Annotated in this window: 57 protein-coding genes, 2 pseudogenes and 1 riboswitch (1 of these 60 running past the window's edge); of the genes and pseudogenes, 56 read left to right on the forward strand and 3 right to left on the reverse strand. The window is 69.2% G+C overall.

What is annotated here, in order from left to right; genetic code table 11:
• Nucleotides 1–182: 182 nt before the first annotated feature.
• From secE to truA, 49 genes and pseudogenes are all read left to right on the forward strand, one after another.
• Nucleotides 183–572, forward strand: coding sequence for a preprotein translocase subunit SecE (secE, locus tag Van01_RS04360; protein ID WP_204000222.1), 390 nt, complete (start codon nucleotides 183–185; stop codon nucleotides 570–572).
• A gap of 37 nt (nucleotides 573–609) precedes the next feature.
• Entirely contained in the window at nucleotides 610–1332 is a 723-nt protein-coding gene (gene nusG / locus Van01_RS04365) for a transcription termination/antitermination protein NusG (protein ID WP_099849570.1), read from the forward strand.
• A gap of 197 nt (nucleotides 1333–1529) precedes the next feature.
• Complete coding sequence (gene rplK, locus Van01_RS04370; RefSeq protein ID WP_093403591.1) at nucleotides 1530–1961, forward strand: 50S ribosomal protein L11; 432 nt, start codon at nucleotides 1530–1532, stop codon at nucleotides 1959–1961.
• Between the two features lie 83 nt (nucleotides 1962–2044).
• Complete coding sequence (gene rplA / locus Van01_RS04375; protein ID WP_093403592.1) at nucleotides 2045–2761, forward strand: 50S ribosomal protein L1; 717 nt, start codon at nucleotides 2045–2047, stop codon at nucleotides 2759–2761.
• A 74-nt stretch (nucleotides 2762–2835) separates the two neighbouring features.
• The gene (locus tag Van01_RS04380; RefSeq protein ID WP_204000237.1) at nucleotides 2836–3624 is read left to right on the forward strand and encodes an ABC transporter ATP-binding protein; all 789 of its coding nucleotides are present in this window, start codon (nucleotides 2836–2838) and stop codon (nucleotides 3622–3624) included.
• Nucleotides 3621–4310, forward strand: coding sequence for a hypothetical protein (locus Van01_RS04385; RefSeq protein ID WP_204000241.1), 690 nt, complete (start codon nucleotides 3621–3623; stop codon nucleotides 4308–4310). Before Van01_RS04380 ends, Van01_RS04385 begins: the two co-directional genes overlap by 4 nt.
• A gap of 360 nt (nucleotides 4311–4670) precedes the next feature.
• Nucleotides 4671–5216, forward strand: a complete 546-nt coding sequence (rplJ, locus tag Van01_RS04390; protein WP_013735964.1) for a 50S ribosomal protein L10 — start codon at nucleotides 4671–4673, stop codon at nucleotides 5214–5216.
• 55 nt (nucleotides 5217–5271) lie between these two features.
• A complete protein-coding gene (gene rplL, locus Van01_RS04395; RefSeq protein ID WP_099849579.1) occupies nucleotides 5272–5661 on the forward strand; it encodes a 50S ribosomal protein L7/L12 in 390 nt (129 codons plus the stop codon).
• A gap of 573 nt (nucleotides 5662–6234) precedes the next feature.
• Complete coding sequence (gene rpoB / locus Van01_RS04400) at nucleotides 6235–9666, forward strand: DNA-directed RNA polymerase subunit beta (protein ID WP_204000258.1); 3432 nt, start codon at nucleotides 6235–6237, stop codon at nucleotides 9664–9666.
• 128 nt (nucleotides 9667–9794) lie between these two features.
• Nucleotides 9795–13682, forward strand: a complete 3888-nt coding sequence (locus tag Van01_RS04405) for a DNA-directed RNA polymerase subunit beta' (RefSeq protein ID WP_204000609.1) — start codon at nucleotides 9795–9797, stop codon at nucleotides 13680–13682.
• Between the two features lie 156 nt (nucleotides 13683–13838).
• Complete coding sequence (locus tag Van01_RS04410) at nucleotides 13839–14204, forward strand: hypothetical protein (protein WP_204000261.1); 366 nt, start codon at nucleotides 13839–13841, stop codon at nucleotides 14202–14204.
• A 553-nt stretch (nucleotides 14205–14757) separates the two neighbouring features.
• Complete coding sequence (locus tag Van01_RS04415; RefSeq protein WP_204000264.1) at nucleotides 14758–15129, forward strand: hypothetical protein; 372 nt, start codon at nucleotides 14758–14760, stop codon at nucleotides 15127–15129.
• Between the two features lie 481 nt (nucleotides 15130–15610).
• Nucleotides 15611–15985: a 30S ribosomal protein S12 gene (rpsL, locus tag Van01_RS04420; protein ID WP_013735958.1), complete on the forward strand. Its 375-nt coding sequence runs from the start codon at nucleotides 15611–15613 to the stop codon at nucleotides 15983–15985.
• Nucleotide 15986: 1 nt separating this feature from the next.
• Nucleotides 15987–16457: a 30S ribosomal protein S7 gene (rpsG, locus tag Van01_RS04425; protein ID WP_093403604.1), complete on the forward strand. Its 471-nt coding sequence runs from the start codon at nucleotides 15987–15989 to the stop codon at nucleotides 16455–16457.
• Between the two features lie 74 nt (nucleotides 16458–16531).
• Nucleotides 16532–18628: an elongation factor G gene (gene fusA, locus Van01_RS04430; protein ID WP_204000267.1), complete on the forward strand. Its 2097-nt coding sequence runs from the start codon at nucleotides 16532–16534 to the stop codon at nucleotides 18626–18628.
• A gap of 222 nt (nucleotides 18629–18850) precedes the next feature.
• Entirely contained in the window at nucleotides 18851–20044 is a 1194-nt protein-coding gene (gene tuf, locus Van01_RS04435; RefSeq protein WP_099849588.1) for an elongation factor Tu, read from the forward strand.
• Nucleotides 20045–20393: 349 nt separating this feature from the next.
• On the forward strand, nucleotides 20394–20702 hold the full coding sequence (gene rpsJ / locus Van01_RS04440; protein WP_007073037.1) for a 30S ribosomal protein S10: 309 nt from the start codon (nucleotides 20394–20396) through the stop codon (nucleotides 20700–20702).
• A gap of 11 nt (nucleotides 20703–20713) precedes the next feature.
• On the forward strand, nucleotides 20714–21379 hold the full coding sequence (gene rplC, locus Van01_RS04445) for a 50S ribosomal protein L3 (RefSeq protein ID WP_204000270.1): 666 nt from the start codon (nucleotides 20714–20716) through the stop codon (nucleotides 21377–21379).
• A complete protein-coding gene (rplD, locus tag Van01_RS04450) occupies nucleotides 21376–22026 on the forward strand; it encodes a 50S ribosomal protein L4 (RefSeq protein WP_093403609.1) in 651 nt (216 codons plus the stop codon). The genes rplC and rplD overlap by 4 nt, the downstream gene beginning before the upstream one ends.
• Complete coding sequence (rplW, locus tag Van01_RS04455) at nucleotides 22023–22325, forward strand: 50S ribosomal protein L23 (RefSeq protein ID WP_093403611.1); 303 nt, start codon at nucleotides 22023–22025, stop codon at nucleotides 22323–22325. The genes rplD and rplW overlap by 4 nt, the downstream gene beginning before the upstream one ends.
• 12 nt (nucleotides 22326–22337) lie before the next feature.
• Nucleotides 22338–23177 carry a 50S ribosomal protein L2 gene (gene rplB, locus Van01_RS04460; RefSeq protein WP_204000273.1) on the forward strand — a complete coding sequence of 280 codons (840 nt, stop codon included), beginning with the start codon at nucleotides 22338–22340 and terminating at the stop codon, nucleotides 23175–23177.
• A gap of 12 nt (nucleotides 23178–23189) precedes the next feature.
• Nucleotides 23190–23471 carry a 30S ribosomal protein S19 gene (gene rpsS, locus Van01_RS04465; protein ID WP_013735950.1) on the forward strand — a complete coding sequence of 94 codons (282 nt, stop codon included), beginning with the start codon at nucleotides 23190–23192 and terminating at the stop codon, nucleotides 23469–23471.
• Nucleotides 23472–23511: 40 nt separating this feature from the next.
• Nucleotides 23512–23967, forward strand: a complete 456-nt coding sequence (gene rplV / locus Van01_RS04470) for a 50S ribosomal protein L22 (RefSeq protein ID WP_093403614.1) — start codon at nucleotides 23512–23514, stop codon at nucleotides 23965–23967.
• Nucleotides 23967–24833, forward strand: a complete 867-nt coding sequence (gene rpsC, locus Van01_RS04475; RefSeq protein WP_203997238.1) for a 30S ribosomal protein S3 — start codon at nucleotides 23967–23969, stop codon at nucleotides 24831–24833. The genes rplV and rpsC overlap by 1 nt, the downstream gene beginning before the upstream one ends.
• A gap of 3 nt (nucleotides 24834–24836) precedes the next feature.
• Nucleotides 24837–25262, forward strand: coding sequence for a 50S ribosomal protein L16 (gene rplP, locus Van01_RS04480; protein WP_007465292.1), 426 nt, complete (start codon nucleotides 24837–24839; stop codon nucleotides 25260–25262).
• Nucleotides 25262–25498 carry a 50S ribosomal protein L29 gene (rpmC, locus tag Van01_RS04485; protein ID WP_007073028.1) on the forward strand — a complete coding sequence of 79 codons (237 nt, stop codon included), beginning with the start codon at nucleotides 25262–25264 and terminating at the stop codon, nucleotides 25496–25498. Before rplP ends, rpmC begins: the two co-directional genes overlap by 1 nt.
• Nucleotides 25495–25773 (forward strand): 30S ribosomal protein S17, encoded by a 279-nt coding sequence (gene rpsQ / locus Van01_RS04490; protein WP_131302536.1) that lies wholly within the window; start codon nucleotides 25495–25497, stop codon nucleotides 25771–25773. Before rpmC ends, rpsQ begins: the two co-directional genes overlap by 4 nt.
• Before the next feature lie 95 nt (nucleotides 25774–25868).
• Nucleotides 25869–26237: a 50S ribosomal protein L14 gene (gene rplN, locus Van01_RS04495; protein ID WP_007073026.1), complete on the forward strand. Its 369-nt coding sequence runs from the start codon at nucleotides 25869–25871 to the stop codon at nucleotides 26235–26237.
• Nucleotides 26234–26554: a 50S ribosomal protein L24 gene (gene rplX, locus Van01_RS04500; protein WP_170863408.1), complete on the forward strand. Its 321-nt coding sequence runs from the start codon at nucleotides 26234–26236 to the stop codon at nucleotides 26552–26554. The genes rplN and rplX overlap by 4 nt, the downstream gene beginning before the upstream one ends.
• Nucleotides 26554–27123, forward strand: a complete 570-nt coding sequence (rplE, locus tag Van01_RS04505; RefSeq protein ID WP_093403618.1) for a 50S ribosomal protein L5 — start codon at nucleotides 26554–26556, stop codon at nucleotides 27121–27123. The genes rplX and rplE overlap by 1 nt, the downstream gene beginning before the upstream one ends.
• Before the next feature lies 1 nt (nucleotide 27124).
• A complete protein-coding gene (locus Van01_RS04510) occupies nucleotides 27125–27310 on the forward strand; it encodes a type Z 30S ribosomal protein S14 (RefSeq protein WP_007073023.1) in 186 nt (61 codons plus the stop codon).
• A gap of 97 nt (nucleotides 27311–27407) precedes the next feature.
• Nucleotides 27408–27815 carry a 30S ribosomal protein S8 gene (gene rpsH / locus Van01_RS04515; protein ID WP_093403619.1) on the forward strand — a complete coding sequence of 136 codons (408 nt, stop codon included), beginning with the start codon at nucleotides 27408–27410 and terminating at the stop codon, nucleotides 27813–27815.
• Nucleotides 27816–27831: 16 nt separating this feature from the next.
• The gene (gene rplF / locus Van01_RS04520; protein WP_093403620.1) at nucleotides 27832–28374 is read left to right on the forward strand and encodes a 50S ribosomal protein L6; all 543 of its coding nucleotides are present in this window, start codon (nucleotides 27832–27834) and stop codon (nucleotides 28372–28374) included.
• Nucleotides 28371–28760, forward strand: a complete 390-nt coding sequence (gene rplR / locus Van01_RS04525; protein ID WP_204000277.1) for a 50S ribosomal protein L18 — start codon at nucleotides 28371–28373, stop codon at nucleotides 28758–28760. The genes rplF and rplR overlap by 4 nt, the downstream gene beginning before the upstream one ends.
• A 34-nt stretch (nucleotides 28761–28794) precedes the next feature.
• Nucleotides 28795–29409, forward strand: coding sequence for a 30S ribosomal protein S5 (rpsE, locus tag Van01_RS04530; protein WP_099849603.1), 615 nt, complete (start codon nucleotides 28795–28797; stop codon nucleotides 29407–29409).
• Entirely contained in the window at nucleotides 29409–29591 is a 183-nt protein-coding gene (gene rpmD / locus Van01_RS04535) for a 50S ribosomal protein L30 (RefSeq protein ID WP_145815467.1), read from the forward strand. Before rpsE ends, rpmD begins: the two co-directional genes overlap by 1 nt.
• Nucleotides 29591–30034, forward strand: a complete 444-nt coding sequence (rplO, locus tag Van01_RS04540) for a 50S ribosomal protein L15 (RefSeq protein WP_099849605.1) — start codon at nucleotides 29591–29593, stop codon at nucleotides 30032–30034. Before rpmD ends, rplO begins: the two co-directional genes overlap by 1 nt.
• Nucleotides 30035–30267: 233 nt before the next feature.
• Nucleotides 30268–31590, forward strand: coding sequence for a preprotein translocase subunit SecY (gene secY, locus Van01_RS04545; RefSeq protein WP_204000280.1), 1323 nt, complete (start codon nucleotides 30268–30270; stop codon nucleotides 31588–31590).
• Nucleotides 31591–32244 (forward strand): adenylate kinase, encoded by a 654-nt coding sequence (locus tag Van01_RS04550; protein WP_204000283.1) that lies wholly within the window; start codon nucleotides 31591–31593, stop codon nucleotides 32242–32244.
• 88 nt (nucleotides 32245–32332) lie between these two features.
• A complete protein-coding gene (gene map / locus Van01_RS04555) occupies nucleotides 32333–33184 on the forward strand; it encodes a type I methionyl aminopeptidase (RefSeq protein ID WP_204000300.1) in 852 nt (283 codons plus the stop codon).
• 86 nt (nucleotides 33185–33270) lie between these two features.
• Nucleotides 33271–33816: pseudogene (locus Van01_RS04560) on the forward strand (DUF1707 SHOCT-like domain-containing protein); the annotation flags it as partial.
• 427 nt (nucleotides 33817–34243) lie between these two features.
• The gene (gene infA / locus Van01_RS04565) at nucleotides 34244–34465 is read left to right on the forward strand and encodes a translation initiation factor IF-1 (RefSeq protein WP_007073013.1); all 222 of its coding nucleotides are present in this window, start codon (nucleotides 34244–34246) and stop codon (nucleotides 34463–34465) included.
• 90 nt (nucleotides 34466–34555) lie between these two features.
• Nucleotides 34556–34669 carry a 50S ribosomal protein L36 gene (rpmJ, locus tag Van01_RS04570; protein WP_012184307.1) on the forward strand — a complete coding sequence of 38 codons (114 nt, stop codon included), beginning with the start codon at nucleotides 34556–34558 and terminating at the stop codon, nucleotides 34667–34669.
• A 214-nt stretch (nucleotides 34670–34883) separates the two neighbouring features.
• Nucleotides 34884–35264, forward strand: coding sequence for a 30S ribosomal protein S13 (rpsM, locus tag Van01_RS04575; RefSeq protein WP_204000314.1), 381 nt, complete (start codon nucleotides 34884–34886; stop codon nucleotides 35262–35264).
• A gap of 131 nt (nucleotides 35265–35395) precedes the next feature.
• Nucleotides 35396–35803 carry a 30S ribosomal protein S11 gene (gene rpsK, locus Van01_RS04580; protein ID WP_013288613.1) on the forward strand — a complete coding sequence of 136 codons (408 nt, stop codon included), beginning with the start codon at nucleotides 35396–35398 and terminating at the stop codon, nucleotides 35801–35803.
• 13 nt (nucleotides 35804–35816) lie between these two features.
• Nucleotides 35817–36443, forward strand: a complete 627-nt coding sequence (rpsD, locus tag Van01_RS04585) for a 30S ribosomal protein S4 (protein ID WP_123240570.1) — start codon at nucleotides 35817–35819, stop codon at nucleotides 36441–36443.
• 99 nt (nucleotides 36444–36542) lie between these two features.
• Nucleotides 36543–37565 (forward strand): DNA-directed RNA polymerase subunit alpha, encoded by a 1023-nt coding sequence (locus Van01_RS04590; RefSeq protein ID WP_013735931.1) that lies wholly within the window; start codon nucleotides 36543–36545, stop codon nucleotides 37563–37565.
• 34 nt (nucleotides 37566–37599) lie between these two features.
• Complete coding sequence (gene rplQ, locus Van01_RS04595; RefSeq protein ID WP_099849615.1) at nucleotides 37600–38160, forward strand: 50S ribosomal protein L17; 561 nt, start codon at nucleotides 37600–37602, stop codon at nucleotides 38158–38160.
• A gap of 137 nt (nucleotides 38161–38297) precedes the next feature.
• Complete coding sequence (gene truA, locus Van01_RS04600; protein WP_204000317.1) at nucleotides 38298–39128, forward strand: tRNA pseudouridine(38-40) synthase TruA; 831 nt, start codon at nucleotides 38298–38300, stop codon at nucleotides 39126–39128.
• A gap of 42 nt (nucleotides 39129–39170) precedes the next feature.
• Here the strand turns inward: truA and Van01_RS04605 are convergent, their stop codons facing one another.
• The gene (locus Van01_RS04605) at nucleotides 39171–40274 is read right to left on the reverse strand and encodes a hypothetical protein (protein ID WP_204000320.1); all 1104 of its coding nucleotides are present in this window, start codon (nucleotides 40272–40274) and stop codon (nucleotides 39171–39173) included.
• Between the two features lie 127 nt (nucleotides 40275–40401).
• Between Van01_RS04605 and Van01_RS04610 the strand changes: the two genes are divergently transcribed.
• From Van01_RS04610 to Van01_RS04620, 3 genes are all read left to right on the forward strand, one after another.
• Nucleotides 40402–41007 carry a class I SAM-dependent methyltransferase gene (locus tag Van01_RS04610; RefSeq protein ID WP_204000323.1) on the forward strand — a complete coding sequence of 202 codons (606 nt, stop codon included), beginning with the start codon at nucleotides 40402–40404 and terminating at the stop codon, nucleotides 41005–41007.
• Between the two features lie 47 nt (nucleotides 41008–41054).
• Nucleotides 41055–42734 carry an ABC-F family ATP-binding cassette domain-containing protein gene (locus Van01_RS04615; RefSeq protein WP_204000325.1) on the forward strand — a complete coding sequence of 560 codons (1680 nt, stop codon included), beginning with the start codon at nucleotides 41055–41057 and terminating at the stop codon, nucleotides 42732–42734.
• A gap of 72 nt (nucleotides 42735–42806) precedes the next feature.
• Complete coding sequence (locus Van01_RS04620; RefSeq protein ID WP_204000631.1) at nucleotides 42807–43757, forward strand: aldo/keto reductase; 951 nt, start codon at nucleotides 42807–42809, stop codon at nucleotides 43755–43757.
• Nucleotides 43758–43827: 70 nt separating this feature from the next.
• On the opposite strand, the gene Van01_RS04625 is transcribed toward Van01_RS04620, so the two are convergent.
• Nucleotides 43828–49653 (reverse strand): ThuA domain-containing protein, encoded by a 5826-nt coding sequence (locus tag Van01_RS04625; protein WP_204000341.1) that lies wholly within the window; start codon nucleotides 49651–49653, stop codon nucleotides 43828–43830.
• Nucleotides 49654–49943: 290 nt separating this feature from the next.
• On the reverse strand, nucleotides 49944–54611 hold the full coding sequence (locus tag Van01_RS04630; RefSeq protein WP_204000354.1) for a ThuA domain-containing protein: 4668 nt from the start codon (nucleotides 54609–54611) through the stop codon (nucleotides 49944–49946).
• Nucleotides 54612–54963: 352 nt separating this feature from the next.
• Nucleotides 54964–55073, forward strand: a riboswitch (TPP riboswitch).
• Here Van01_RS04630 and Van01_RS04635 point away from each other — a divergent pair.
• The 4 genes and pseudogenes from Van01_RS04635 to Van01_RS04650 form a co-directional block, all read left to right on the forward strand.
• A complete protein-coding gene (locus tag Van01_RS04635; RefSeq protein WP_204000357.1) occupies nucleotides 55068–55694 on the forward strand; it encodes a thiamine phosphate synthase in 627 nt (208 codons plus the stop codon). It overlaps the preceding riboswitch by 6 nt.
• Nucleotides 55688–56870, forward strand: a pseudogene (gene thiO, locus Van01_RS04640) (glycine oxidase ThiO). Before Van01_RS04635 ends, thiO begins: the two are co-directional and overlap by 7 nt.
• Nucleotides 56861–57061 carry a sulfur carrier protein ThiS gene (gene thiS, locus Van01_RS04645; protein ID WP_099849631.1) on the forward strand — a complete coding sequence of 67 codons (201 nt, stop codon included), beginning with the start codon at nucleotides 56861–56863 and terminating at the stop codon, nucleotides 57059–57061. Before thiO ends, thiS begins: the two are co-directional and overlap by 10 nt.
• Before the next feature lie 5 nt (nucleotides 57062–57066).
• Nucleotides 57067–57068, forward strand: partial view of a thiazole synthase gene (locus Van01_RS04650; RefSeq protein ID WP_204000363.1) — a 2-nt sliver only. Its footprint extends 784 nt past the window's final position; only 2 of the gene's 786 nt are visible here; the start codon is cut by the window's right edge — 2 of its three bases fall inside, at nucleotides 57067–57068; its stop codon lies off the right edge, out of view.

Below are 57068 nucleotides of genomic sequence, written 5' to 3' on the forward strand. Positions count from 1 at the left end.
CGCCGCCTTCTGGTGGCGTCCGGCCCGTGGTGGTGGCATCGGCGGGGAGGTCCCGAGGCATCGGGCCTACCCGGTTGATCCGCCGGCCGCGGCCCGTCCCGGGACGGTTGGTCCGGCCGGCGTGACCAAGCGCCGCGCACGCCCACCGCGTGCGACACCGACATCCCGCGACGGAGGGCGAAGTGGCCGACAACAAGCGGCGCGGCGAGGACGCCGACGACGAGCGCCTGAACGACGAGGTCGTCAACGACAGCGCCGAGGACGACGCCACCGACGCGGACGAGCCGGTTTCGCGGGGTGGCACCGCCACCCGCTCGCGGGCCGTGGCGGATTCCGCCGACGGTCGCAAGACGCGTACCGACGCCGACCGGGTGGGCCTCTTCGGCCGCATCGCGCGTTTCATCCGCGAGGTCGTGGCCGAACTGCGTAAGGTCATCTGGCCGACCCGCAAGGAACTGCTGACCTACACGGCGGTGGTGATCGCGTTCGTCACGGTGATGCTGACGATCGTGGCTGTCCTGGACTACGGCTTCGCCAAAGGCGTGTTGTGGGTCTTCGGCAACCCCAGCTGACCGGCTGAACGTGCGATAGTGACGGAAGTGAGCAAGCGTGCCTGAGTACGACGAGACCGCCGAGACCCCGGACGAGCAGTCCACGGTGGCGACGGCGGCTGGTGACGAGTCGGTCGAGGCCGCCAACGAGCCGGAGTTCGCCATGACCGAGCCCGCTCCCGAGGAGGACTTCGACCCGGTCGCGGAGCTGCGGCAGAAGCTGCGCTACGCACCGGGCGACTGGTACGTGGTGCACTCGTACGCCGGTTACGAGAACAAGGTCAAGACCAACCTCGAGACCCGGATCACGTCCCTCGACATGGAGGAGTACATCTACCAGGTCGAGGTACCGACCCGGGAAGAGGTCGAGGTCAAGAACGGCAAGCGCTCCCAGGTGCAGGCCAAGGTCTTCCCCGGTTACATCCTCGTCCGGATGGAGTTGACCGCGGAGTCCTACTCCTGCGTGCGGAACACTCCCGGGGTCACCGGCTTCGTCGGTGCCACGGACCGTGCCGACCGCCCGGCGCCACTGAGCCTCGACGAGGTGCTCAAGTGGCTGGCACCGGCCGTCGAGACCGAGCAGAAGAAGGCCAAGCCGGAGGTCAAGGTCCTCGACTTCGAGGTCGGCGACTCGGTCACGGTCACCGACGGCGCCTTCGCCTCGCTGCCGGCCACGATCAGCGAGATCAACGCCGACCAGCAGAAGCTCAAGGTGCTGGTGTCGATCTTCGGTCGGGAGACGCCGGTGGAGCTGAACTTCAACCAGGTCGCCAAGATCTGATTCGTCGACTGCCGGCGGCGGGCAACCGCCGCCGGCAGTCGTTCGTCCGGTTCACCCGCCCGGCCCACCTCCGTGGCTGCCGGGATCCAGGTCTGCGCTACCCTAGAACGTCGCCGCCGTCGCATGCGCGCTGACCGTGCGCGCCCCGACGGCGGTGTCGTGTGAACCTTTCCCAGTTCCAAGCCCCAGGAAGAGACATGCCTCCGAAGAAGAAGCTAGTCAAGACGTTCACGCTTCAGCTGCCGGCGGGCCAGGCCACTCCGGCGCCGCCGGTCGGTCCCGCGCTCGGTCAGCACGGCGTGAACATCATGGAGTTCTGCAAGTCGTACAACGCGCAGACCGAGTCGCAGCGGGGCGACATTGTCCCCGCCGAGATCAGCGTGTACGAGGACCGCTCCTTCACCTTCGTGCTGAAGACCCCGCCCGCCGCCCGGCTGCTGATCAAGGCCGCCGGTGTGCAGAAGGGCTCGGGCGTCCCGCACACGCAGAAGGTCGGCTCGGTGACCCGCGCCCAGCTGCGGGAGATCGCCGAGAAGAAGATGGCCGACCTCAACGCCAACGACCTCGACCAGGCTGAGAAGATCATCGCCGGCACCGCCCGGTCGATGGGCCTGAACGTCACCGACTGACGTCGGCCACCACCGACCCGTACGGATCGTGGGAGGGCGCGCGAGCACCGCGGCCCGCCAGAGACCACAGGAGTAGACAGAACATGCAGCGCAGCAAGAGCTACCGCAAGGCCGCCGAGGCCATCGACAAGTCGAAGCTCTACACCCCCGTCGAGGCCGTCAAGCTGGCCAAGGAGAGCACCGCCACCAAGTTCGACGCCACGGTCGAGGTCGCGATGCGCCTCGGCGTCGACCCCCGCAAGGCGGACCAGATGGTCCGCGGCACGGTCAACCTGCCGCACGGCACCGGTAAGACCGCCCGCGTGATCGTCTTCGCTGCCGGCGCGAAGGCCGAGGAGGCCGTCGCCGCCGGTGCCGACGAGGTGGGCACCGACGAGCTGGTCGCCCGGATCCAGGGTGGTTGGCTGGACTTCGACGCGGCGATCGCCACGCCCGACCAGATGGCCAAGATCGGCCGGATCGCGCGGATCCTGGGCCCGCGCGGTCTGATGCCGAACCCGAAGACCGGCACGGTGACCATGGATGTCACCAAGGCCGTCTCGGACATCAAGGGCGGTAAGATCACCTTCCGGGTGGACAAGCACTCGAACCTGCACCTGATCATCGGTAAGGCCTCGTTCTCCGAGGCCCAGCTGGTCGACAACTACGCGGCCGTCCTCGACGAGGTGCTGCGCGCCAAGCCGTCGGCCGCGAAGGGCAAGTACCTCAAGAAGGTCACCCTCACCACCACGATGGGGCCGGGCGTGCCGGTCGACCCGAACGTGGTGAAGAACCTGCAGGAGGGCTCGGCCGACAGCTGAGCACGACGCACCGACGCGGCCCCGCCACGAGTGGCGGGGCCGCGTTCGTCTGTCCGCTGTGGCAGGCTCGCGGCATGTGGCTGGAGGACGTCGGGCTGCGGTACCACAGGCGCGGTCCGTGGGTGCTGCGCCAGGTGACGGTGGGCGTCGCGCCGGGCGAGGCGGTGGTGGTGCTCGGCCGCAACGGTGCCGGCAAGTCGACACTGCTCCAGCTCCTCGCCGGAGTCCTGCGGCCGTCCCGGGGCCGGGTGCTCGACCGGCCGTCGGTGGTGGGCTGGGTGCCGGAGCGCTTCCCGGCCGACCAGCCGTTCACCGTCGACGGTTACCTCGTCTCGATGGCCCGGGTCGCCGGGTTGTCCCCGAGCGAGGCGGACCGGACGGTCCGGCACTGGGTCGACCGGCTGGGTCTCGGTCCGTTCCGCACGGTCCGGCTCGCCCAGCTGTCGAAGGGCACCGCGCAGAAGGTCGGCCTGGCCCAGGCCCTGCTGCGTCCGCCCGGCCTGCTCGTCCTCGACGAGCCGTGGGAGGGGCTGGACGCGGTGGCACGCGAGCTGGTCCCGCAGGTGGTCGACGAGGTGCTGGCCGACGGAGGATCGGTGCTGGTCAGCGACCACCGAGGGGAAACGGTCCGGCTGCCCGGCGCACGGGAGTGGAGGGTGGCCGACGGGGCCGTGGTCGAGCGGGCCTCGTCGGACGCGGCGGCGGTCGCGGTGGTCGAGCTGGAGGTCCCGGTCGGGCAGTTGCCGGCCACCGTCGCCCGCCTGCGCGCCGAGGGCCACCACGTCCTGCGGGTACGCGGCCAGAGCGCACCGCCCGAGACCACGTGCCCGGCCGTGGAGCCGCCGTTCGAGGTGGCCCGGTGACCGCCCTGGTCCGGTTCCGGCTGGCCGGCTTCCTGCGTACCGGCCGGGCGCTGGCACCGGTTCTGGCCGGCCTGCTCACCCTCGGCATCCTCTACGGCGGGGGTCGGGCCCAGCCGGCGGAGGCCTACGGCGTGTCGGCAGTGGTGCTCTTCCCCGTACTGGCCTGGCAGACCAAGATCCTGCTGGACGTGGAGCCGGACGTGCAGCGCCGGTTGGCTCTGGTCGCGGTCGGCCCGGCGCGAGAGCAGGCGGCCGGCCTGGTAGCCGCGGCGGTGGCCGGTCTCGGTCTGGTGCTGATCGCCCTGGTCTTCCCCTGGTTGGTCGGTGGGGTCACCGGTCCGAGCCTGCCCGGGCAGCGGTCGGTTCCCGCAGGGGTGGCACTCGGCCTCTGGGCGCATCTGCTCGCCCTGCCGGCGGCCGTGGCGCTGGGCGCGCTGGCCAGCCGGGTGATCACCCGCAGCGCCGCGTACGGTGTGGTGGTGCTCACCCTCGGCTCGGTCTGCGCCCTGGTGCTCGGGCTCTCGAAGTCGATCGCGCCATGGTTGGCGCCGCCGCTGCTCCCCACCGCCAAGGCGCTTGTCGGACCGCTACCCGGGTCGACCGCCCTGCTGCTCACGGGGTGGGCGCTGGCCTGGGCGGCGGTGGCGCTTACCGGCTACGCCCGCGCCCGCACCCGGCGTGCGTAGCCACGACGTTCCTGGTCGCCGCAGCGGCGACCGGCCGGCCCGGTGACGGCCGTAGCGGCCGGCCGGACCGGGGGCGATTTGGCGGTCACCGCGGGTGTCGCGTAGCCTGGTGGGCGAAGTTCCACCCAGAGACCGCTGGTCACCGTGCCTCGGCACGGTCGAAGGTCCCGCGAAGACGGGCGACCCGCGTAGGGCGGCAAGCGACATCGGCAGCGTCTGTGGTCCGCCGACCACGTGATTTCCGCCGTCCTCGCCCCGTGCGCCCTGCGCCGGGGCTTTTCTGTTGCCGCGACACCTCCGCCCCGTCACAGGCGCTCGCCTGCGACGGTGACCAGCCTCGAGCAACGAGAGAGGAGGGACATGGCGGACAAGCCGATCCGGGCCGACAAGGCCACGGCCGTCGCAGAGCTGACCGAAAGCTTCCGGAGCGCGGGTGCCACCGTGCTGACCGAGTACCGCGGTCTGACGGTCTCCCAGCTCACCCAGCTGCGGCGCTCGCTCGGCAAGGAGACCAGCTACACGGTTGCCAAGAACACGCTGGCGAAGCGTGCCGCGGCGGACGCGGGCATCTCCGGCCTCGACGAGCTGTTCACCGGTCCTACCGCGCTGACTTTCGTTTCGGGCGACGTCGTCGAGGCGGCGAAGGGCCTTCGCGACTTCGCGAAGGCCAACCCGAAGCTCGTCATCAAGGGCGGCGTCTTCGAGGGCAAGGCCATTTCCGCGGCCGAGGTCACGAAGCTCGCCGACCTGGAGTCCCGCGAGGTGCTGCTGGCCAAGCTGGCCGGCGCGATGAAGGGCAACCTGAGCAAGGCCGCAGCCCTGTTCCAGGCCCCGCTGTCGAAGACCGCCCGCCTGGCGGCCGCCCTGCAGGACAAGCGCGAGAAGGAAGGCGCCGAGGCGGCCTGAGGCCGCGCCGGCACACCACGTTCTTAGTTTGAACCATTAGGAAAGGACGCCAGACATGGCGAAGCTCAGCACCGACGAGCTGCTCGACGCGTTCAAGGAGATGACGCTGATCGAGCTCTCCGAGTTCGTGAAGCAGTTCGAGGAGACCTTCGAGGTCACCGCCGCCGCTCCGGCCGCGATGATGATGGCCGGTCCGGCCGCTGGTGGCGCTGCCGCCGAGGCCGAGCCGGAGAAGGACGAGTTCGACGTCATCCTCGACGCGGACGGTGGCAAGAAGATCCAGGTCATCAAGGTCGTGCGTGAGCTGACCGGCCTGGGCCTCAAGGAGGCCAAGGACCTGGTCGAGGCCGCCCCGAAGGCGGTTCTGGAGAAGGTCAACAAGGAGGCCGCGGACAAGGCCAAGGCCAAGCTCGAGGGCGAGGGCGCCAAGGTCACCCTCAAGTGACCTGAGTCCCACCTGGCCGTCCCGGCTCACCTGAACCGGGCCACAGCACGTCGCGGCGGGCGGCGATCCGACAGCGGATCGCCGCCCGCCGTGCTCGTGGACCTGCCCACAAGCGGTCTGACCAGGGCGTCCAACCAGGTCTGTGGCGGGTCGGCCGGGTTGGCGGGCTCGCCCGTCGGTGGGAAAGAGCGTCCGATGCCGACCATGGCCCTTGACGCGGCCCTGGGCTGCCAGGCACGCTGACATCAGCAAGACCTTCCGCGCTTGCGACGGCCACCGCGCGGGTAATGCAGCGGCAGCACCACTCGCCACGCAGATCCCGGGCGGCCCGGCAGGGACGTTGCGTTCCGAGCGGCCCGGTGCGACCCCGTTCGAAGGGTCCCGAGGCACGTTCCGCAATGACCTGCGGGGTGGGCTGGACAGCGGTTAGCCTCTCGGCTACACTGCTAGTTTGCGCTGCCTTCCGACTTGACCCCTGCTCGGAAATGTCCGTTTGTGGATATTTTCTGGTGGGGTCATTGGAGTGCACGCGTACCAGCCGTTCTGCAGCACCGGTCCTCGGAAGGACGCATCTTGGCAGCTTCCCGCCCTGCGAAGACCAGTCGTACGTCGAGCGCATTCGCTCCCCGCCGAGTTTCCTTCGGTCGGATCACCGAACACCTCGAGGTCCCCAACCTCCTCGCCATTCAGAACGAGTCCTTCGACTGGCTCGTCGGCAACGAGGCTTGGCAGGGCCGGTCGGCGGACGACCCGCACGCACGCTCGGGTCTCGCGGAAATCCTCGACGAGATCAGTCCCATTGAGGACTTTTCCGGCACTATGTCGCTGTCCTTCTCCGCGCCGCGCTTCGACGAGGTCAAGGCCTCGATCGAGGAGTGCAAGGAGAAGGACCTCACCTACTGTGCGCCACTGTTCGTGACCGCGGAGTTCACCAACAACACCACCGGCGAGATCAAGAGCCAGACGGTGTTCATGGGTGACTTCCCGATGATGACGCCGAAGGGCACCTTCATCATCAACGGCACCGAGCGTGTGGTGGTCAGCCAGCTCGTCCGCTCGCCGGGCGTGTACTTCGACAAGCAGCCGGACAAGACCTCCGACCGCGACCTCTCCAGCGTCAAGGTCATCCCGAGCCGGGGTGCCTGGCTGGAGTTCGACATCGACAAGCGCGACACGGTCGGCGTCCGCATCGACCGCAAGCGTCGGCAGGCCGTCACGGTCCTGCTCAAGGCCATCGGATGGTCGGCCGAGCAGATCCGTGAGAAGTTCGGCTGGTCCGAGCTGATGATGACCACGCTCGAGAAGGACCACATCGCCGGCCAGGACGAGGCGCTACTCGACATCTACCGCAAGCTGCGCCCTGGCGAGCCGCCGACCCGCGAGAACGCCCAGACCTTGCTCGACAACCTCTTCTTCAACCCGAAGCGGTACGACGTAGCCAAGGTCGGTCGGTACAAGTTCAACAAGAAGCTCGAGCTGGACGTGCCGATCACCACGGGCACGCTCACCGAGGACGACATCGTCGCCACCGTGGAGTACCTCTGCCGGCTGCACGCCGGTGAGGAGGGCTACGAGGCCGACGACATCGACCACTTCGGCAACCGGCGGCTGCGTACCGTGGGCGAGCTGATCCAGAACCAGGTTCGGGTCGGCCTGTCCCGGATGGAGCGGGTCGTCCGCGAGCGGATGACCACCCAGGACGTCGAGGCGATCACGCCGCAGACCCTGATCAACATCCGGCCGGTCGTCGCCGCGATCCGGGAGTTCTTCGGCACCTCGCAGCTGTCCCAGTTCATGGACCAGACCAACCCGCTGGCGGGCCTGACCCACCGGCGGCGGCTGAGCGCGCTCGGCCCCGGTGGTCTGTCCCGGGAGCGGGCCGGCTTCGAGGTCCGCGACGTGCACCCGTCCCACTACGGCCGGATGTGCCCGATCGAGACGCCGGAAGGCCCGAACATCGGTCTGATCGGCGCGCTGTCCACCTTCGCCCGGGTCAACCCGTTCGGCTTCATCGAGACGCCGTACCGGAAGGTCATCGACGGTCGGGTCACCGACCAGATCGACTACCTGACCGCGGACGAGGAGGACCGGTTCGTCAAGGCGCAGGCCAACGCCCCGCTGCGGGCGGACGGCTCGTTCGCCGAGGACCGCGTCCTGGTTCGGCGTAAGGGCGGCGAGACCGAGGACGTCCCGCCGGCCGCCGTGGACTACATGGACGTGTCGCCGCGGCAGATGACCTCGGTCGCCACCGCGATGATCCCGTTCCTGGAGCACGACGACGCGAACCGGGCCCTGATGGGCGCGAACATGCAGCGTCAGGCGGTGCCGCTGGTCAAGGCCGAGTCCCCGCTTGTCGGCACCGGCATGGAGTACCGTGCCGCGGTCGACGCCGGTGACGTGGTCGTGGCCGAGGTCGGTGGCGTGGTCGAGGACCTCTGCGCCGACTACATCACGGTCCACCAGGACGACGGCCACCGCCGGACGTACCTGCTGCACAAGTTCCGCCGCTCCAACGCCGGCTCCTGCGTCAACCAGAAGCCTGTCGTCTTCGAGGGCGACCGGGTCGAGGCCGGCCAGGTCATCGCCGACGGTCCGTGCACCGACGAGGGTGAGATGGCGCTCGGGCGCAACCTGCTCGTGGCGTTCATGACCTGGGAGGGGCACAACTACGAGGACGCGATCATCCTGTCGCAGCGCCTCGTGCAGCAGGACGTGCTCACCTCGATCCACATCGAGGAGCACGAGGTCGACGCGCGGGACACCAAGCTCGGCCCGGAGGAGATCACCCGCGACATCCCGAACGTCAGCGAGGAGATGCTCGCTGACCTCGACGAGCGCGGGATCATCCGGATCGGTGCCGAGGTCGTTCCCGGCGACATCCTGGTCGGCAAGGTCACGCCCAAGGGCGAGACCGAGCTGACCCCGGAGGAGCGCCTGCTCCGCGCGATCTTCGGCGAGAAGGCGCGCGAGGTCCGGGACACCTCCCTGAAGGTGCCGCACGGTGAGACCGGCACGGTCATCGGCGTGCGTACCTTCTCCCGGGAGGACGGCGACGAGTTGCCGCCGGGCGTGAACGAGCTGGTCCGGGTCTACGTCGCCCAGAAGCGGAAGATCCAGGACGGTGACAAGCTCGCCGGCCGACACGGCAACAAGGGCGTCATCTCCAAGATCCTGCCGGTCGAGGACATGCCGTTCCTGGAGGACGGCACCCCCGTCGACATCGTGCTCAACCCGCTGGGTGTGCCGAGCCGGATGAACATCGGCCAGGTGCTGGAGACTCACCTGGGCTGGGTGGCCAAGACGGGCTGGCAGGTCGAGGGCGACGACGCCGAGTGGAAGCGCCAGCTTCAGGGCATCGGCGCCGACTCCTCCGAGCCGGACACCAACGTGGCCACCCCGGTTTTCGACGGTGCCCGCGAGGAGGAGATCTCCGGTCTGCTCGCGTCGACCCTGCCCAACCGGGACGGTCGGCAGCTGATCGGTTCCTCCGGTAAGGCTCAGCTGTTCGACGGTCGCTCCGGCGAGCCGCTGCCCGATCCGATCGCGGTCGGCTATATCTACATCCTGAAGCTCAACCACCTGGTCGACGACAAGATCCACGCTCGGTCGACCGGTCCGTACTCGATGATCACGCAGCAGCCGCTGGGTGGTAAGGCGCAGTTCGGTGGTCAGCGATTCGGTGAGATGGAGTGCTGGGCGATGCAGGCATACGGTGCCGCGTACGCCCTGCAGGAGCTGCTGACGATCAAGTCCGACGATGTTCTCGGCCGGGTGAAGGTCTACGAGGCCATCGTCAAGGGCGAGAACATCCCGGAGCCGGGCATCCCGGAGTCGTTCAAGGTGCTGCTCAAGGAGCTGCAGTCGCTGTGCCTCAACGTTGAGGTGCTGTCCAGCGACGGCGTGGCCCTGGAGATGCGCGAGACCGACGACGAGGTGTTCCGGGCTGCGGAGGAACTGGGTATCGACCTTTCCCGGCGCGAGCCGAGCTCGGTCGAGGAAGTGTGACGTTGGGGTTTCGGGGCGGGGTGACCCACTCCGGGCGGTCAGGTCTGATCCCTTCACGGGTCACTCCGCCCCGAAACCAAAACCCGGTGAGCTGCTGACACACCAAGCGACGTGTGAGGGATTTGAACGTGCTCGACGTCAACTTTTTCGACGAGTTGCGAATTGGGCTGGCGACCGCGGACGACATTCGTCAGTGGTCGCACGGCGAGGTCAAGAAGCCCGAGACGATCAACTACCGCACCCTCAAGCCGGAGAAGGACGGGCTCTTCTGCGAGAAGATCTTCGGTCCGCAGCGGGACTGGGAGTGCTACTGCGGTAAGTACAAGCGGGTCCGGTTCAAGGGCATCATCTGCGAGCGCTGCGGCGTCGAGGTGACCCGCTCGAAGGTCCGCCGCGAGCGGATGGGCCACATCGAGCTGGCTGCTCCGGTGACCCACATCTGGTACTTCAAGGGCGTGCCGAGCCGGCTGGGCTACCTGCTGGACCTCGCGCCGAAGGACCTCGAAAAGATCATCTACTTCGCCTCGTACGTCGTGACGAGCGTTGACGCCGAAGCGCGTCACCGTGACCTCTCGACAATCGAGAACGAGATCCTGGCCGAGAAGCGGCAGTCCGAGAACAGCCGCGACTCGGAGATCGAGAAGCGGGCCGCGAAGCTCGAGGCCGACCTGGCCGAGCTGGAGGCCGAGGGCGCGAAGGCGGACGTCCGGCGCAAGGTCAAGGAGGGCGGAGAGCGCGAGATGCGCCAGATCCGCGACCGGGCCCAGCGCGAGATCGACCGCCTGGACGAGGTGCTGGACACCTTCCGCAAGCTCGACTCGAAGCAGCTGGTCACCGACGAGCTGCTCTACCGCGAGCTGCGCGACAGGTTCGGTGAGTACTTCACCGGCGGCATGGGCGCCGAGGCGATCAAGGCCCTGGTCCAGAACATGGACCTTGAGGCCGAGGCGGAGAACCTGCGGGAGACCATCCGTACCGGTAAGGGTCAGCGGAAGATCCGGGCGCTCAAGCGACTCAAGGTCGTCGCGGCGTTCCAGAACACCCGCAACTCGCCGCTCGGCATGGTGCTGGACTGCGTACCTGTCATCCCGCCGGACCTGCGCCCGATGGTGCAGCTCGACGGTGGCCGCTTCGCCACCAGCGACCTGAACGACCTCTACCGCCGGGTGATCAACCGGAACAACCGGCTCAAGCGGCTGATCGACCTCGGCGCGCCCGAGATCATCGTCAACAACGAGAAGCGGATGCTGCAGGAGGCCGTCGACGCGCTGTTCGACAACGGCCGCCGTGGCCGGCCGGTCACCGGCCCGGGTAACCGCCCGCTCAAGTCGTTGTCCGACATGCTCAAGGGCAAGCAGGGCCGGTTCCGGCAGAACCTGCTGGGCAAGCGCGTCGACTACTCCGGCCGTTCGGTGATCGTGGTCGGCCCGAAGCTCAAGCTGCACCAGTGTGGCCTGCCCAAGCAGATGGCGCTGGAGCTGTTCAAGCCGTTCGTGATGAAGCGGCTCGTCGACCTCAACCACGCGCAGAACATCAAGTCCGCCAAGCGGATGGTCGAGCGGCAGCGGCCGGTCGTGTGGGACGTGCTGGAAGAGGTCATCGGCGAGCACCCGGTGCTGCTCAACCGGGCGCCCACCCTGCACCGACTGGGCATCCAGGCTTTCGAGCCGCAGCTGGTCGAGGGCAAGGCCATCCAGATCCACCCGCTGGTCTGCACCGCGTTCAACGCCGACTTCGACGGTGACCAGATGGCGGTGCACGTGCCGCTGTCCGCCGAGGCACAGGCCGAGGCGCGGATCCTGATGCTGTCGTCGAACAACATCCTCAAGCCGGCCGACGGCAAGCCGGTCACCATGCCCACCCAGGACATGGTCATCGGGCTCTACCACCTGACCCACCTCACCACCGGTGAGCGCGGGGAGGGCCGGGCGTTCAGCTCGGACGCCGAGGCCCGGATGGCGTACGACAACGGGGAACTGCACCTGCAGGCGCCGGTGAAGATCCGCCTGCGGGACGTGGTCGAGGTCGACAACGGTGCTGGCGGGCAGCCCTGGACGGCCCCCGAGGGCTGGGTTCCGGGCGAGCCGCTGACGGTGGAGACCACCCTCGGCCGGGTGCTGTTCAACGAGACCCTGCCGCAGGGCTACCGGTTCGTGAACTACGAGATCCGGAAGGGTCAGCTCTCCGCGATCGTCAACGACCTCGCCGAGCGGTTCCCGAAGGTGGCCCTGGCGGCCACCCTCGACGGGCTCAAGGAGGCCGGTTTCCACTGGGCCACCTGGTCCGGCGTGACCATCGGCATGGAGGACGTCATCGCTCCGCCGCGCAAGCGGGAGATCCTGGAGCGGTACGAGAAGGAAGCCGACCGGATCGACAAGCAGTACCAGCGTGGTCTGATGACCGCCGAGGAGCGTCGCGGCGAGCTCATCGAGATCTGGACCAAGGCGACGAATGAGGTCGCCAAGGAGATGGACACCGCCCTGCCGCAGGAGAACCCGCTGTGGAAGATGATCAACTCGGGTGCTCGCGGTAACCTGCTCCAGCTCCGGCAGATCGCGGCGATCCGTGGTCTGGTGGCCAACCCGAAGGGCGAGATCATCCCGCGGCCGATCAAGGCCAGCTACCGGGAGGGTCTGTCCGTGCTGGAGTACTTCATCTCCACGCACGGTGCCCGCAAGGGTCTCGCGGACACCGCCCTGCGTACCGCCGACTCGGGTTACCTGACCCGGCGTCTGGTGGACGTCTCGCAGGACGTCATCATCCGCGAGGAGGACTGCGGCACCGACCGGGCCATCCCGATGCAGGTCGGCCAGCAGCTCGACGGCCGGCTCGTGGTGCACGAGCACGCGGAGACCAGCGTGCACGCCCGTACCCTGGCCGACGACATCAAGGGGCCGGACGGCACCGTCGTCGCCGAGCGGGGCGCGGACATCAACTCGATCCTGGTGGACAAGATCGTTGCCGCCGGCGTCGAGACCGTCCGGGTACGCAGCGTGCTCACCTGCGAGTCGAAGCTGGGCGTCTGCGGTGCGTGCTACGGTCGCTCGCTGCCGACCGGCAAGATCGTCGACGTCGGCGAGGCGGTAGGCATCATCGCCGCCCAGTCCATCGGTGAGCCGGGTACGCAGCTGACGATGCGTACCTTCCACACCGGTGGTGTCGCGGGTGAGGACATCACCCAGGGTCTGCCGCGTGTCCAGGAGATCTTCGAGGCCCGGATCCCGAAGGGCAAGGCACCCATCGCCGACACCCCCGGCCGGATCCGGATCGAGGACGGCGAGCGGTCGCGCAAGATCGTGGTCATCCCGGACGACGGCAGCGACGAGATCGTCTACGACAAGATCTCGAAGCGGGTCCGGCTGCGGGCCCACGACGGCGATCACGTCGAGGTCGGCGAGAAGCTCACCGAGGGCACCATCGACCCGCACGAGCTGCTCCGCATCCTCGGCCCGCGGGCGGTCCAGGTCCACCTGACCCAGGAGGTCCAGGAGGTCTACCGCTCGCAGGGTGTGCTCATCCACGACAAGCACATCGAGATCATCATCCGCCAGATGCTCAAGCGGGTGACGGTCATCGACTCCGGCTCGACCGAGTTCCTGCCGGGCGTGCTTGTCGACCGGGCGCTGTTCGAGTCGGAGAACCGCCGACTCGTCGGCGAGGGCGGCGAGCCCGCCGCCGGTCGTCCGGTGCTGATGGGTATCACCAAGGCCTCGCTGGCCACCGACTCCTGGCTCTCGGCGGCCTCCTTCCAGGAGACCACCCGGGTGCTGACCGACGCGGCGATCCACGCCCGCAGCGACTCGCTCATCGGTCTCAAGGAGAACGTGATCATCGGTAAGCTCATCCCGGCCGGTACCGGCATCAGCAAGTACCGCAACGTTCGGGTCGAGCCGACCGAGGAGGCGAAGGCCAAGGTCTACTCGATGACCGGCTACCCGGAGACCGACTACGGTTTCGGGCCGGCCAGTGGCCAGGCGGTCCCGCTCGACGACTTCGACTTCGGGTCGTACCGCTAGACCGCGCGTTGACGTAGGAGGCCCCGGCGTACCCACGCCGGGGCCTCCTCGTGTTCCGGACCGTCCCCGTGCGGCGAGGGGACGTTTCAGCACCGCCTACCGACGTCGTGCGGTGGGTACGGCGCGGACACCCGTCGACGGGGGCATCATGTGGTCATGACGATCGCACCCGGATCGGCGCCCGCCGCGTCGGCACCGCGTCACCCACTCGACCCGGATCCGGTCCGGGCGACAAAGGCCCGGGCCGTCTTCGCCCTCGGTCTGATGGCGGCGCTGACCGGGTTGCTGATCGGTGGCGTGGTACCCGCCACGGTGGCCCTGTACCTGGCCCGGCAGGCGCGCCGGGAGGCGTACGCCTCGGCGGGTTTCCTGACCGGCGCGGCCTGGTTGCGTCGCGGCGAGCGGCTGGCCTGGACGGGCCTGGTGCTGGTCGCGGTAAGCGTGGTGGTGGTATTGGTGATCGGAGTGATCCGGCTCGCCGAGGCGCCGTACGGGCAGGACTTCGCGCCCGACGTCGACTGAGCCGGCGCTAACGGCACGTCCTCGCGCCCGGCACCGAGGGGCTGACTGGCGACGGTAGCCTGACCGGTGTCCGTCGCGCGGTGCGTGGACGCTGCCCGACGAGGAGGATCCCGTGACGGAACCGGCGCGCCCCGAGGGCGGCGAAGCCGCTCAGCCCATCGCCGGGCGCCCCGATGCCGACCTGACGGGATGGGCCCGGCCCGGACCCGAACCGGCCGAACCGGGGCAGGCGGTCCCGCCGACCTCCCCGCCAGCACCGGACGCGACGCCCGCTCAACCACCATCCGTACCACAGGCAGTCGGGCCGCCGCCGGTGGTGCCAGCCGCCGGTCCGGCTTTCGGGCCGCCGCCTGGCTCCCCGGCTTTCGGGCCGCCGCCTGGCTCGGCACCGCCCGCCCCCGCGTCCTTCGGGCCGCCGCCCGCCGGCCCGCCAGCCTTCGGACCGCCGCCCGGACCGTCGGCTCCGGCCTGGCCCGCCGGTGGCCCGGGCTGGCGGCAGCCGCCACCACCACCGCCGCAGGACCGTCCCCGGCCGCCGAAGCGGGTCGAGCCGGTGCCGGGTACGCCATTCGCGGTGGTGCACCTCGACGTGCCTCCGGTCGCCTCGGGCCTGGCGGTCGGTTCGCTGGTGGCCGGCATCACCTCGATCCTGGTCTCGATCCTGGTCATCTGCTTCGGGGCCATCGGGGGAGGGGCGAACGGGGCCTGGGCCGCGGGTGCCTTCGCCGCGCTCGGTGGCCTCACCGGCGCGGGTGCCGTGGTGGCCGGCCTGCTCGGCCTGCGGCAGATCCGGCGCCCGGCGCCACCGCCGGCGGTCCGGTTCACCGGTCGTGGCCTGGCCATCGCGGGAATCAGTTGTGGCGGGGCCGGGCTGCTGCTCTGCCTGGTGGGCGTGGGGCTGGCGTTGTTGCTGGTGCTCGCCTAGGCCGGCCCGGCCGGGGCGGCGACCAGGCTGGGGGCTCACGGGCCGGTTTCCGGTGGAGCCGGTACACTTGTATCCGTAGGTGCCCATCACGGGCGGGCAGTGCGACAGAGGCCGGCCGGCACGCGGTGCGACGTTCGGTAGGTCTTCCGTTTTGACCTGCACGGCTGTGGTAGGTACTCTTTCCCCTTGTGCCCGGGCCAGCCCGGGCAACTCGTGCGTGCGCTGGAGCCGGTGATCCGTTATCCGGTCGGCGTCACGACTGAGCCAGAGGATCCGGCCTGCGGCCTCCGTGTGCCGGTGACAAACCCCGGGTCTGCGCGCAAGCGCCGGACGGGAACCGTGAGCTGGGCGACACGCCCGACCGCGGGTGCCGGGATCACCGCGAGGTGGCCCTGGTCGGAATGTAGGAGAGCCGATCACGAGATCGGCTACGGCAGACGGCGCGGCCGCGACAGGCGGCCGAAGGGAGCGGAGAAACCCGGTGCCCACCATTCAGCAGTTGGTCCGAAAGGGCCGTCAGGCGAAGACGACCAAGACCAAGACCCCGGCGCTCAAGGGCTCCCCGCAGCGGCGGGGCGTGTGCACCCGGGTGTACACCACCACCCCGAAGAAGCCGAACTCGGCGCTGCGCAAGGTCGCTCGTGTCAAGCTCAGCAGCCAGGTCGAGGTGACCGCCTACATCCCCGGTGTCGGGCACAACCTGCAGGAGCACTCGATCGTGCTCGTGCGTGGTGGCCGGGTGAAGGACCTCCCCGGTGTGCGTTACAAGATCGTCCGCGGCTCGCTGGACACCCAGGGTGTCCGCAACCGCAAGCAGGCGCGCAGCCGTTACGGCGCGAAGAAGGAGAAGAGCTGACATGCCGCGTAAGGGACCTGCTCCGCGGCGACCGCTGGTCGCTGACCCGGTGTACAACTCGCCGCTGGTCACGCAGCTGGTGAACAAGATTCTGCTGCGCGGCAAGCGTCAGCTCGCCGAACGCGTCGTCTACGCCGCCCTGGAGGGCTGCCGGGAGAAGTCCGGTACCGACCCGGTCGTCACCCTCAAGCGCGCCATGGACAACGTCAAGCCGACCCTCGAGGTACGCAGCCGCCGCGTCGGTGGCGCGACCTACCAGGTTCCGGTCGAGGTCCGGCCGGCCCGGGCCACCACGCTCGGCCTGCGCTGGTTGGTCACCTACGCCCGCGCCCGGCGTGAGAAGACCATGATCGAGCGGCTGATGAACGAGCTGCTGGACGCGAGCAACGGCCTCGGTGCCGCCGTCAAGCGGCGCGAGGACACGCACAAGATGGCCGAGTCCAACAAGGCCTTCGCGCACTACCGCTGGTAACACCCTGGTCCCGGCGCCATCCGGTGCCGGGACCGCCACCAGTTGTGTCGAGACGACGATAAGTAGGGATTGAAGTGGCCGCCGCAGACGCGCTCGCCAACGTACGCAACATCGGCATCATGGCCCACATCGATGCCGGTAAGACCACCACCACCGAGCGAATCCTGTTCTACACCGGCATCACGTACAAGATCGGTGAGGTCCACGAGGGCGCTGCCGTCATGGACTGGATGGAGCAGGAGCAGGAGCGCGGTATCACCATCACTTCCGCCGCCACGAAGTGCGAGTGGAAGGGCCACACGATCCAGATCATCGACACGCCCGGCCACGTCGACTTCACTGTCGAGGTGGAGCGGTCGCTGCGGGTGCTGGACGGTGCCGTCGCGGTCTACGACGGTGTGGCCGGCGTGGAGCCCCAGACGGAGAACGTCTGGCGCCAGGCGGACAAGTACAACGTGCCGCGGATGTGCTTCGTCAACAAGCTCGACCGCACCGGTGCCGACTTCTTCCGCTGCGTGCAGATGATGATCGACCGGCTGAACGCCACCCCGCTGGTGCTTCAGATCCCGATCGGCGCCGAGTCCGACTTCATCGGCGTGGTCGACCTGGTCGAGATGCGTGCCCTCACCTGGCGTGGCGAGACCCAGAAGGGTGAGGACTACGCGGTCGAGGAGATCCCGGCCGAGCTGGCCGACTCCGCCGCCGAGTGGCGCGAGAAGCTGATGGAGACCCTGGCCGACGTCGACGACTCGGTGATGGAGAAGTACCTGGAGGGCGAGGAGATCTCCACTGAGGAGATCAAGGCCGCCATCCGTCGGGCCACCATCGGCGGCAAGGCCAACCCGGTCCTCACCGGCACCGCCTTCAAGAACAAGGGCATCCAGCCGATGCTGGACGCGGTTGTCGCGTACCTGCCGTCGCCGCTGGACATCCCGGCGATCGAGGGTACGGCCACCGACGGTGAGACCCCGATGCAGCGCAAGCCCTCGGTGTCCGAGCCGTTCTCCGGCCTGGCCTTCAAGATCCAGACGGACAAGCACCTCGGCAAGCTCACCTACGTGCGGATCTACTCCGGCACGCTCGAGTCCGGCTCCCAGGTGGTCAACTCCACCAAGGACCGCAAGGAGCGGATCGGCAAGATCTACCAGATGCACGCCAACAAGCGGGAGGAGCGCAGCTCCGCCCAGGCTGGCGACATCATCGCGGTGCAGGGTCTGAAGCAGACCACCACCGGTGACACCCTGTGCGACCCGGCGAACCCGGTCATCCTGGAGTCGATGACCTTCCCGGAGCCGGTCATCGAGGTGGCCATCGAGCCGAAGACCAAGGCCGACCAGGAGAAGCTCAGCACCGCCATCCAGCGGCTGGCCGAGGAGGACCCGACCTTCCGCGTCAAGCTGGACGACCAGACCGGTCAGACGGTCATCTCCGGCATGGGCGAGCTGCACCTGGACATCCTGGTCGACCGGATGCGCCGCGAGTTCAACGTCGAGGCGAACATCGGTAAGCCGCAGGTGGCGTACCGCGAGACCATCCGCCGCAAGGTGGAGAAGGTCGAGTACACCCACAAGAAGCAGACAGGTGGTTCCGGCCAGTACGCCCGGGTGATCATCAGCCTGGAGCCGCTGCCGCTGGGGAACGACGCGCCGACCTACGAGTTCGCGAACGCCGTCACCGGTGGCCGCATCCCCCGGGAGTTCATCCCGTCGGTGGACGCGGGTGCGCAGGACGCCATGCAGTACGGCATCCTCGCCGGCTTCCCGCTGGTCGGCGTCAAGCTGACCCTGGTGGACGGCCAGTACCACGAGGTCGACTCGTCCGAGATGGCATTCAAGATCGCCGGCTCGATGGTGATGAAGGAGGCGGCCCGCAAGGCCGACCCCGCACTGCTCGAGCCGATGATGGCTGTTGAGGTCACCACTCCCGAGGAGAACATGGGTGACGTCATCGGCGACCTCAACTCCCGACGCGGCATCATCCAGGCGATGGAGGAGCGCAGCGGCGCCCGTGTCGTCCGCGCGCTGGTGCCGTTGTCGGAGATGTTCGGCTACGTCGGCGACCTGCGGTCGAAGACCCAGGGCCGGGCTAGCTACAGCATGCAGTTCGACTCCTACGCGGAGGTTCCGGCCTCGGTGGCGAAGGAGATCATCGCCAAGGCGACGGGTGAGTGACGCTCACCTGACGTGATCGGATGATCCGACGGTGGTCGCGGGAGCAATTCCGGACCGCGACCACCTCGGTCGGATTGTGTGAATTCCGGGCCTGTAGGCTTCATCGCCGCAGAACCCACAAAAGCTCTCCGGCCGTCAGGCCGGAAAGGCTGTCGACAGAGTCCTAAGCGCCGACCTGGCGCGCCGGGGCGAACGAACCAAGAAGTCCACAGGAGGACACCAGTGGCGAAGGCGAAGTTCGAGCGGACTAAGCCGCACGTCAACATCGGCACCATTGGTCACATCGACCACGGTAAGACGACGCTGACGGCGGCCATCACCAAGGTCCTGCACGACCAGTACCCGGACCTGAACCCGTACACGCCGTTCGACGAGATCGACAAGGCGCCCGAGGAGAAGGCCCGCGGCATCACGATCTCGATCGCACACGTCGAGTACCAGACCGAGGCGCGGCACTACGCGCACGTCGACTGCCCCGGTCACGCCGACTACATCAAGAACATGATCACCGGTGCCGCCCAGATGGACGGCGCGATCCTGGTGGTCGCGGCGACCGACGGCCCGATGCCGCAGACCCGCGAGCACGTGCTGCTGGCCCGCCAGGTCGGCGTGCCGTACATCGTCGTGGCGCTGAACAAGAGCGACATGGTCGACGACGAGGAGCTCCTGGAGCTCGTCGAGCTCGAGGTCCGTGAGCTGCTCTCGGCCCAGGAGTACCCGGGCGACGACCTGCCGGTCGTGCGCGTCTCGGCGCTCAAGGCCCTTGAGGGTGACCCGGAGTGGACCGGCCGCCTCCTGGAGCTGATGAACGCGGTCGACACCGCGATCCCGCAGCCGGAGCGTGAGACCGAGAAGCCGTTCCTGATGCCGATCGAGGACGTCTTCACGATCACCGGTCGTGGCACCGTCGTCACCGGTCGCGCCGAGCGTGGCGTGCTCAAGCCGAACGAGGAGGTGGAGATCGTCGGTATCCGCGAGAAGTCGCAGAAGACGGTCTGCACCGGCATCGAGATGTTCCGCAAGCTGCTCGACGAGGCCCGCGCGGGTGAGAACGTCGGTCTGCTGCTGCGGGGCATCAAGCGCGAGGACGTCGAGCGCGGCATGGTGGTCGTCAAGCCGGGCACCAGCACTCCGCACACCGAGTTCGAGGCGACGGTCTACATCCTCTCCAAGGAGGAGGGCGGCCGGCACACCCCGTTCTTCCAGAACTACCGTCCGCAGTTCTACTTCCGGACCACGGACGTCACCGGTGTCGTCACCCTCCCCGAGGGCACCGAGATGGTCATGCCTGGCGACAACACCACGATGACCGTGAAGCTGATCCAGCCCATCGCGATGGAGGACAACCTCAAGTTCGCGATCCGGGAGGGTGGCCGTACGGTCGGCGCTGGTCGCGTCACCAAGATCATCAAGTGAGCTGGGTAACCCCGATTAGACCCGCCGCCGGTCGTGCGGCATACTAGTCAGGTTGCGTAACGACAGTTCGCCGCCCGTGTTCGGCTTCCGCTGAACCTCCGGGTAGGCAGAGCAGTCGGGCGTGGGGTGGTTGGCGGCCCGTCCGTCAACCACCCTCGCGCGGCGTTCAGGTCGCCACAGTGCGATCGGCGCCTGGACCCACCGCGGTCAGGATCGCTCCGGTAGCCCGGGGCGGAGCCTGGCCCCAGGGCGCGACACGCCCGACCGCGGGGGTGGGCGAAGAGGGTCTGTGCCAGCCGGTACAGGCACCCGCAACACAGCGGCATCGAGAGAAGGAACAGAAGCCACCATGGCGGGACAGAAGATCCGCATCCGGCTCAAGGCCTATGACCACGAGGTCGTCGACTCCTCGGCTCGGAAGATCGTCGAGACGGTGACGCGTACCGGGGCGCAGGTCGCGGGCCCGGTGCCGCTGCCCACGGAGATCAACCGTTTCTGCGTCATCCGCTCGCCGCACAAGTACAAGGACTCGCGCGAGCACTTCGAGATGCGTACGCACAAGCGACTGATCGACATCATCGACCCGACCCCGAAGACGGTCGACTCGCTCATGCGCCTCGACCTGCCGGCTGGCGTCGACATCGAGATCAAGCTGTAGGGACCGGACACATGGACAGGCAAGTTAAGGGGATCCTGGGCGCGAAGCTCGGCATGACCCAGGTCTGGGACAACAACCGCGTTGTCCCGGTGACCGTGGTTCAGGCCGGCCCCTGCGTCATCACCCAGGTTCGTGACGCCGACAAGGACGGTTACTCCGCGGTCCAGCTGGCGTACGGGACGATCGACCCGCGTAAGGCCAAGAAGCCGCTGCGCGGGCACTACGCCAAGGCTGACGTGGCGCCGCGCCGGCACATCGTCGAGCTGCGCACCAACGACGCCGCGGACTACTCGCTCGGCCAGGAGGTCACGGTCGAGGAGTTCCCGGCCGGTGTCTCGATCGACGTGACCGGCAAGACCAAGGGCAAGGGCTACGCCGGCCCGATGAAGCGGCACGGCTTCCACGGTCTGCGCGCCAGCCACGGTGTCGAGCGCAAGCACCGCTCGCCCGGCTCCATCGGCGCCTGCGCCACCCCGGGTCGTGTCTTCAAGGGCACCCGGATGGCCGGCCGCATGGGTGGCGTGCGCTACACCGTGCAGAACCTGACCGTCCAGGCGGTCGACACCGAGAACAATCTCCTGCTCGTCCGTGGCGCCATTCCCGGCCCCAAGGGCGCGCTGGTCCTGGTCCGCACCGCGGCCAAGGCCAAGGCGAAGAAGGGCGGTGTGGGCAAGTGACCACCGTTGACGTCCTCAACTCAGAGGGCACCAAGACCGGCTCGGTCGAGCTGCCCGCCGACATCTTCGACGCGCAGGCCAACATCGCGCTGATGCACCAGGTCGTCGTGGCGCAGCTCGCTGCCGCCCGGCAGGGCACCCACAAGACCAAGACCCGGGGCGAGGTTGCTGGCGGCGGCAAGAAGCCGTACAAGCAGAAGGGCACCGGTCGGGCCCGGCAGGGCTCGATCCGCGCGCCGCAGTTCGCCGGCGGCGGCGTGGTCCACGGCCCGGTGCCGCGGGACTACAGCCAGCGCACCCCGAAGAAGATGAAGGCCGCCGCGCTGCGTGGCGCCCTGTCGGACCGGGCGCGCGCCGGGCAGGTGCACGTCGTCGAGGCGTTCGTCTCGGGCGAGAAGCCGTCGACCAAGGCCGCGCTGACCGCGCTCGCCAAGCTGACCACCGCCCGTCGGGTGCTGGTCGTGCTGAGCAGCACCGACGAGCTGAACTGGGTGTCGCTGCGCAACGAGCCGCGGGTGCACCTGATCGAGGCTGGCCAGCTCAACACGTACGACGTGCTGGTGGCCGACGATGTGGTCTTCACCAAGGAGGCCCTGGACGAGTTCCTGGGCGTGCCGGCCGAGACCACCGAGGAGGGTGGCAAGTGAGCACGATCGCCGATCCGCGCGACATCATCGTCGCGCCGGTCGTCTCGGAGAAGAGCTACAGCGAGCTGAACCGCAACTGGTACACCTTCCTGGTGCACCCGGACGCGAACAAGACGGCGATCAAGATCGCTATCGAGCAGATCTTCAACGTCCGTGTCCTGACGGTCAACACGCTCAACCGCGAGGGCAAGCGCAAGCGGACCCGTACCGGGTTCGGCAAGCGCAAGGACACCAAGCGGGCGATGGTGAAGCTGGCTGAGGGCGACCGCATCGAGGCCTTCGGCGGCCCGGTCAGCTGAGGGGTGTAGACAATGGCTATTCGTAAGTACAAGCCGACGACGCCGGGCCGGCGTGGCTCAAGCGTCGCCGACTTCGCCGAGATCACCCGGTCGACGCCCGAGAAGTCGCTGCTGGCTCCGCTGCCCAAGAAGGGCGGCCGGAACGTGCACGGCCGGATCACCGCCCGGCACCAGGGTGGCGGCCACAAGCGTCAGTACCGGATCATCGACTTCAAGCGGGTCGACAAGGACGGCGTGCCGGCCAAGGTCGCGCACATCGAGTACGACCCGAACCGCACCGCGCGGATCGCGCTGCTGCACTACGCCGACGGCGAGAAGCGTTACATCATCGCGCCGAAGGACCTGAAGCAGGGCGACACGGTCGAGTCCGGTCCGAGCGCCGACATCAAGCCGGGCAACAACCTGCCGCTGCGCAACATCCCGGTCGGTACCACCATCCACAACGTGGAGCTGCGTCCGGGCGGCGGCGCCAAGCTGGCCCGCTCGGCCGGCGTCGGCATCCAGCTGCTCGGCCGCGAGGGCGCGTACGCGACCCTGCGCATGCCGTCCGGCGAGATCCGGCGGGTGGACGTGCGCTGCCGCGCCAGCATCGGTGAGATCGGCAACGCCGACCAGTCAAACATCAACTGGGGCAAGGCCGGCCGGATGCGCTGGAAGGGCAAGCGCCCGACCGTGCGTGGTGTCGCCATGAACCCGGTCGACCACCCGCACGGTGGTGGTGAGGGCAAGACCTCAGGTGGTCGCCACCCGGTCAACCCGCAGGGTAAGCCCGAGGGCCGCACCCGTCGTAAGGGCCAGCCGAGTGACCGGCTGATCGTCCGCCGTCGCTACGCCACGCGTAAGCGCGGCTGAGGGAGATAAGACATGCCTCGCAGCCTGAAGAAGGGCCCGTTCATCGACGACCACCTGCTCAAGAAGGTGGAGACGCAGAACGAGAAGGGCTCGAAGAACGTCATCAAGACCTGGTCGCGGCGCTCGACGATCATCCCGGAGATGCTGGGGCACACGATCGCCGTGCACGACGGACGCAAGCACGTCCCGGTGTTCGTGACCGAGGCGATGGTCGGGCACAAGCTCGGCGAGTTCGCGCTGACCCGCACGTTCAAGGGTCACGAGAAGGACGACCGGAAGAGCCGCCGGCGCTGACGCCGCGGGCATACGGATAGAGGATCAAGGGGTTACAGCGATGCCAGGAAAGGGCGACGCTCCGGTGCTTCCGGGCGCGCGGGCGGTTGCGCGGCACGTGCGCATCTCGCCGATGAAGGCGCGCCGGGTGGTCAACCTCGTCCGCGGCCTGCCCGCGAAGGAGGCGCTCACGGTGCTGCAGTTCGCGCCGCAGGCCGCGAGCGAGCAGGTGTACAAGGTGCTCGCGAGCGCGATCGCCAACGCGGAGAACAACGAGCGGCTGGACCCCGACGCGTTGCTCGTCAGCGAGGCGTTCGTGGACGAGGGCCCGACGATGAAGCGGTTCCAGCCACGGGCGCAGGGCCGGGCGTACCGGATCCGTAAGCGCACCTGCCACATCACCGTGGCGGTCGAGGCGGTCGCGCCGGCCGCGCCGAGGAAGTCGGCGAACAAGGCGGCTCCGGCGAAGCAGACCGCGCCGGCCGAGACGCAGAGCAACACGGAGGGCGCCGAGTAATGGGTCAGAAGGTTCACCCGCACGGGTTCCGGCTCGGCATCTCGACCGACTGGAAGTCCCGCTGGTTCGCGGACAAGCTCTACAAGGACTACATCGGCGAGGATGTCAAGATCCGCCGGATGATGTCCAAGGGGCTGGAGCGCGCCGGCATTTCCAAGGTTGACATCGAGCGCACCCGCGACCGGGTCCGCGTCGACATCCACACCGCCCGGCCGGGCATCGTCATCGGCCGTAAGGGCGCGGAGGCCGACCGGATCCGCGGCGAGCTGGAGAAGCTCACCGGCAAGCAGGTGCAGCTGAACATCATCGAGGTGAAGAACCCCGAGTCGGACGCGCAGCTGGTCGCCCAGGGCGTTGCCGAGCAGCTCTCCAGCCGGGTCAGCTTCCGCCGCGCGATGCGTAAGGCGATGCAGTCGGCGATGAAGAACCCGATGTGCAAGGGCATCCGGGTGCAGGTCTCGGGTCGCCTCGGCGGCGCCGAGATGAGCCGCACGGAGTTCTACCGCGAGGGTCGGGTTCCGCTGCACACGCTGCGGGCCAACATCGAGTACGGCTTCTTCGAGGCCCGTACCACCTTCGGCCGCATCGGCGTGAAGGTGTGGATCTACAAGGGTGACGCGGTGCCGGGTCGGGAGACGCCGACCGAGGCGCCGTCGCGCCCGCGCCGGGAGCGCGGTGACCGGCCTGAGCGGCCGCGCCGTGGTCGGTCGGGTTCGTCCGGCACGACCTCCGGTGGCACCGAGGCCGGCCGGGCTGCCGCGACGACCGTCGCGCAGCAGGCCGAGACGCCGAGTGGCGAGCCGGTCGACAGCGCCGCTGTCGCGGCGGCCGCCTCGGCTCCGGCAGAAACGCAGCAGGAGGGCTGACAGATGCTGATGCCGCGCAAGCCCCCGAAGGGCTTCCGCAAGCCGCACCACCCGGACCGCAGCGGCGCGTCCAAGGGCGGCAACCGGGTGGTGTTCGGCGAGTTCGGGATCCAGGCTCTGGAACCGGCGTACGTGACCAACCGGCAGATCGAGTCGGCGCGTATCGCGATGACCCGCCACATCAAGCGTGGCGGCAAGGTCTGGATCACCATCTTCCCGGACCAGGCCCTCACCAAGAAGCCGGCGGAAACCCGGATGGGTTCCGGTAAGGGCTCGCCCGAGTGGTGGGTCGCGAATGTCAAGCCCGGGCGGGTTCTCTTCGAGATGTCCTTCCCGAACGAGCAGATCGCGCGAGAGGCGATGCGTCGCGCGATCCACAAGCTCCCGATGAAGTGCCGCATTGTTACGCGCGAAGTGGGTGAATCCTGATGGCAGCGGGCGTTAAGGCCTCCGAGCTGCGTGAGCTCTCCGAGGAGGAGCTGGTCACGAAGCTGCGCGAGGCCAAGGCGGAGCTGTTCAACCTCCGCGTGCAGGCCGCAACCGGGCAGCTGGACAACAACCGGCGGCTGCAGGTCATCCGTCGGGAGATCGCCCGGATCTACACGATCATGCGTGAGCGTGAGCTGGGGCTCTCGGCCGCGCCGACTGAGGTGACTGCTTCATGAGCGAGAACACGACCGCCACCCAGCAGCGTGGCCGCCGCAAGGTCCGTGAGGGCCTCGTGGTCAGCGACAAGATGGAAAAGACCGTCGTCGTCGAGGTCGAGGACCGGGTCAAGCACGCGCTGTACGGCAAGATCATGCGCCGGACCAGCAAGCTCAAGGTCCACGACGAGCAGAACTCGGCCGGCATCGGCGACCGCGTCCTGATCATGGAGACCCGGCCGCTCTCCGCCACCAAGCGGTGGCGGCTCGTGGAGATCCTCGAGAAGGCCAAGTAGCGAAGGCTCGAGCTCGGCCGAGAAGGTCGGGCGCAGGTTCCGCCAGGCTCCGGCCGCCTCGGCGGCCGGAGAACCGGCAGACATAGGAGATAGACGTGATTCAGCAGGAGTCGCGACTGCGCGTCGCCGACAACACGGGTGCCCGGGAGATCCTGTGCATCCGGGTTCTCGGTGGCTCCGGTCGGCGCTACGCGAGCATCGGCGACGTCATCGTGGCCACCGTCAAGGACGCGATCCCGGGCGCCGGTGTGAAGAAGGGCGACGTGGTCAAGGCCGTCGTCGTCCGCACCGCCAAGGAGAAGCGGCGGCCGGACGGTTCGTACATCCGCTTCGACGAGAACGCCGCCGTCATCATCAAGGACGGTGGGGACCCGCGCGGTACCCGTATCTTCGGCCCGGTCGGTCGCGAGCTGCGGGACAAGCGGTTCATGAAGATCATCTCTCTCGCGCCGGAGGTGTTGTGACCGTGAAGGTCAAGAAGGGCGACACGGTCGTCGTCATCGCCGGCAAGGACAAGGGTGCCAAGGGCAAGGTCATCGCGGCCTACCCGCGGCAGGACAAGGTCCTGGTCGAGGGCGTGAACCGGATCAAGAAGCACACCCGCATCAGCACCACCCAGCGTGGCGCCAAGACCGGTGGCATCGTCACCCAGGAGGCCCCGATCCACGTCTCGAACGTGATGGTCGTGGACTCCGACGGCAAGCCGACCCGCGTCGGCTACCGGATCGACGAGAACGGCCAGAAGGTTCGCATCGCGCGTAGCACCGGTAAGGACCTGTGATGACCACGGCTACCGAAACCAAGACGATGCCGCGCCTCAAGGAGCGGTACCGCAACGAGATCATCGCCCAGCTGCGCGAGCAGTACGAGTACGGCAACCCGATGCAGGTGCCGCGGCTGGTCAAGATCGTCGTGAACATGGGTGTGGGCGAGGCTGCCCGGGACGCCAAGCTCATCGACGGTGCGGTCCGCGACCTGGCCACCATCACCGGTCAGAAGCCGCAGGTCCGGCGGGCGACGAAGTCCATCGCGCAGTTCAAGCTGCGGGAAGGCATGCCGATCGGCGCGAAGGTGACCCTGCGCGGCGACCGGATGTGGGAGTTCCTGGACCGGCTGCTCTCCATCGCGCTGCCGCGTATCCGTGACTTCCGCGGCCTCGACGGGCGCAAGCTCGACGGGCACGGCAACTACACGTTCGGTCTGACCGAGCAGTCGGTGTTCCACGAGATCGACCAGGACAAGATCGATCGCCAGCGGGGCATGGACATCACGGTGGTCACGACCGCCACGACCGACGACGAGGGCCGGGCGCTGCTGAAGCTCCTGGGCTTCCCGTTCAAGGAGAACTGAGATGGCCAAGAAGGCGCTGATCCTCAAGGCGGCCGCGAAGCCGAAGTTCTCGGTTCGCGCGTACACCCGCTGCCAGCGGTGCGGGCGTCCCAAGGCGGTCTACCGCAAGTTCGGGCTCTGCCGGGTGTGCATCCGGGAGATGGCCCACCGCGGTGAGCTGCCCGGCGTGTCCAAGGCTTCCTGGTAATAGCCCAGCGCGCTCCGGCGCGTCAGCTGGACTGTCTCTTCGCCGTAGGCCTGCGACGTGTCGCGGGAACCCCGGCGAGAAAGGTTGACGAGTTTTCATGACGATGACCGACCCGATCGCAGACATGCTCACGCGTCTGCGTAACGCCAACCAGGCGTACCACGACCGGGTGACGATGCCGTACTCGAAGATCAAGGCGAACATCGCCGAGGTCCTCAAGTCCGAGGGCTACATCGCCACCTGGGCAGTCGAGGAGCCCGAAGAGGGTGCCGTCGGCAAGCGACTGGTCGTCGAGCTGAAGTACGGCCAGAACCGGGAGCGGAGCCTGGCCGGTATCAAGCGCGTCTCCAAGCCCGGTCTGCGGGTGTACGCCAAGTCGGACGGGCTCCCCCGGGTGCTCGGTGGGCTGGGCGTGGCGATCATTTCGACGTCCCAGGGACTGCTCACCGACCGGCAGGCCCGCAAGCGGAGCGTTGGCGGGGAAGTCCTCGCCTTCGTCTGGTAACGGGAGACAGGTAGAAATGTCGCGTATTGGACGTAAGTCGATCCCGGTGCCATCCGGCGTCGACGTGACGATCGACGGCCGGACCGTCAAGGTCAAGGGCCCCAAGGGCGAGCTGTCGCACACCCTGGCCGAGCCGATCACCATCGAGCGGGCCGAGGACGGGCAACTGAGCGTCAACCGCCCGAACGACGAGCGCAAGGCCAAGGAACTGCACGGCCTGAGCCGTACCCTGGTCGCCAACATGATCGTCGGGGTCACCGAGGGCTACCGTAAGAGCCTGGAGATCGCCGGCACCGGTTACCGGGTCACCGCCAAGGGCAAGGACCTGGAGTTCGCGCTCGGGTTCTCGCACCCGGTGCAGGTGCAGGCGCCCGAGGGCATCACCTTCACGGTGGAGCGCCCGACGCTGTTCCACGTGGCCGGCATCGACAAGCAACTCGTCGGTGAGGTCGCCGCCAACATCCGGAAGATTCGCCCGCCGGAGCCCTACAAGGGCAAGGGCGTGAAGTACCAGGGCGAAGTCATCCGACGCAAGGCCGGAAAGGCAGGTAAGAAGTGAGCGCCACGCTGCTCAAGCGCCGCCGCGGCGTCGCCGCCAAGCGTGCCGTCGGGCGGGCGCGGCGGCACTTCCGAGTGCGCAAGAACGTCAGCGGCACCGCCGCGCGTCCCCGCCTGGTGGTCACCCGTTCGCTGCGGCACATCGTCGCCCAGGTCGTCGACGACACCAAGGGTCACACCCTGGCGTCGGCCTCGACCCTGGACGCCTCGGTGCGCGGCACGGAGGGCGACAAGAGCGCCCTGGCTGGCAAGGTCGGCACGCTGCTGGCCGAGCGGGCCAAGGCCGCTGGCATCTCCAAGGTCGTCTTCGACCGCGGTGGCAACCGGTACGCGGGGCGGGTCGCCGCGCTTGCCGACGCCGCCCGCGAAGCCGGGCTCGAGTTCTGACAATCCCCGTCACGAGAGAGAAGGAAGGCTGCTGATGCCAGGTCAACAGCGCCGTGGCGGCGGGTCCGGTGGCAACGAGGGTGGTCGCCGCGACAACCGCCGTGAGGGCGGCCGCGGAAACGCGCCCGCCGAGAAGACCCCGCACCTCGAGCGGGTCGTCGCGATCAACCGCGTCGCCAAGGTCGTGAAGGGTGGTCGTCGCTTCAGCTTCACCGCCCTGGTGATCGTGGGCGACGGCGACGGCACCGTGGGCGTGGGCTACGGAAAGGCCAAGGAGGTGCCCGCGGCGATCGCCAAGGGCGTCGAGGAGGCCAAGAAGCACTTCTTCAAGGTGCCGCGGATCGGTTCCTCGATCCCGCACCCGGTCACGGGCGAGGACGCCGCCGGGGTGGTGCTGCTCAAGCCGGCCTCCGCCGGTACGGGTGTCATCGCCGGTGGTCCGGTCCGTGCCGTGCTGGAGTGCGCGGGCATCCACGACGTGCTCTCCAAGAGCCTGGGCTCGTCGAACCCGATCAACATCGTGCACGCCACAGTGGCCGCGCTGAAGGGGCTGGAGTCCCCGGAGGCCGTCGCCGCGCGGCGGGGTCTGCCGGTGGAGGACGTCGCGCCGGCGGCCATGCTGGCGTCGCGGGCGGGGGTGGCATCCTGATGGCACGTCTCAAGGTCACCCAGGTCCGTTCCGAGATCGGGACCAAGCGCAACCAGCGCGAGTCGCTGCGTTCGCTCGGTCTCAAGCGGATCAATGACGTGGTGGTCAAGGAGGACCGGCCCGAGATTCGCGGCATGATCTTCGCGGTCAACCACCTCGTGAAGGTCGAGGAGGTCGAGTAATGACGATCAAGGTCCACCACCTGCGTCCGGCGCCGGGTGCCAAGACCGCGAAGACCCGTGTGGGTCGCGGTGAGGGCTCGAAGGGCAAGACCGCCGGTCGCGGTACCAAGGGTTCGAAGGCCCGGAAGAACATCTCGGCGGCGTTCGAGGGTGGGCAGATGCCCATCCACATGCGCCTGCCGAAGCTGAAGGGCTTCAAGAACAAGTTCAAGGTGGTCTTCCAGGTGGTAAACCTGGACCGCCTGGCCGAGCTGTTCCCCAACGGTGGCCAGGTCGGCCCGACCGAGATGGTCGAGGCCGGCGCGGTCCGCAAGGGGCAGCCGGTGAAGGTCCTCGGCACCGGGGATCTCGGTGGGGTGGCGCTCCAGGTGTCGGCGCACGCGTTCAGCGCGTCGGCCAAGGAAAAGATCACCGCCGCCGGCGGCTCGGTCACCGAGCTGTAGAGCTGTTTTACCCATGGCGCCCGCCAGTTGATCCCAGCTGGCGGGCGCCATGGTCTGCAACGGGCCTGTGCGCCCGGTAACATCGGATTCGGTTTATGTAGCCGGGCACATCTGCCCGGACCGGGATCGGGCTGTTAGAGTCCCTTCCCAGCCATGGATATCGGGCACTTGCCCGGAACCCACCCCGATCCGCCAGGGACGACCGGCGGCCCGCCTCGCGCAGGAGGAAGAAGTTGCTGTCCGCCTTTCTCAGTGCGTTCCGTACGCCTGACCTGCGCAAGAAGCTGCTGTTCACAGTCGGCATCATCGCGATCTACCGGCTCGGCGCCACGGTGCCCAGCCCGGGCGTCTCGTACGGCAACGTGCAGAAGTGCCTGGAGTCCATTGAGGGCTCCACAGGGGTACTGAACCTGCTCGACCTCTTCTCCGGCGGCGCGCTGCTGCAGCTGTCGATCTTCGCGCTGGGCATCATGCCCTACATCACCGCGTCGATCATCCTGCAGCTGCTGACGGTGGTCATTCCCCGGCTCGAGCAGCTCCGCAAGGAGGGCCAGGCCGGCCAGGCGAAGATCACCCAGTACACCCGCTACCTGACGCTGGGGCTGGGTGTCCTGCAGGCCTCGGCGTTCGTGGCGCTGGCCCGCTCCGGGCAGCTGTTCAACAACCAGTGCAACGAGGAGATCATCCCGACCGGCACCGGCATCCCGGACTGGCTGACCCTGTCCATCCTGGTGATGACGATGACCGCCGGTACCGGCATGGTCATGTGGCTCGGTGAGCTGATCACCGACCGGGGCGTCGGTAACGGCATGTCGGTCCTGATCTTCACCTCGATCGCGGCCCGCCTGCCCAGCGAGGGCTGGCGGATCAAGGAGAGCCAGGGCTGGTGGAAGTTCCTGCTCGTCATCGCGCTGGTCCTGGTGGTCATCACCGCTGTCACGTTCATCGAGCAGGCGCAGCGCCGCATCCCGGTGCAGTACGCCAAGCGCATGATCGGCCGGCGCATGTACGGCGGCACCTCGACCTACATCCCGCTGAAGGTCAACCAGGCGGGTGTGATCCCGGTCATCTTCGGTTCGTCGCTGCTCTACCTGCCGCAGCTGGCGCTGCAGTTCTTCGACCAGAATGACCCGGGCAAGACCCAGGCGTGGATCCAGAACAACCTGGTCGACCCGACCAGCCCGATCTACATCGTGGTCTACTTCATGCTCATCATCTTCTTCACGTACTTCTACGTCTCGATCACGTTCAACCCGACCGAGGTCGCGGACAACATGAAGAAGTACGGCGGCTTCGTGCCGGGCATCCGCCCCGGCAAGCCGACCGCCGACTACCTGGACTTCATCCTCAGTCGCATCACCCTGCCGGGCGCGCTGTACCTCGCGACCATCTCGATCCTGCCGAACTTCTTCTTCATCTGGCTGGACCGGCAGCAGTACCTCAACTTCCCGTTCGGTGGTACCGCAGTGCTGATCATGGTCGGCGTGGCTCTGGAGACGAGCAAGCAGATCGAGAGCCAACTGATGCAGCGGAACTACGAAGGGTTCCTGCGGTAGATGAGACTGGTTCTGGTTGGCCCGCCGGGCGCGGGCAAGGGCACACAGGCGGAATTCATCGCCGCGCACCTGTCCGTGCCGAAGATCTCGACCGGCGACATCTTCCGGGCCAACGTGTCCCAGGGCACCCCGCTCGGCGTCGAGGCCAAGCGGTACATGGACGCCGGCAAGCTGGTGCCGGACGAGGTCACCATCAACATGGTGCGGGACCGGCTCGCCGAGCCGGATGCCGCCGACGGCTTCCTGCTCGACGGGTTTCCGCGCACCACCCCGCAGGCCGCCGCGCTGGACAAGCTCCTCGCGGATCTGGGGACGGCGCTGGACATCGTGCTCGAACTGGTCGTCGACGACGACGAGGTGATCCGGCGGCTGTCCGGGCGGCGTACCTGCCGGGGCTGCGGCAAGATCTGGCATGTCGAGTTCGACCCGACCAGCCGGGACGGCATCTGCGACCGTTGTGGCGCGGAGTTGTTCCAGCGGGACGACGACAAGCCGGAGACCATCGCCGCCCGGTTGCGGGAGTACGCCGAGAAGACCGCGCCGCTTGTGGACTACTACGGCGCGCAGGGCAAGCTGGTCGGCATCGACGCCACCGGCCCGGTGGAGGACGTCACGGTCCGCGCCATCGACGCCCTCCGGTCGTACGGGGGCTGAGGTCGCCCAGCTGTCCGCCGGATAGAGTGCTGACAGCGGGGTACGCCTGTCGTACCCCGCTGTCTGGGCAACGAAAGGTAGCGCCTCCATGCGTCGTCCCCAGCTGGACATCCAGCTGAAGACTCCTGAGCAGATCGAGAAGATGCGGGCTGCCGGCCTCGTGGTCGCGGAGGCACTTCGCCGGATGCGGGAGGCGGTCGCCCCGGGGGTGAGCACCGCCGACCTGGACGAGATCGCCGAGACCACGATCCGCGAGGCGGGAGCGGTCCCGTCGTTCAAGGGCTACCACGGGTTCCCGGCGTCGATCTGTTCCTCGGTCAACGAGCAGATCGTGCACGCCATCCCGTCGCCGAAGCAGGTCCTCGCCGACGGCGACCTGATCTCGATCGACTGCGGTGCGGTGCTCGACGGGTGGCACGGCGACGCGGCGATCACTGTGGGCGTGGGTGAGGTCGATCCCGCGCTGCTGCGGATGGCCGACGTCGCCGAGGACGCGATGTGGGCCGGGATCGCCGCGGCGGCCCGCGGTGCCACCAGCGGCAAGGGCCGGCTCACCGACATCTCGCACGCGGTGGAGCGCGCGGTCCGCAAGGCGGGGCGCTACGGCATCGTCGACGGCTACGGCGGGCACGGCATCGGCACCGAGATGCATCAGGACCCGCACGTGCTCAACCACGGGCGGCCGGGCAAGGGGCCGCGGTTGGTGCCGGGGCTGGCGCTGGCCATCGAGCCGATGATCACCATGGGGTCGCCGCGTACGGCGGAACTCGCCGACGGCTGGACCGTTGTCACCCGCGACGGCTCGCGTGCCGCACACGTCGAGCACAGCATGGCCCTGCTGCCCGATGGGGTGTGGGTGCTCACCGCTCACGACGGCGGCCGGTCCCGCCTCGGTGATCTGGTGACCGCTCGCCAGCCGAGCGCCACGACGACCCCGTGACGGGCGCGGGCGGGCCGAGCCGGGAGCACTGACCCACCGGGACGGCCGTTCGGCGGCAGTGGCAGCGCGGTGGCATGCTTGCCGGCATGGACGAGCGGGACGCGATGCGGGCAGCGGACTCCGACCGGCAGGCCGTCGCCGAACGCCTCCGGAGCGCCCTCGAAGAGGGCCGACTCGACCTGCACGAGTACGACGAGCGGTTGCAGCGGGCCTACGCCGCCCGCACGTACGCCGAGTTGGATGCCCTCCTCAGCGATCTGCCGGCGCCCGCCGGTGCGGTGGTGCCGACGCCCCGAGGCCCGGATGTCCCAGTGCCGACCGACGGCGGGCGCGGGCTGACCGCGCGTTGGCTGGTCGAGGTCTGGGAGCCCTGGCTGAAGGTGGTCGGGATCGTGGTGGCGATCTGGGCGGTCAGCTCGCTGGCGACCCGTGACCCGCTCTACTTCTGGCCGGGTTGGGTCGCGGGCCCGTGGGGGGCGGTGCTGCTGGTGCGTACCGCCACCGGACTGGCCAGCGGTGAGCCCCAGCGGTGGGCGGCGGAGCGGGAGCGCCGCCGGCAGCGAAAGGCGGAGAAGCGCGCTCTCAAGCGGGAGCGCAAGGCACTCGGCCAGCAGCAGCCCGGTGCCGTCGGGCCCGTCGGTCCGGGCGGGGGAGCGGCCGGCGACGGTGCCGCGCTGGCGGCCGGTGGCGTTCCCGACGATCGGCGGGCGGTGGGCCGTGACGACGTCACCGGCGACGCGGTGGCGGCCCCGGGTGGCCCGGCGGACACCGAGGCCGGCGGGGCCACCGAGACGCCGGCGCGACGCCCTGACCGGGGCGATCTGGGCTGAACGTCCCGTTTCCTGGACCGGACCGAGCCCGGCTGGCAGGTCGGTTTGGCGACCACGTGCAGGCGGGCGTACACTTTCTGATCGGCGCACAGCGTCCACTCCGCCATGCCCACCAGCGCTTCGGTGGGACGCGGAGCCGCGGCTGGCGCGGGAAGCCTGATCTTGGTCAAGCACCCGTGTAAGACGTTGTGGGCCGTCCGGAGCAACCGACGTCAGGACAGCGGAGGACATGCCGAAAAAAGACGGAGCCATCGAGATCGAAGGTCGGGTCATCGAGCCCCTGCCGAACGCTATGTTCCGGGTGGAGCTCGCCAACGGCCACAAGGTGCTGGCTCACATCAGCGGCAAGATGCGGCAGCACTACATCCGCATCCTGCCGGAGGATCGAGTCGTCGTCGAGCTTTCGCCGTACGACCTGACCCGCGGGCGCATCGTCTACCGCTACAAGTAAGCCTGACGGCGGCCGGGAACGTCCCGTGTCCGTCTTCGACGTCCGGTGTCGCGCCTCGTGGCGCCGGGCCAGATGGGAAGTAAGGCAACCGTGAAGGTCAAGCCGAGCGTCAAGAGGATCTGCAACAAGTGCCGGGTGATCCGCCGGCACGGCCGGGTCATGGTCATCTGCACCGACCCGCGCCACAAGCAGCGCCAGGGCTGAACCAGCCCACACATCACACATGCTCGTCCCAGCCGCGAGCGGTGCGCAGCGCGTACTCAATCGTGGTTGACCCCCGGTCGAAGGCCGGGGCCCGCTCGGGCAGCGACCGATCCCGGTCGCCGGCGCCATCGGCGTCGGAAGGACAGGGACGGCCGGTAGCGGGGTGGGACGGGTCCACACCTTCGCCAGCACACCACGAGGAGTACGCCCGCACATGGCACGTCTAGTCGGCGTCGACCTTCCCCGCGAGAAGCGGATGGAGATCGCGCTCACCTACATCTTCGGCGTGGGCCGCACCCGCGCCCTGGAGACGCTCAGCGCTACCGGCATCTCGCCGGACAAGCGCGTCCGGGACCTCACGGACGAGGAGCTGGTCCAGCTCCGCAACCACATCGAGGCCAGCTACAAGGTTGAAGGCGACCTGCGCCGCGAGGTCGCCGCTGACATCCGCCGCAAGGTCGAGATCGGCTGCTACGCCGGCATCCGGCACCGCCGGGGCCTGCCCGTGCGTGGCCAGCGGACCAAGACCAACGCGCGGACCCGCAAGGGCCCGAAGCGGACCGTCGCCGGCAAGAAGAAGCCCGGCAAGAAGTAATAGTTCTTAAACCGGAATGCTGGTCGTTCTCCGTCGAGGTAGGGCGGGCTCCAACTGGAACCGGTGTCTACCTGATCAACGGGGCGAATAGCCAGCACCGATCGAGAACCTAATCAGGAGCGCACAGACTTATGCCACCGAAGGCTCGTGCCGGAGCCGCTGTCAAGAAGGTCCGGCGCAAGGAACGTAAGAACGTCGCCCACGGGCAGGCGCACATCAAGAGCACCTTCAACAACACCATCGTCTCGATCACCGATCCGACTGGTGCCGTCATCTCCTGGGCCTCCTCCGGCCAGGTGGGCTTCAAGGGCTCCCGCAAGTCGACTCCGTTCGCCGCGCAGCTGGCCGCCGAGGCCGCCGCGCGTCGGGCCATGGAGCACGGCATGCGCAAGGTCGACGTGTTCGTCAAGGGCCCCGGCTCCGGCCGGGAGACCGCCATCCGTTCGCTGCAGGCCGTGGGCCTTGAGGTCGGGCAGATCTCCGACGTCACCCCGCAGCCGCACAACGGGTGCCGTCCGCCGAAGCGTCGTCGGGTCTGAGAGGTAGAGAGAGATGGCTCGTTACACCGGTGCCGACTGCCGCCGTTGCCGTCGGGAGAAGATGAAGCTGTTCCTCAAGGGCAGCAAGTGCGATGGTCCGAAGTGCCCGTTCGAGTCCCGGCCGTTCCCGCCCGGGCAGCACGGCCGCGGCCGCACGAAGGAGACGGAGTACCTGCTCCAGCTCCGTGAGAAGCAGAAGGCCCGCCGCGTGTACGGCGTGCTGGAGAAGCAGTTCCGCGGCTACTACGAGGAAGCCGTGGGCAAGAAGGCCAAGACCGGCGAGGTGCTGCTGCAGATCCTCGAGTCGCGGCTGGACAACGTGGTCTACCGGGCCGGCTACGCCAAGTCCCGTGACATGGCCCGTCAGCTGGTCAAGCACGGTCACTTCACGGTGAACGGCAAGAAGGTCGACATCCCGTCGTACCGCGTCAAGGAGCACGACATCATCGAGGTTCGGGGCAAGAGCAAGGAGCTCACCCCGTTCATCGTGGCTCAGGCCGAGGCCGGCTCCAAGACCGTTCCGGCGTGGCTGGAGGCGATCCCCAGCCAGATGAAGATCCTGGTGCACTCGCTCCCGGCCCGACAGGTGATCGACACCCAGGTCCAGGAGCAGCTGATCGTCGAGCTCTACTCCAAGTAAGGGCTCGTTGCGGTGGCCCGCCCCCGGCGGGGGCGGGCCACCGGAACAGTTTGTGTCGTGGGCGTCATATAGCGGGCGTCCCGGAAGAGAAGAGAAGACATGCTCATCAGCCAGCGACCGACCCTCTCCGAGGAGTCGATCAACGAGACCCGGTCCCGGTTCACCATCGAGCCGCTGGAGCCGGGCTTCGGCTACACCCTGGGCAACTCGCTGCGGCGTACGCTGCTGTCCTCCATCCCGGGTGCGGCGGTCACCTCGATCAAGATCGACGGGGTGCTGCACGAGTTCACCACGATCCCCGGGGTCAAGGAGGACGTGGTCGAGCTCGTCATGAACATCAAGGAGCTCTGCGTCAGCTCCGAGCACGACGAGCCGGTCAGCATGTACCTGCGTAAGCAGGGGCCGGGCGACGTGACCGCCGGTGACATCCAGCCTCCGGCAGGTGTCTCGGTGCACAACCCGGACCTGAAGCTGGCCACCCTCAACGGCAAGGGCCGGCTCGACATGGAGCTGACCGTCGAGCGGGGGCGTGGTTACGTCACCGCGGCACAGAACAAGCAGGCGGGCGCGGAGATCGGCCGGATCCCGGTCGACTCGATCTACTCCCCGGTGCTCAAGGTGACCTACCGCGTCGAGGCGACCCGTGTCGAGCAGCGGACGGACTTCGACCGGCTGATCATCGACGTCGAGACCAAGCCGTCGATGGGGCCGCGTACCGCACTGGCCTCGGCCGGTTCGACGCTCGTGGAGCTGTTCGGGCTGGCCCGTGAGCTGGACGAGACCGCCGAGGGTATCGACATCGGCCCGTCCCCGCAGGACGCGCAGCTGGCGGCGGACCTGGCCCTGCCGATCGAGGAGCTGGACCTGACCGTCCGCTCCTACAACTGCCTCAAGCGCGAGGGCATCAACTCCGTTGGTGAGCTCATCGGGCGTACCGAGGCCGACCTCCTCGACATCCGCAACTTCGGCCAGAAGTCGATCGACGAGGTCAAGATGAAGCTCGCCGGGATGGGTCTCGGGCTGAAGGACTCGGCTCCGAACTTCGACCCGGCGCACGTCGTGGACGCCTTCGGCGAGGCCGACTACGACACCGACGACTACCGCGAGACCGAGCAGCTCTAGTCCGCGCTGCCGCCACACCTGAGGAGCACCAAGCATGCCCACGCCCACCAAGGGCCCCCGCCTCGGCGGCAGCCCCGCGCACGAGCGGCTGATGCTGGCCAACCTGGCCACCGCGCTGTTCCAGCACGGCAAGATCCAGACCACCGAGACCAAGGCTCGGCGGCTGCGTCCGCTCGCCGAGCAGCTGATCACGAAGGCCAAGCGGGGCGACCTCGCGTCGCGTCGGCGGGTGCTGACCGTGGTCAAGGACAAGGACGTGGTCTACGCCCTGTTCGACCAGATCGCGCCGCGGTACGCCAACCGCAACGGCGGCTACACCCGGATCGTGAAGACCGGTCCGCGCAAGGGTGACGCCGCACCGATGGCGATCATCGAGCTGGTCGAGGAGCTTCAGGTCGCCGAGCCGAAGGCGAACAAGAAGACCGCCGGCCGCAAGGCCGCGCAGCAGGACAAGGTCGAGGCGCTGGCACCGGCCGAGGAGGCCCCCGCGTCGCGGTCGGCCGACCAGGACGCCGAGCCGCCGCAGTCGGCCTCCGGTGACACCGCCGCTGCCCGCGAGGACAGCGACCTGGCCACCGAGGAAGGCAAGGCCTGATCCAGGCCGTTGTCGGGCCCGGTACCCCCTGGGGTGCCGGGCCCGACCCGTTGAGGGTCTCGCGAGGTTCTCGGTTGTTGCCTGGGCCCACCCCCGGCCGGGCGGGGACTTCGTCACAGCGCCATGGGAGGTACGACGTGCAGGAGCGCACCCGGCTGCGGCTCGATGTCGCGTACGACGGCACCGCCTTCTCCGGTTGGGCCGTCCAGCCGGAGCGGCGGACCGTCGCGGGAGTGCTTGTCGAGACGCTGGACCTGGTGCTCGGTGCCGGCGTCGCGACCGGGCTGACGGTCGCCGGCCGCACCGACGCCGGGGTGCACGCCACCGGGCAGGTCTGTCACCTCGACCTGCCCACCGAGGTCTGGGGTGCCCACGAGGGGCGGCTGCTGCGTCGGCTGGGCCGCCTGCTTCCGACAGATGTGCGGGTGCGGGCGATGCGGGCGGTGCCGGCCACCTTCGACGCCCGTTTCTCGGCGACCTTCCGCCGCTACGAGTACCGGGTTACCGACGCGCCGTGGGGGTGCGATCCGCTGCGCCGGCACGAGATCCTGGCCTGGCCCCGGGTACTCGACCTCGACCGGCTCGCCGCCGCGGCGGCCGGCCTGGTGGGGGAGCACGACTTCGCCGCGTACTGCCGGCGCAAGGAGAACGCCACCACGCTGCGGGAGGTGACCCGGCTGGACTGGCGGCGGGACGCCGACGGGACGCTCGTCGCCACCGTGCAGGCCGACGCGTTCTGCCAGGCGATGGTCCGCAGCCTGGTCGGTGCCATGCTGGTCGCCGGTGACGGCCGCCGGCCCGAGCAGTGGCCGGCCGACCTGCTCACCCGACGGGAGCGGGCCAGCGAGGTGACAGTGGCACCGGCGCACGGGCTGACCCTGGTGGCGGTCGGCTACCCGGACGATCCCGACGAGTACGCGCGCCGGGCCGAGGCCACCCGGCGGCTGCGGGTTCCCGCCGACAGCTGAGGCGGGCCGGTCAGGGCCCGCCTCCCGCCGTCCGCCGGTGGCTCAGTCCTCGGTGGACTCGCCCTGTTCGCCTGTGTCGTCGGAGGGCCCCTCGGTCGGCTGGCTCGCCGTCCCGCCTTCCGCCCGCCGCTCCAGCACGCCCTGGCTGAGGTGCTGTTCGAGCATGTCGAAGAGAATCTCGCGGACCGTGGTGTCACCGGCCCGGATGGTGGCGCCGTCGGTGCGGGCGACCACCGCGTAGGCGATGTAGTGACCGCGTACCTGCCAGCCGACCCGTGCCGGCGCGGTGGCTATGACCTCGGTGTCGTCGCCTGCCGACATGCCTCGGAAGCGGCCCTGCCGCTCGTCCAGCAGTTGGCGGATCCGGTCCCGGGCCCGCTCCGCACTGGATCTGTCGGTGAGGTTGAACAGCCCCGCGGTGACCAGGTGGTCGCCGTCCGGTGTGCTGAGGGTGGCCCGGACGACCTGGTTGCAGCCGAGCCGGACCAGCAGTTCCCCGACCTCCCCGGTGGCGGCCACCGGGCAACTGGCGCTGGACTGGGTGCGTAGCACCTCGTAGCCGTTCTCGCCGTCACCGACGGCGAGGGTGCTGGCCGGGAAGACCTCGCGGGCGGTGAGCGGTGCCTGGTCGGTGTCGCGGGAATCGAGATCGCTCGCCTCGGCGGGCACCGTCCCACGGGTGGTGTCCGGTCCGGCACTGGGCGCGGCCTGCTGACCGATCAGGGTCCGACCGTCCAGCAGAGTCGCGGCCGTGAGCCCGCAGAGAGCGAGGAGCACAAGCGCCGCGGCCCCGCCGATCAGCACCTGCCAGGTGCGACCGCCACCCCGGCGGGGCGGCGGCACGACAGTCGTGGTGCCGGCCTCCGGCGGCGCTGCCGCCACGCCGAGAGGCGGCGGTTCGTCGGGTGCGACAGGTGCCGCGTCGTACCGTGGTGCCGGCTCCTGCCGAGTGGCGGGGAACGCCTCGCGTGGCGGTGCCGATGACGGCAACATGATCTGGTTCGGCCGGGCCAGCGACGGGGTGGGGAAGCGCGACGGGGACGGCCCTGCCGGGGGCGGCGGGCCGGGCCGGGGCGCAACGTCCTCGGGCTCGTCGTCCCGGTAGGGGACGTATGCGTCCTCATCGGAGTCGTACCGATACACCATGTCGTCCAGAGTAGGGATGTTTATCCCTTTAGAAGGTATTTTGCGGAAACGCGGTGGATGGACGTGTCGGATCCACTGCGGCAGCCGCACCGTCGGCCGGATCCGGCGCGGTGCGAGAATGGCCCGCGTGACCGGGGACCATTACTTCACCGCCGAGCCGGACGCGCCCGCCCGGGCACGCGAGGTGCAGTTCACCGTCGCCGGGCGCGACTACACCCTGGTCTCGGCGTCCGGGGTCTTCTCAGCCAGCCGCCTCGACCCCGGCACCGCCGTGTTGCTGCGCAAGGCCGAGCCACCGGCTCCCACGACCACCGGCGCCCTGCTCGACCTCGGCTGTGGTTTCGGCCCGATCGCCTGCGTGCTGGCCACCGTCGCCCCCACGGCCACGACCTGGGCGGTGGACGTGAACGAGCGGGCCCGGGGGCTGACCGCCGAGAACGCCGCCCGGCTCGGGCTGTCCGGCCGGCTGCGGGTGACGGCCCCCGAAGAGGTACCCGCCGACCTGCGCTTCGCGCAGATCTGGTCCAACCCGCCGATCCGGGTCGGCAAGGACGAGCTGCACCAACTGCTGCTGCGCTGGTTGCCCCGGCTCGCTCCGGACGGCGTCGGCTGGCTGGTGGTGGCCCGCCATCTCGGCGGTGACTCGTTGCAGGGTTGGCTGGTCCAGCAGGGCTGGCGGGTAACCCGACACGCCAGCCAGAAGGGATTCCGGGTGTTGCGCGTCACCCACTGACCGGGTAATCGGTTGGCCGGCCGGTCCGGCTCGGGCAGGATGCCGGCGTGGGATACGTGGACGTGGCGGCGGTCGGGCATGTCCTGCCGGACGGGCGGCAGCTCTTCGCCGACGTGTCGTTCCGGGTCGGTGAGGGCGCGAAGGTGGCCCTTGTCGGGCCGAACGGCGCGGGCAAGACGACGTTGCTGCGGATGGTCGCCGGTGACCTGCCGGTGCCCACCGGCACGATCGCGCGCGCCGGTGGGCTGGGCGTCATGCGGCAGTTCATCGGCATGATCGGCGACGAGTCGAACCTGGCCGACCTGGCCCTGTCGCTCGCCCCACCGGCCTTGCGCGACGCCGGTCGCCGGCTGGCCGAGACCGAGGCGGCCATGCGGGAGGCCGAGCTGCGCGGCAAGTACAGCACCGCCGCGGGCAAGGCCCAGCTGGCGTACGCCGACGCGTTGGCGGCCTGGGGCGAGACCGGAGGGTACGACGCCGAGGTGCTCTTCGACACGGTCGCCACGATCGTTCTCGATCTGCCCTGGGAAACCGCCCGACAGCGCCCGGTGCGGACCCTCTCCGGCGGGCAGCAGAAGCGCTTCGCCCTGGAACTGCTGCTGCGCGGCCCCGACGAGGTGCTGCTGCTCGACGAGCCGGACAACTTCCTCGACGTGCCCGGCAAGCGCTGGCTGGAGGCGCGGCTGCGGGAGTCGGCAAAGTCGGTGCTCTACGTCTCGCACGACCGGGAACTGCTGGCGCACACCGCCGACCGGGTGGTCGCGGTGGAGGGTGGCAGCGCCTGGGTGCACCCGGGTGGCTTCGCCAGCTGGCACGAGGCGCGGGTGGCCCGCCACGCCCGTCTCGACGAGCAGCGGAAGCGATGGGACGAGGAGCATCAGAAGCTGCGCGAGCTGATGCTGATGTACAAGCAGAAGGCCGCGTACAACGATGGGATGGCCTCGCGCTATCAGGCGGCGCAGACCCGGTTGCGCAAGTTCGAGGAGGCCGGGCCGCCGCCCGTACCGCCGAAGGAGCAGGACATCCGGATGCGGCTGGCCGGCGGGCGGACCGGCAAGCGGGCGCTGGTCTGCGAGCAGCTGGAGCTGGACGGCCTGACCTACCCCTTCGACCTGGAGCTGTGGTACGGCGACCGGCTCGCGGTGCTCGGCGCCAACGGCACCGGCAAGTCGCACTTCCTGCGCCTGCTGGCCCGGGGCGGGACGGACCCGGACCCGGCGAACGGCCCCGTCGACGGTGCGGCGGCGCTGGCGCCGGTGGCGCACGACGGGGTGGCCCGACTGGGCGCGCGGGTGCGTCCCGGTCACTTCTCCCAGACCCACGACCGGCCGGAACTGATGGCGAAGACGCTCGTCGAGATCCTCTGGCGGGGCGACGAGCACCGGGACGGCATGGACCGGCACGCGGCCATGGCGGCGCTGTCCCGGTACGAGCTGGCGGGGCAGGGTGACCAGCGCTTCGGCACCCTCTCCGGCGGCCAGCAGGCCCGCTTCCTGGTGCTGCTGCTGGAACTGTCAGGCGCGACGATGCTGCTGCTCGACGAGCCCACCGACAACCTCGACCTGGCCTCGGCGGAGGCGCTGGAAGCCGGGCTCACCGCCTTCTCCGGCACGGTGGTGGCGGTCACCCACGACCGCTGGTTCACCCGGACCTTCGACAGGTTCCTGCTCTTCCGTGGCGACGGCGAGGTGGTCGAGACCGACGAGCCGGTTTGGGACGTGGGCTGACCACCGCACCCGCTCCGGTGGTCGGCCCTGCGACCATCCGACGGGGCGACATATGGTGATCTCGTGAGTGAGATGACCTATCGCCGGTTGGGCGACTCCGGGCTCGTGGTGTCCGTGGTGGGGATCGGCTGCAACAACTTCGGCCGCAAACTCGATCTGGACGGCACCCGCGCGGTGGTCGACGCGGCCCTCGACGCCGGGATCAACTTCTTCGACAGCGCCGACATCTACGGTGAGCCGCACGGCGCCTCGGAGGCGCAACTCGGCGCGGCCCTCAAGGGCCGTCGGGACGACGTGGTGCTGGCGACCAAGTTCGGCATGTCGATGGCCGGTAGCAACGGCCGGGACTTCGGGGTACGCGGTTCGCGGCGGTACGTGATCCGGGCGGTCGAGGCGTCGTTGCGGCGGCTGGACACCGACTACATCGACCTGTACCAGTTCCACGAGCCGGACCCGGGTACCCCGATCGAGGAGACGCTGTCCGCCCTGGACGATCTGGTCCGCGCCGGCAAGGTGCGGTACCTCGGCAACTCCAACTTCTCCGGCTGGCAGATCGCCGACGCCGACTGGACGGCGAAGACCCGCGGATTCACCCGCTTCGTCAGCGCGCAGAACCACTACAGCCTGCTGAACCGGGACGCCGAGATCGAGGTGCTGCCGGCCTGCGACCGGTTCGGGCTGGGCATGCTGCCGTTCTTCCCGTTGGCGAACGGGCTGCTCACCGGCAAGTACAAGCGGGGTGAGGCGCCCCCCGCCGGTAGCCGCCTGGCCGGTGGCGGACGGTACGCCCAGCGCCTCGCCGCCGCCGACTGGGACACCATCGAGGGCATCGAGGCGTACGCCGCGGAACGGGGGGTGCCCATGCTGCACGTGGCGATCGGTGGGCTGGCCGCCCAGCCGGCGGTCACCTCGGTCATCGCCGGCGCCACCACACCCGAGCAGGTACGCGCCAACGCCGAGGCCGGCGCCTGGCACCCCACCGAGGACGACCTGAAGGCCCTGCGGGCGGTGCTCGACAGGTAACCGGGAACATGGCGGGGCCCCGCCCGGCTGCTGCCGGACGGGGCCCCTGTGTGCTACCGGGAACTGTCGCTCAGAGGCGACGCCCCGGGGCCAGGCGGGTGGGGTCGCCGCCGAGGCGGCCGGCGCCCTTGACGGACTCGCCGTCATTGGCCTGTACGCCGATCTTGCTGGCCGTGCCACCGAGCCGGACGATCATGGCGTCGGCGTCCCGGATCAGCACGTCCCGGATCTCCGCCTCGCCGACCAGCTCAGCGTCACCGGCAAGCGTCCGGAACGCGGTGAGCTGGTTGATCGCCCGCTTGTCGTTGCCCTCCGCCTCCGCCACACGGGCGTTGGAGAGTCGCTTCGACAACTGGTTGTGCGCCTTCGTGGAGAGCCGACCCGTCGCCTTGAACCGGTCCAGCAGGTTCTGCATGTCCCGGAACGAGGTGGTGACGAAGAAGCGGACCGACGCGGTGGTGGCGTTGCCCGCCTTGTCGGTCGCCGTGACGGTCAGCTCGTGCAGGCCCAACGGCAGCTCGTACATCGCCTGGAGCGTGCCGCTGACGTACGGGCGGTCGTCGAGTTGACCGACCACTGAGGCGATGCCCGAGGTCGGGTCCACCGCCTGCCACGACACCCGGACGTCCTGGCTGTCCCCGTAGAGCTGGCCGTCGGCGATGCCGGAGACCAGCAGGGTGGGCTTCGTACCGTCGATCCGGACCACCGCCGACTTGAGCGTCTCGGCGTTGCCTGCGGTGTCGGTGGCCCGGTAGAGCAGCTCGTGGTCCCCGTCACCGCTGATCTGCACCGGCTCGGTGTACGGCGTCCAGTCGCCGCCGTCCAACGACCACTCCAGCAGCTTCACCCCGGAACCGGCGTCGGTCGAGGTGAGTACCACCGGGATGGTGCCGTCGTGCCAGCCCTCGTCGTTCGCCGGAGCGAACGTCGCGGTGCTGACCGGCGCGGTGGCGTCGATGCGGACGGCTACCGTCTTGGTCTCCTCCACGTTGCCGGCCTCGTCCACCGAGCGGAACCGCAGCTCGTGCTCGCCGTCCCCGGTCACCTGCACCGGTGCGGTGTAGGCGGTCCAGGTGGTGGCGTCATCGAGCTGGTACTCGGTGCGAGCCACCCCGCTGCCACCGTCGTTGTCGGCGGCGGTCAGGGTGACGGTCGCCGGGCCGGTGAGCCAACCCTCGACCGGGGTGCCGGACACCTCGGCCGTGGTGACAGGGGCGGTGTCGTCGTCCGGTCCGGCCTCGGTGGAGAACCGGAAGTAGTCGAACGACGCCGACTTCGAGGCGGTCTGGTTGCCGCTGAGGGTGAACACGCCCACCTTCGGGGTCGCCCCCACGGCCGCGTTGACCAGCTCGGTCAACGCCGTCCAGGTGGTGCCGTCCGCCGAGTACGACGCGGTGAAGGTGTCACCGGCGCGCGACACCCGCAGGTGCCACTCGGACGAGGTCAGGTTCTCCGCACCCGGCTGGGGATCCTGGATCGATCCGCCGATCTCGCTGCGGAACTCGATCCGCCGAGACACCGGCTGGCCGGCCTGGTTGTCCACCACGAAGTCGAACTTGAGGTAGTTGTCGTCGTCGCCGTACACGATCAGACCCGCCTGCTGGTACTGCTCGTCCAGCAGACTGCCGTCGATCTTGGTCTCCATCGTCCAGTCGCCGGTCGGGGCGTTCTGCAGGATGAAGTTCGTCGGATCGGTGTTGTTGGTGCCGTAGATGTCACCGTTGGGCACGTCGATGTGCAGCTTGCCACCGCTGACCCGGTAGGCGCTCGGGTCCTCCCGCAGGATCGCGTTCCACCGGCACTTGTCCAGCGAGATGCCGTCGAAGTCGTCGGACGGGTCGACCGGCCCGGCCGGCTCGTCCGGCGTCACCTGGAACCAGTCGAACGCGGCATCCACGACGGGGGCGTCGGTGCCACCGTTGAGGGCGAACAGGCCGATCCGCGGGTTCTCGATGCCGGCCAGCCCGGCGGACCGCCCGACCGGGCTGTAGGTCTGCCCGTCGGCCGACATCTCCGCGGTCAGGGTGGTGCCGTCGCTGCTGATCCGCAGGTAGACGGTGTCACCCTCCGGTGCGGCGACGTTGTCGGCACTGTCGTTGCGCGGCGTGCCGGCAGTCTCCCGGAGGAACTCCACCCGCCGGCTGCCGTTGTAGAGCAGGTCGACCTTGGCGTAGTTGTCGTCGTCGCCGTAGACGATCAGACCTGCCTGCTGGTAGGTAGCCGTCACCGGGACGGTGACCTTCGTGGTCGCCTGCCAGGCACCCGTCGGCGCGGGCTGGAGCACCAGGTTTGTCGCGTCGTTGCGGCTGCCGTAGAGGTCACCGACCCCGGTCGGAAGTTGCAGCGCGCCGTCGGAGACGGACAGGAGCTGGTTCTCCCGCACCACGCTGCTCCACCGGTCGCGGTCGAGCGTGTCGCCGTCGAAGTTGTCCGAACGTGCCCCGAGGCAGGAGGTGTTCGGCGATTCGACCCGGACCGGCACCGTGGCGTACGACCGGGCGCCCCGGCTGTCGGTCACCGTCAGGGTGGCGGTGAAGTTGCCCGGTGCGGCGTAGGTGTGCTCGGCGTTCAGCGTGTCGGCCGTGCCGCCGTCACCGAAGTCCCACTCGTACGTCAGCGGGGTGTCGCCCTCGGGATCGGTGGCGGTGCCGCCGAACGCGATGGTGACAGGTGCGGTGCCGGTGGCCGGCGTGGCGGTGGCGGTGACCACCGGCGGTGCGTTGTCGGTGACGCCCTTGCCGACGAAATCCGCCCAGTTGACGTTGAACAGCGAACCCGAGCCGCCCGCCGGATCCTGGGCCACGAAGTACAGCGAACCGCTCGCTGCACCCGTCACCGGCGCGGTGACGTCGGTGTAGGTCTGCCAGTCGCCGGTACCCGGCACGGTGGCCGTGGCGACCACCGGGCCGTCGACCGCGCCGGCCCGTACCTCGATCACGCCGCCGCTGGTCGCGGAGGCCACCCGGAAGCGGATCTCGTCGATCTCGGTCAGGTCGGCCGGGACGACCGACCACCAGTCGCCGTCCTCGATCGCACCGATGTTCTGCCCGCCGCCGGCGGAGTCACCGCTGGCCTCGCGCATCACGCCGGGGTCGCCGCCGCCGGTGCCGTTCTCGGCCCGGCCGGTGTCGGTGAAGTACTCGGCCTGCTTGCGCTTGGGCTGGAGGATCTCGATATCCCGGCCGGTCAGCGGGTCGGCCCCACCGGTGCCGCCCTGGTCGGTGTAGGTGGCCTCCAGGACGGTGAAGACGTCCGCCTCGGCGCCGTGCCCGGCGGCGAGCTGGGTCTGCACCGTGCCGGTGCAGCCGGTGTGCTGCTCCAGCGGGTGGGCGTGCTCGTCGTGACCGAGCAGCACCTGGAGCTGGACGTCGGCGCAGTCGATCTCGCCGTCCTCCGGGTCGGTCACCTTGATCGTGTACTTGACCTGGTCGCCCCAGTTGAAGAAACCACCGTCCGGCGGGAACTCGATCTCCACAGTCGGCGCGGTGTTGCCGACCGTGATCGGCACGTTCGCCACCGCCGTACGCCCCTTCGGGTTGGTGACGGTGAGCTGGGCGGTGTAGTTGCCCGGCGAGCTGTACGTGTGGGTCGGGTTCGCCTCGGTGGAGGTGCCGCCGTCGCCGAACGTCCAGGCGTAGGTGAGCGTGCCTCCGTCGGGGTCGCGGGAACCGGCGCTGGAGAAGGCCACCTCCAGCGGGGCCTGCCCGGAGGTGGGTTCGGCGCTGGCCACCGCGATCGGCGCCCGGTCACCGGCGATGTAGTCGATCCGGTAGACGCCGGAGTTGTCGTTGTTGCCGCCGAAGCCGCTACCCCACTCGATCAGGTACATCGCGCCGTCCGGACCGAACTCGAAGTCCATCGGGCGGATGAAGGACATCCCGGTGAGCAACTGGTTGATGTCGACCAGGTCCTTGCCGTCCTCGGTGACCTGCATCGTGTACATCTTCGACTGGTTCCACTCGCCGAGGAGCGCCTTGCCGTCGTAGTACGCCGGCCACTTGCGGTCCGAGTCGAGGTCGGCGTCGTACCGGTAGACCGGGCCGCCCATCGGCGCACCACCGCCACCGATCTCCGGGTAGCGCGGGTCACCGCCGTAGCCGTAGTCGACGGTGGCCGGGATGGCCGGCGGGAGGTTGGTCAGGCCGGTGTTGTTCGGCGAGTTGTTCACCACCGCTGCGCAGTCGAACTTCGGCCCGCTCGGGCCGGAGGGGAACTGGTAGTCGTTGTACGCCTCGTTGGTCCCCGTGCAGTACGGCCAGCCGTAGTTGCCCGGTTCGGCGACGATGTTCCACTCGACCAGGCCCTCGGGGCCACGGTTGGGGTTGTCCGACGCGGCGTCCGGGCCGTAGTCGGCGACGTAGAGGGTGTCGGTGGCCGGGTCGATGCCGATCCGGAACGGGTTGCGGAAGCCCATCGCGAAGATCTCGGGACGGGTCTTCTCGGTACCCGGCGGGAAGAGGTTGCCCTCCGGGACGGTGTACGTCCCGTCGTCCTCCGGGTGGATCCGGATCACCTTGCCGCGCAGGTCGTTGGTGTTGCCGGAGGTGCGCTGCGCGTCGTAGTCGGCGCGTCCGGGCCGCTCGTCGATGGGCGTGTACGCGTCCGAGGAGAACGGGTTGGTGTTGTCCCCGGTGGCCAGGTAGAGGTTGCCGGCGGAGTCGAACGTCATGGTGCCGCCGGCGTGGCAGCAGGTGTTGCGTTGGGTGTCGACCTGGAGCACCACCTTCTCGGTGGCCGCGTCGATCGAGTCACCGCTGACCGTGAACCGGGAGAGCAGGTTGCGCGCCACCCCGTCGTTCGGGGCGTAGTAGAGATACACCCAGTTGTTCGTGGCGAAGTCCGGGTCGAGGCGGATGCCGATCAGGCCGTCCTCGTTGCCGGTGAAGACGTCGAGGTCGATGGCGGTGACCGTATTGCCGGTGTCCGGCTTGACGATCTGCACCCGGCCGTCGCGTTCGATGTAGAAGACCCGGCCGTCGGGCGCGATGTCCAGCTCCATCGGGTTGCTTGTGTTGCTGTCCAGCGTCACCTTCTCGAAGCTGGCGGTCAGCGACGCCCCGCAGTCGGCACCCTCGATCCCGGCCGCGGTGCGGATACCGCCGAGCAGGTGGGTGCGGAACTCCGGTTCGGCGTACGACTCGTCGGTGTGGCCGCCGCCTGTGTACCAGGCTCGGCCGCCGTCGTAGTCCTGACACCAGGCGATCGGGTGGTCGTGCCCCATCGCGCCGGAGCCGGCGGAGTAACTCTTCTCGTCGAGGGTGGCCAGCACGTGCACCGCACCACGCGGGTTGGTGCGGTAGTTGTACCACTCGTCGTATCGGGACCAGCGCTCCGGCAGGTGCGCGGTGGAGGGGTGAGCCGGATCCTCGACCTTGACCGTGGCGGTCTGGTTGGCCGGGTGGCTGTTGAAGTACGCCCCCACCAGTTCGCCGTACCAGGACCAGCTGTACTCGGTGTCGGCGGCGGCGTGGATGCCGGCGTAGCCGCCACCGGCCTGGATGTAGCGCTCGAACGCCGCCTGCTGGTCGGCGGTCAGCACGTCTCCGGTGGTGGAGAGCCAGATGACGGCCTGGTACTGGGCCAGGTTCGCATCGGTGAAGGCGGCGCCGTCCTCTGTGGTGTCGACGGTGAAACCGTGTTCCGCGCCGAGTTCCTGGATGGCGGCGATGCCTGTGGGAATGGAGGCGTGGCGGAAGCCGGCGGTCTTGGAGAAGACCAGCACTGAGAACGTATCGGCGGCCTCCGGAGCCGCCTGCTGGACGGGGGCGCTCTGCGCGACTGTCTCGGTGCTCGGCGCGGCCTGTGCGGCAGGGACGCCGGCGAGGCCGGTCACGGCGAGGCCGAGGGTGAGAAGTGTGGCGGTGATGGGTACGCGGGCACGGGGTGGTCGGGGCACTCCGGTCTCCTCTGTCGTTACTCGACGTGGGTCGCGGGGGACGGCTCGCCGAAGACCGTCCCAAATGGAGCCGGTTCGGACACCGTGCCGATGGCGCCGTACCAGCATTTATGTCGAGCCGTTGAACAAATTAGTTCCGTTGAAACGATTAATGGCAAGACTTCGATGGATAACGTTTCGGTAAATGGGGGTGACATTCCCGCACAGCCCGCCCAAACCACCACCAGCGCCGGCCCGTGCCTCGGGGCAGAGGCACGGGCCGGCATCGATGGATCGGCTGGGCCGGCCGACTACCCGGGGGTGAGTCGGAAGTAGTCGAACGCGGCCGTCTTGGCGGCGGTCTGGTTGGCGCCGAGAGTGAACAGACCCACCCTCGGGGTCGTCCCGACCGCGGTGCTCGTCAACGACCCCAGGCTCGTCCAACTCGTGCCGTCGGCCGAGTACGCGGCGGTGAAGGTGCTTCCGCTGCGGGTCAGCCGCAGGTGCCAGATCCCCTGGGTCAGGCCGGTCGCCTGTGGCTGCGTACTCTGCACCGCTCCGCCGACCTCGCTGCGGAACTCGATCCGCCGCGAGACCGCTTGTCCGGCCGCGTTGTCCGTGACGTAGTCGAACTTGAGGTAGTTGTCGTCGTCGGCGTACACCAGCAGGCCCGCCTGCTGATACTGCTCATTGAGCAGGCTGCCGTCGACCCGGGTCTGCATCGTCCAGTTCCCGGCCGGGCTGTTCTGGAGGATGAAGTTCGTCGGCCCGGTGTTGCCGGTGCCGTAGATGTCACCGTTCGGCACGTCGATGCGCAGCGCGCCGTCGGTCACCCGGTAGCGGGTCGCGTCCTCCCGCACGATGGCGTTCCACCGGCACTTCTCCAGGCTGCCGCCGGTGAACTCGTCCGACGGCGTGACGACGCTCGTGGTGACATCCGGGGTGATCCGGAACCAGTCGAACTGAGCGTTCACCACAGGTGCGGTGGTGCCGCCGTTGAGGGCGAAGAGACCGATTCGGGGGTTGGTGATCCCGGCCAGCGCGGCGGACCGACCGACCGCGGTGAAGGTCTGCCCGTCGGTCGAGTAGGCGGCGGTCAGGTTCGTCCCGTCGCTCGTCAGTCGCAGATGGATGGTGTCACCTGTGGGAGCCGCTGTGGAGTCCGTGCTCTCGTTGCGCGGCGTCCCGGCGCTCTCCCTGATGAACTCCACCCGGCGGCTGCCTCCGTACAGCAGGTCCAACTTGGCGTAGTTGTCGTCGTTGCCGTAGATGAGCAGACCGGCCTGCTGGTAGTCGGCCCGGGCCGCCAGGGTCACCCGGGTGGTCGCCTGCCAGGCTCCGCTGGGCGCGGGCTGGAGCACCAGGTTTGTGGCGTCGTTGCGGGTGCCGTACAGGTCACCCGCAGCGGTGGGCAGCCGCAGCGAACCGTCGGCGACCGAGTACGAGGTGTTCCCCCGCACCACGCCTGTCCACCGCTGGAGGTCCAGCGAGGTGCCGGTGAACTCGTCGGACCGTTGTGGTCCCTGCTCTCCCTGGCAGGGGTTGCCCGCCCCGTCGACCCGGATCGGCACGCTTGCCTGCCCCCGGGCACCCCGGCTGTCGGTGACCGTCAGGGTGGCGGTGTAGCTGCCCGGCGTGGTGTACGTGTGGGTGGCGCTGAGCGTGTTCGCGGTCGCGCCGTCGCCGAAGTCCCAGGCGTACGTGAGAGGGGTGTCCCCGTCCGGGTCGGTCGCCGTACCGGTGAAGGTCACGGCCAGTGGCCCGGTCCCGCTGGTCGGGGTGGCCGTGGCGGCGACCGTCGGTGGGGCGTTGCCGCTCACCCCGGGGCCGACGAAGTCCATCCAGTTGACGTTGAACAGGGTGCCGGAGCCGCCGCTCGGGTCCCGGGCGACGAAGTACAACGCGCCCTCCGCGGCGGCGCCGTTGGGTATCTGCGCGGTGATGTCGGTGTACGTCTGCCACCCTCCGGTGCCGGCCACGGTCGCGGTGGTGATCAGCGGTCCGTTCGCGGCTCCGGCGCGTACCTCGATCCGGCCGCCGGATGTGGCCGAGGCGACCCGGAACTGGATCGAGGTGACGCCGGTCAAGCTGGCCGGACTCACCGACCACCAGTCGCCGTCCTCGATGAACCCGATGTTCTGCCCGCCGCCGGCGGTGTCACCTGTGGTCTCCCGCTCCACCCCGGCGGTGCCGCCCCCGGTGGCACCTGTCACCCGCCCGGTGGCGGAGTAGTACTCGGCCTGCTTGCGCTTGGGCTGAAGGACCACGAGCGCCCGGCCGGTCTGCGGCTCGGCCCCGTCGGACCCGCCCTTGTCGGTGTAGGTTGCCTCCAGCACGGTGAAGACGTTCGCGTCCGCCCCGTGGCCGTCGGCGAGCTGGGTCTGCACCGTGCCGGTGCAGCCGGTGTGCCGCTCCAGCGGGTGGGCGTGCTCGTCGTGGCCGAGCAGGACCTGGAGTTCGACGTCGTCGCAGTCGACGGTCCCGTCCTCCGGATCGGTGACCTTGACGGTGTAGGCGACCTGGTCGCCCCAGGCGAAGAAGCCACCGTCCGGCGGAAACTCGATGGTCACGGTCGGTGCCGTGTTGCCGACGGTGACCGGCACGTTCGCCACCGCGCTCCGACCCGCCGGGTTGGTCACCCGGAGTTGCGCGGTGTAGCTCCCGGAACTGGTGTACGTGTGGGTCGGGTTGGCCTGGGTGGAGGTGCCGCCGTCGCCGAACGTCCAGGCGTAGGTGAGCGCCCCGCCGTCGGGGTCGCGCGAGCCGGCGCTGGAGAAGGTGACCGCGAGCGGTGGCGCTCCGGAGGTGGGGTTCGCCGAGGCGACCGCGATCGGGGCGCGGGCACCGGCTGTGTAGTCGATCCGGTAGACGCCGGAGTTGTCGTTGTTGCCGCCGAAGCCGCTGCCCCACTCGATCAGGTACAGCGCGCCGTCGGGGCCGAACTCGAAGTCCATCGGTCGGACGAAGGTCATCTGGTCGAGGATCCGGTTGATGTCGACAAGAGACTTGCCGTCCCGGCTGACCTGCATGGTGTACATCCGCGACTGGTTCCACTCGCCGAAGATCGACTTGCCGTCGAAGTACGCCGGCCACTGCCGGCGGGACGAGATGGTCGGGTCGTACCGGTAGACGGGGCCGGCCATTGGCGCTCCGCCGCCGCCGATCTCCGGGAAGCGGCTGTTACCGCCGTAGCCGTAGTCGACAGTGGCCGGGATGGCCGCCGGCAGGTTGGTCAGACCTGTGTTGTTCGGGGAGTTGTTCACCGGCGCGGCGCAGTTGAACTTCGCCCCGCTCGGGCCGGACGGGAACTGGTAGTCGTTGTACGCCTGGTTGTTGCCGTGGCAGTACGGCCAGCCGAAGTTGCCGGGCCGGTCGACGATGTTCCACTCGACCAGACCCTCCGGGCCCCGGTTGGCGTTGCTGGTGGTGGCGTCCGGGCCGTAGTCGGCTACGTAGAGCACGTTGGTGACCCGGTCGATGCCGATCCGGAACGGGTTGCGCAGGCCCATCGCGTAGATCTCCGGGCGGGTCCGCGCGGTGCCCGGTGCGAAGAGGTTTCCGGCCGGGATGGTGTACGTCCCGTCGGCCTGCGGCCGGATCCGGAGCACCTTTCCGCGCAGATCGTTTGTGTTCCCGGCGGTGCGCTGCGAGTCGTAGTCCGACCGGCCGGAGCGCTCGTCCAGCGGGCTGTAGCCACTGGACTCGAAGGGGTTTGTGTTGTCCCCGGTGGCCAGGTACAGGTTGCCGGCCGAGTCGAAGGTCATCGTCCCGCCCATGTGGCAGCAGGTGTTGCGCTGCGTGGGTACCTCCAGGACGACCCGCTCGCTGGACGGGCTGATCGTGTCCCCGGTGACGGTGAACCGGGACAGGTTGTTGCGGGAGCCGCCCGCGCTCGGGGCGTAGTAGAGCCAGACCCACCCGTTGCTGGCGAAGTTCGGGTCGAGTCGGATGCCGAGGAGGCCGTCCTCGTTACCCGCGAAGACGCTCAGCCGCAGCGCGGTGACCGTCTGGCCGGTGTCCGGCTTGATGATCTGCACCCGGCCGTCGCGTTCGATGTAGAAGACCCGGCCGTCGGGCGCGATGTCCAGCTCCATCGGGTTGCTTGTGTTGCTGTCCAGCGTCACCTTCTCGAAGCTGGCGGCTCGGCCGGCACCGCAGTCGGCGTGCACCACCCCGGCCGCGGTCTGGATACCACCGAGGAGGTGTTGCCGGAACTCGGCGTTGGCGAAGGAGTCCTGGGTGTGCCCGCCACCTGTGTACCAGGACCGGCCACCGTCGAAGTTCTGGCACCAGGCGATCGGGTGGTCGTGCCCCATCGCCCCGCTGCCCGGGCTGTAGCTGCGCTCGTCGAGGGAGGCCAGCACCTGCACCTGGCGGGCGCGGGGGTTGGTGCGGAAGTTGTACCACTCGTCGAAACGGGACCACCGGTCCGGCAGGTGCCGGGTCGACTCGTGGGTGGTGTCCTCGACCTTCACCGTGGCCGTCTGGTTGGCCGGGTGGCTGTTGAAGTAGGCACCGACCAGCTGGCCGTACCAGGCCCAGTCGTATTCGGTGTCGGACGCGGCGTGCACGCCGACGTAACCGCCGCCGGCGCGGATGTAGCGCTCGAAGGCCGCCTGCTGGCTGGCGTTGAGCACGTCACCCGTGGTCGACAACCAGATGACCGCTTTGAACCTGGCCAGGTTGGTGTCGGAGAAGGCGGCGCTGTCCTCGGTGGTGGTGACGGTGAACCCGTTGGCCGTGCCGAGTTGCTGGATCGCGCTGATGCCGGCCGGGATCGAGTCGTGCCGGAATCCGGCGGTCTTGGAGAAGACGAGGACGGAGTACGGCTCCGCCTCCGCCGCGGCGACGGGCGCGGCGGCCCGGGCGGCGGCCGGGCCGATGATCGGGGCCGGTGCGGCGGTCAGGATGAGTACAAGGGCGAGTAGCGCCGTGGTCGCTGCGGCGAGCGGTGCTCGCCGCCGACGGGGTCGGGGCACGAAGATCTCCTCTGTCCGTGGTACGGGCCGGAGTGGACGGCGGTGGTCACTCCGCGTCGGTCCGAGCGCCCATACCTGACGAGCGAGGTCTGGGTGGCGACAAGCCGATCCGATCACTTAATTGGCGTTAGTGAATCTAGTTTCGAGCAAGGTGGACCCTTGTAACGTTTTGGTAACGGAGGTATTCCTTATTGGTGTGAGTCGCTGTATATCGGTGCCTTCCTCCGGTCGCCGTGCTGCCGCGAGTCGGTTCAGCAGACTGCGGCGAGTCCGCGTGACCGGGCAGTCCTCGCCCCAGCCGACGGCGCAGGACGGGGTTGGCGGAGCCGGCGAAACGACGTACGGTGACACCCAACGAACCCACGGGAGCCCGGTGTACCGGGCTGAGAGGGGGGCTGTGAGCCCCCGACCGTCGAACCTGATCCGGGTAATGCCGGCGCAGGGAGGAGTGTTGCCGTGCCGTCCCTGGGACGACTGCATCTGATCACCGACACCCGACCCGGGCGGGATCCGCTCGCCGTGCTTGATGCCGTGCTGCCGGTGGCCCGTACCGAGCTTGTGGTGCAGGTCCGGGTCGAGGACAGCGCTACCGACCGGCAGGCGTACGAGCTGACCCGGCGGGTGCTGGCCCGCTGCACGCCGTACGGGGTGCCCTGCCTGGTCAACGACCGACTGCACGTGGGGTTGGCCACCGGTGCCGCAGGCGGTCACGTCGGTGCCGACGACCTGCCCGTGGCAGCGGCCCGGCAGGTGCTGGGCCCGGCTGCGGTGCTGGGTGCCACCGCTCGGGAACCGGCAACCGCACTCGCGGCGGTCACTGACGGGGCGAGCTACCTGGGTGTCGGGCCGTGCCGCGCCACCACCACCAAGGACGGGCTGCCACCGCCGATAGGTGTGGCAGGTGTCCGGGCGGTGGTCGAGGCGGTCGAGGTGCCGGTGATCGCCATCGGTGGGGTGACGGCGGCGGACGTGCCCGAGTTGCGGGCCGCCGGCGCGTACGGGGTGGCGGTGATCGGTGCGCTCTCCGGGGCCACCGATCCCGCCCGCGCCGCCGCCGACCTGGTTCGGGCGCTGACATGGTGACCGGTGATCCCGCCACCACCTACCTGACGCGGCACCGGCCGGATGTGGCAGTCGTGGGGGGCGGCCCGATCGGCTGGGCGGTGGCCTGGCGGTGCGCCACCCGTGGCATGCGGGTGGTGGTGCACGATCCGGCGCCCGGATCCGGTGCCTCACACGTGGCCGCCGGAATGCTGGCGCCGGTCGCCGAGGCGTACTTCGGCGAGCGGGAGCTGACCGGCCTGCTTACCGAGTCGGCCGGCCGGTGGCCCGGGTTCGCCGCCGCACTCACCGAGGCGACCGGCACCGACATCGGCTACCGGACCGAGGGCACCCTGATGGTCGGGCTCACCGCCGACGACCTAGCCGAGGCGCGCCGGCTCTGGGCGTACCAGCAGGGGTTGGGGTTGCCTGTGACCCCGCTGCGCCCGTCCCAGCTGCGCGAGCGCGAGCCGGCGTTGGCGCCCCGGGTGCGCGGCGGCGCGCTCGCTGCCACCGACCACCAGGTCGATCCGCGCCGGCTGGTGCCGGCGCTGCGGCTGGCGGCGGAGCAGGCGGGAGCGGTGCTGGTCGCCGAGCCGGTACGCCGGCTGTCCGACATCACGGCCGGCGTGACAGTGGTCGCCGCCGGTTGCGGCGCGGCGGCACTTACCGGCCTGCCGGTCCGTCCGGTGAAGGGACAGGTGCTGCGGCTGCGCGCGCCCGATGGCGGGCCGCCAGGCTTCCGGCACGTGATCCGGGGGTACGCCGACGGCGCGCACGTCTACCTGGTGCCGCGGGACAGCGGCGAGGTGGTCGTCGGTGCGACCGTAGAGGAACGGTCCGACCTGGACATCTCCGCCGGAGCGGTGCTGCGGCTGCTGCGGGCCGCCGTCGACCTGCTGCCGGAGATCGCCGAGTACGACCTGGTGGAGACGTTGGCGGGGTTGCGCCCAGGTACGCCGGACAACGCTCCGATCCTGGGGCCGTTGCCGGGGCACCCGGACGTGATCATCGCCGCCGGTCACCACCGACACGGGATCGTCCTCACGCCGGTCACCGCAGACCTGATCACCGAACTGATCATCGGAGGTGGCAGCGCTGACCCGCTGCTCGCTCCCTTCCGGCCGGACCGGTTCGCCGACCTGCCGGACGTGGTGGGCGCGGCTGCCGCCGGCAGCACCTCCCAGCCAGCGACGGAGGGATGACTCGTGGAACTGACGGTGAACGGTGCCGGTCGCAGCCTGCCGGACGGGTTGACGGTGGCCGACCTGGTCCGCGACGTCACCGGCCAGCAGCGCGGTGTGGCGGTGGCGGTCAACGGCGAGGTGGTGCCGCGTACCGGCTGGCCGGCGACGGTGCTGCGGGGCGGTGACCGGGTCGAGGTGCTCAGCGCCGCCCAGGGCGGGTGAGTCGGAT

This window comes from Micromonospora andamanensis (assembly GCF_016863495.1).
In the GTDB taxonomy this organism is placed as follows: Bacteria; Actinomycetota; Actinomycetes; order Mycobacteriales; family Micromonosporaceae; genus Micromonospora; species Micromonospora andamanensis.

What these genes read in the sequence shown, in the direction of transcription:
- Van01_RS04590 (WP_013735931.1), top strand. Translation starts at nt 36,543, where the DNA reads ATGCTCATCAGCCAGCGACCGACCCTCTCCGAGGAGTCGATCAACGAG.
- rpmD (WP_145815467.1), top strand. Translation starts at nt 29,409, where the DNA reads ATGGCACGTCTCAAGGTCACCCAGGTCCGTTCCGAGATCGGGACCAAG.
- rpsM (WP_204000314.1), top strand. Translation starts at nt 34,884, where the DNA reads ATGGCACGTCTAGTCGGCGTCGACCTTCCCCGCGAGAAGCGGATGGAG.
- Van01_RS04620 (WP_204000631.1), top strand. Translation starts at nt 42,807, where the DNA reads ATGACCTATCGCCGGTTGGGCGACTCCGGGCTCGTGGTGTCCGTGGTG.
- rplL (WP_099849579.1), top strand. Translation starts at nt 5,272, where the DNA reads ATGGCGAAGCTCAGCACCGACGAGCTGCTCGACGCGTTCAAGGAGATG.
- rplK (WP_093403591.1), top strand. Translation starts at nt 1,530, where the DNA reads ATGCCTCCGAAGAAGAAGCTAGTCAAGACGTTCACGCTTCAGCTGCCG.
- rpsS (WP_013735950.1), top strand. Translation starts at nt 23,190, where the DNA reads ATGCCTCGCAGCCTGAAGAAGGGCCCGTTCATCGACGACCACCTGCTC.
- Van01_RS04605 (WP_204000320.1), bottom strand. Translation starts at nt 40,274, where the DNA reads ATGGTGTATCGGTACGACTCCGATGAGGACGCATACGTCCCCTACCGG.
- Van01_RS04510 (WP_007073023.1), top strand. Translation starts at nt 27,125, where the DNA reads ATGGCCAAGAAGGCGCTGATCCTCAAGGCGGCCGCGAAGCCGAAGTTC.
- Van01_RS04380 (WP_204000237.1), top strand. Translation starts at nt 2,836, where the DNA reads ATGTGGCTGGAGGACGTCGGGCTGCGGTACCACAGGCGCGGTCCGTGG.
- rplF (WP_093403620.1), top strand. Translation starts at nt 27,832, where the DNA reads ATGTCGCGTATTGGACGTAAGTCGATCCCGGTGCCATCCGGCGTCGAC.
- rpsK (WP_013288613.1), top strand. Translation starts at nt 35,396, where the DNA reads ATGCCACCGAAGGCTCGTGCCGGAGCCGCTGTCAAGAAGGTCCGGCGC.
- rpsE (WP_099849603.1), top strand. Translation starts at nt 28,795, where the DNA reads ATGCCAGGTCAACAGCGCCGTGGCGGCGGGTCCGGTGGCAACGAGGGT.
- rpmC (WP_007073028.1), top strand. Translation starts at nt 25,262, where the DNA reads ATGGCAGCGGGCGTTAAGGCCTCCGAGCTGCGTGAGCTCTCCGAGGAG.
- rplO (WP_099849605.1), top strand. Translation starts at nt 29,591, where the DNA reads ATGACGATCAAGGTCCACCACCTGCGTCCGGCGCCGGGTGCCAAGACC.
- rpsJ (WP_007073037.1), top strand. Translation starts at nt 20,394, where the DNA reads ATGGCGGGACAGAAGATCCGCATCCGGCTCAAGGCCTATGACCACGAG.
- infA (WP_007073013.1), top strand. Translation starts at nt 34,244, where the DNA reads ATGCCGAAAAAAGACGGAGCCATCGAGATCGAAGGTCGGGTCATCGAG.
- rplV (WP_093403614.1), top strand. Translation starts at nt 23,512, where the DNA reads ATGCCAGGAAAGGGCGACGCTCCGGTGCTTCCGGGCGCGCGGGCGGTT.
- rplP (WP_007465292.1), top strand. Translation starts at nt 24,837, where the DNA reads ATGCTGATGCCGCGCAAGCCCCCGAAGGGCTTCCGCAAGCCGCACCAC.
- rplC (WP_204000270.1), top strand. Translation starts at nt 20,714, where the DNA reads ATGGACAGGCAAGTTAAGGGGATCCTGGGCGCGAAGCTCGGCATGACC.
- rpsC (WP_203997238.1), top strand. Translation starts at nt 23,967, where the DNA reads ATGGGTCAGAAGGTTCACCCGCACGGGTTCCGGCTCGGCATCTCGACC.
- map (WP_204000300.1), top strand. Translation starts at nt 32,333, where the DNA reads ATGCGTCGTCCCCAGCTGGACATCCAGCTGAAGACTCCTGAGCAGATC.
- Van01_RS04550 (WP_204000283.1), top strand. Translation starts at nt 31,591, where the DNA reads ATGAGACTGGTTCTGGTTGGCCCGCCGGGCGCGGGCAAGGGCACACAG.
- rpsD (WP_123240570.1), top strand. Translation starts at nt 35,817, where the DNA reads ATGGCTCGTTACACCGGTGCCGACTGCCGCCGTTGCCGTCGGGAGAAG.
- rplJ (WP_013735964.1), top strand. Translation starts at nt 4,671, where the DNA reads ATGGCGGACAAGCCGATCCGGGCCGACAAGGCCACGGCCGTCGCAGAG.
- Van01_RS04410 (WP_204000261.1), top strand. Translation starts at nt 13,839, where the DNA reads ATGACGATCGCACCCGGATCGGCGCCCGCCGCGTCGGCACCGCGTCAC.
- rpsQ (WP_131302536.1), top strand. Translation starts at nt 25,495, where the DNA reads ATGAGCGAGAACACGACCGCCACCCAGCAGCGTGGCCGCCGCAAGGTC.
- rplB (WP_204000273.1), top strand. Translation starts at nt 22,338, where the DNA reads ATGGCTATTCGTAAGTACAAGCCGACGACGCCGGGCCGGCGTGGCTCA.
- rplQ (WP_099849615.1), top strand. Translation starts at nt 37,600, where the DNA reads ATGCCCACGCCCACCAAGGGCCCCCGCCTCGGCGGCAGCCCCGCGCAC.
- rplA (WP_093403592.1), top strand. Translation starts at nt 2,045, where the DNA reads ATGCAGCGCAGCAAGAGCTACCGCAAGGCCGCCGAGGCCATCGACAAG.
- rpsG (WP_093403604.1), top strand. Translation starts at nt 15,987, where the DNA reads ATGCCGCGTAAGGGACCTGCTCCGCGGCGACCGCTGGTCGCTGACCCG.
- rpsH (WP_093403619.1), top strand. Translation starts at nt 27,408, where the DNA reads ATGACGATGACCGACCCGATCGCAGACATGCTCACGCGTCTGCGTAAC.
- rplE (WP_093403618.1), top strand. Translation starts at nt 26,554, where the DNA reads ATGACCACGGCTACCGAAACCAAGACGATGCCGCGCCTCAAGGAGCGG.